Origin of the sequence: Brevundimonas naejangsanensis (genome assembly GCF_000635915.2) — a bacterium.
Taxonomy (GTDB): Bacteria; Pseudomonadota; Alphaproteobacteria; order Caulobacterales; family Caulobacteraceae; genus Brevundimonas; species Brevundimonas sanguinis.
Window position 1 is genome coordinate 1769375 of record NZ_CP015614.1, and the last position, 55320, is coordinate 1824694.

A 55320-nucleotide genomic window follows, 5' to 3' on the forward strand; every position below is an offset into this window, starting at 1 on the left:
TCGGGGCGGCCCGGATAAGCGAAGTCCACGGCTGACATCGACACCTCGCCGCGCGGCGGCTGAGGCAGGGCCACAGGGCTGGCGGGCGGTGCAATGGCGGGGGTCGCCCGCATCAACTCGTCGATCCGCTCCATGGCCCCGGCGGCCTTCTGCACGTCGCCCCAGCTCTCGCCCAAGGCGCCGACAGCGCCCGCCGCGAACACCGACAGCAGCACGAACTGCAGCAAGGCGCCCGGCGTCATGGTCCCGGCGATGACGTCCTGCGCGCCCAGCCACAGCACCAGGGTGACGCCGCCGAACATGACGACGATGATCATGGCGGTCATCACCGCCCGCGCCCGCATCCGCTTCAGGGAGACGCCGAACGCCTCCTCCACCGCTGCGCCGAAGCGGCCGATGGCGCTCTTTTCGCGGCCGAAGGCCTGCACCGTCTCGATGGCGTCGACGCTTTCCCCGGCGAAGCCCACGGCTCCGGCGAAGGTGTCCTGCGACTTCACCGTCAGCTTGCGCACGATCCGCCCGAAGACGAACAGCGGCGCGATCAGCACGGGCACGATCAACAGCACGAACGCCGTCAGTTTGGGGCTGACGAAGAACAGCAGGATCACCCCGCCGATCAGGGTCAGGAAGTTGCGCAGCGCATAGCTGATGGAGGTGGTCAGCAGGGTGTCGACCAGCTGGATGTCCGTGGTCAGGCGCGACAGCACCTCGCCTGTGCGCATATGGGCGAAGAAGACCGGGTCCAGCGTCAGGATGCGCTGGAACAACGCCGTGCGCAGATCGGCGATGATCCGCTCGCCGGTCTTGGTCACGTAGAAGTAGCGCAGCGCCGTCGCCAGCCCCAGGATCACGGCGTTAAGGCCCAGGATCAGGAACCACTTGTCGATGTCGGCGCCGCCGTTTTCAAACCCCTGATCGATGGCCCCGCGCGCCGTCGCCGTCAGGGCCAGGGAGGCGATGGTCGAGCCGATCAGCCAGAGCGCGGAAATGCCCGCATCCAGCTTGTGCCGTCCCAGAAAAGGCAGCAGTCGTCCCAGCGGACGGATATTGCGGCTCTTGGCGCGCTTGCCCCCCGCCTCGTCCATCTGTTCGGCCAGGACGGCCCCGGCGCCGGGACGGCCTGTCGGTTGGGCGTGACGTTGCGGTTCAGCGTGGGTCATGGCAGCGCTCTTGCCCCGGATCGCCCCCCGGTGTAAACGCCGCCCCTCGCTCCCGTCGCGCTCCGTGGCGGGATTCTCTAATTACGCGCAGTGACGGTCGGCATCGTCGTCGCGCAGAGACGGACAAGATCGATGAAAGCGGACACGCACCCCGACTACCACTTCATCACTGTTGTGATGACCGACGGCACCTCCTACCAGACCCGTTCGACCTACGGGAAAGAAGGCGCCACGCTGAACCTGGACATCGACCCGACGTCTCACCCGGCCTGGACCGGCGGCAACCAGCACCTGATGGACCGCGGCGGCCGCGTCTCGCGCTTCAACAACAAGTTCGGCGGCTTCATCAAGAAGTAAGCCACGCTTGCTGCGACAAGTTCGCCACAAAAGCGTCGGTCCTCGGGCCGGCGCTTTTTTGTTGCCTGGAACGCCGTTAACATGGGCGCGTTCGATCCCTCGGGGCGTGGGCGTTGGGTCCGGGCCGATATCGGACCACAAGAGTTGCAGACGATGAATCGACGGGAACTGGGCCTTGGCGTCGCTACGACAAGCCTGACGCTGGCGGCCGCAAGCGGCGCGCTGGCCCAGACGCGCACGACCGACCCGCAGGTTTTCATCGCCGGTTTCGACGCCCAGGCCGGGCGCCTGCCCGCCGCCCAGCAGGCCGACGTCCGCGCTGTCTACGAGCTGACCCAGGGCAAGCCGATCTGGACCGCCGACCGCCTGCGCGTGCTGCAGGAAGTCGCCGCCGGGGCCGAGCGCCACGGCCTGCCGGCCGGCGACTTCTTCGACTTTGTCGGCCTGGCCGCCGACCGCGAGACCGCCGAAATCCGCACCACCGCCGCCGCCCTGGCCTACGCCCGCGTCCTGGCCGAGGGTCGGGTCCGCCCCGAGACGGTCGAAGAGCTGTGGGAGATGCAGAAGAACAGCGTCGACCTGCCGCGCGGCCTGGTCGACGCCGTCGCCGCCAACAAGCTGAGCCAGTGGTTCGACGCCCTGCCGCCGACGGATCTGGGCTACACCAATCTGTCGGCCGGCTACGCCCGCTATCGCCGCATCGCCCGCCAGGGCGGCTGGCCCGCCTTCCGTATGGGCGGCACGATCGAGCCGGGGACCAGCGACCCGCGCATCCCCGCCCTGGTCGCCCGACTGGCGGCTGAGGGCGACCTGAGCGCCGCCAACGCCGAACGCCTGAAAGGCAATCTGGCCTACGGCCCTGAGTTGCAACAGGCGGTGCGCAGTTTCCAGACCCGCCACGGTCTGGGCGCCGACGGCCGCATCGGCGGCGCCACCCAACGCTCGCTGACCGCGACGGCCGAGGATCGCGCCCGCCAGATCGCCCTGAACCTGGAACGCCGCCGCTGGCTGAAGCGCGACCTGAATCCCGAGCGGATCGAGGTCAACACCGCCGCCGCCATCATGGTCTACTGGAAGGACGGCAAGCCCGTTCACTCCAACCGCGTCGTCGTCGGCACGGCGGCCAATCAGACCCCCAGCCTTGAAAAGCCCTTCGCCTCGGTCGTGGCCAACCCGCCGTGGACGGTGCCGATGGGCATCGCGCGCCGCGAAATCCTGCCCAAGGGCCCAGGCTACCTGGCCGCCAACGACATGTACGTGAACGCCGACGGCTGGGTGGTGCAGCGCGCCGGTCCGAAGTCGTCGCTGGGCAATGTGAAGTTCGAGCTGCAGGACAGCTACGCCATCTTCCTGCATGACACCCCCGCGCGGGGGGCGTTCAACCTGTCGGTGCGCCAGCGCAGCCACGGTTGCGTGCGGGTGCAGGACGCCATCGGCTTCGCACGCCTGTTGCTGTCGCCCGATCCCGAACGCCTGGCCCTGTTCGACGCCGCTCAGGCCAGCGGCGAGACCAAACGGGTGACCACCGGCCGCAACATCGGCGTGCGCCTGCTCTACTGGACCGCCTTCGTCGACGGCCAGGGCCGCGTCGCCTTCCGCGAGGATGTCTACAAGCGCGACGCCAAGCTGGCCGACGCCCTGGGCATCTCTGTGAACCTGCCGCAGGTGGTGGCCGACGCTCCGATCGACCCGGACGAAGTGACGCCGTAAGGCGCCGCCTTACCCGAAGGCGGCGCGCAGCATATCCATCTGGCTCTGCACCGGATTGGCGGAGGTCGTCGCGGGCTCGACATACATCTGTCGATCCAGGTGCAGCACGCGGTCATAGAGCTTCTCGGCCCGCACGGCGTATTCGATCAGGGCGATCGGCAGGTCGCCGCGGCGCGGTTCCGTCTCGATGCGGCGATCCGCCAGGCGATAGCGGGGATCGCCGGCCGCCTCGGCGCTCATATCCTGTTCGCGCACGGCGCGCTGGACCAGCAGCCACGAGGCGATCTGCATCAGCCGCGTGGTCAGCTTCATGCTCTCGCCCGCATAGGACAGAGCCGCCGCGCGCGACAGCAGGCGCGAATCCTGACGCCCGTCGCCGTCCAGATAGGCGGCGGTCTCCTCGACCAGTTCCATGCCTTCGCGGAAGGTGCGCTCAAACAGCTCGGAGCGCGCGAAATCCAGCACCTCGGCGCCCGACAGGCCTGCCCGGCTCAGATTGGCTTCAATGGCGGTCACAGGCGTCCATCCAAGAATTTCATCCATCCGCTGGCTGCAATCGTCATGCCACGGAAGTCGCCTCTTCGGGAGAGCGCCGTCGAAACCATCCCCAACCGCTGTCGCTCAGCGGAAGTTGAACAGCGCATCGGCGGCGCTGCGTTGCGACGACTTGCCGTCGATGGCGGCCCTGGAGCGCGCGATCTCGGCCTCAAGGGCGGCGATCCGCTCCTGCAGTTCGTCCACGGCGTAGAGGTCCAGGTCTTCGCGGGCCAGGGCGGCGATAGCCTCGCCGCGCTGTCGGCGGGGCTCCAGATCTTCGAAACTCAACCTCGCCTCCTTGGCCATTGCGGGCGCGAACCCCTATGTGAACGCCGCATTGAACAGGAATGCAAGCAAGGGAGCCTCCGCCATGCAGGCCATAGAGATCGAGAACGGACGCGGCCCGGCCGACGCCCTGCGCCTGACGACGCGCCCCCTGCCCGTTCCGGCCCCCGGCGAGATCCTCATCCGTGTGCGGGCGGCGGGGGTCAACCGCCCGGACATCGTCCAGCGAGAGGGCCGCTATCCGCCTCCGCCGGGCGCTTCGGACATTCTGGGGCTAGAGGTTGCGGGCGAGGTCGAGGCCGTCGGCGAAGGCGTGACCCGCTGGGCGATCGGCGACCGGGTCTGCGCCCTGCTGGGCGGCGGCGGATATGCGCAATACGCCGTGGTCGACGCCCGCCACGCCCTTCCGATTCCCGACGGCCTCGACTTCGTGCAGGCCGCCGCCCTGCCCGAGACCGCCTTCACCGTCTTCGCCAACATCTTCGAGGGCGGCGGGCTGGAGGCGGGCGAGACCCTGCTGCTCCACGGCGCGACCAGCGGCATCGGCGTCATGGCCATCCAGATGGCCAAGGCGGCCGGCGGCCGCGTCATCGCCACCTCGCGGGGCGCGGCCAAGGCCGAGGCCGCCCGCGCCCTGGGCGCCGACGTCAGTCTGGACGCGACGGCGCAGGATCTGGCGGCCGCCATTCAGGACGCGGGCGGCGCTGACGTGGTGCTGGACATGGTCGGGGCCGCCTATGCCGAGCTGAACCTGAACGCCCTGAAGCCCGGCGGGCGCTGGGTGGTGATCGCCGCCCTCACCGGCGCCAAGGCCGAGGTCGATCTGATGCGGATCATGCTGAAGCGGATCGTACTGACCGGCTCGACCCTGCGCAGCCGCCCCGCCGATGAAAAGGCCCGACTGGCCGCCGCCGTCGAGGCGACTGTCTGGCCGTGGGTCGCATCCGGCGCCGTCAAGGCGCAGGTCGAGGCGACCTTCCCCCTGGCCGAGGCCGCCGCCGCCCACGCTCACCTGGAAGCGGGCGCCCACGTCGGCAAGGTCGTGCTGCTGCCCTGATCAACGAAAAGGGCGGGAAGCCGAAGCCTCCCGCCCTAATCGTCAAACCGTCGCCACGGCTTACCAGCGGCCGCCGCTGCGGGCCGGACGCAGGGACGAGATCTTGTCGTTCAGGCCCGTATTGCGCAGGTCGCGGAGATCGCCGCGCACGACCTCGCAGCGCCCGCGATAATTGGCGTCTTCACAGACTTCCCAGCTTCCACGCGACAGGCGGATCGAGCTGATCGCGTCGTTCATGCCCAGGTTGCGCAGGTTCGGAACTTCGTCGCGGAAGCTCATCGACTGGCCGCGATAATTGGCGTCGCGATAGACGGTGATCGAGGATTGGTTCCAGCCGCCGCCCTGACCGGGGCGATTGTCATCCCAGCCGCCGCCGGGACGGTTCGGCCGATTGGGACGGCCGGGGCGGTTGTCTTCATAGTCGCCGCGATGGTTGTAGCAAACCAGCAGGCCGTTATCGTTGCCGATGTCGCTGCTGGAGCACCGCGCCAACTCGATCGAGGTCTCGCGCACATTGCCGTTGCGGTCGCGACAGTCCGCGTACAGCCGGCCCTGATTCACATAGGAGCCGGTGCAGCTCTGCGCATAGGAGCCGCGCGGCGCGCCACGGGCCTGAACCTGCGCTTCAGCCGTCCCGACGTTGACGACGGAGAAGCCGCCCGCCGCCATGACTAAACCTGCCGCTGCAACCACGAACTTCTTCATGACACGGTCTCCTTAGAGGTTCTCTTCCGGCGCATAACGCGCCCTGGGTCCGAATGTTCATCATCACAGATGAACCTTTGCTGTATGGCGACGACAGACGACGTTTTCATTTGCCGCGAAATCCCCTATATGTGGGCTATCGCGCCCGGCCGAAAAGGTCGGGCGCCGTCGATTCAAACGCCCGTTTTTCGGGCCGCAACCGCCGGGATCCATGCCCATGACCGACATCCTGATGCCTAAGGCCACCGCGGTCTGGCTGGTGGACAACACCTCGCTCTCGTTCGAGCAGATCGCCGACTTCTGCGGCCTGCACCCGCTTGAGGTGCGCGGCATCGCCGACGGCGACGTGGCGCGCGACATTCGCGGCGCCGATCCCATCGTCAACGGCCAGCTGACCCGCGAAGAGCTGGACAAGGCTCAGAACGACGAAAACTACCGCATGAAGGCCGTGGTCAGCCGCCACGCCGAACTGCTGAAGCCGGCCAAGTCGGGGCCGAAGTATACGCCGGTCTCGCGTCGTCAGGATCGCCCGGACGCCATCATGTGGTTCGTCCGCAACCACCCCGAAGTGACCGACGCCCAGATCGCCAAGCTGCTGGGCACGACCAAGGCCACGATCGAGAGCGTGCGCAACCGCACCCACTGGAACTCGGCCAACATCAAGCCGGTCGATCCGGTGACCCTGGGCCTGACCGGCCAGCTGCAACTGGACGAAGTGGTCCGCAAGGCCGCCGACAAGAAGGCCAAGGACGACGCCAAGAACGGCGTCCTGCAACCCATCGAGGCCGAGCCCGAACCGGAAGCCGCCGTCGAAGACGCCGAAGAAGAATACGGCATGGGCGCCGAGCCCACCGCCGAATCGGTGTTCGGCTCGCGCGACTGATCCCTTCGATCCGCCGAACGATACAAAACGGCCCCGGAAGAGCGATCTTCCGGGGCCGTCGTCATTTTCAGATGGGAAGCGGCGTCAGCAGGCGCGGGCTTCCAGGCTGTTGATCTCTTCCTTAAGTCGCAACTTTCGCTGCTTCATCTCCCTGAGGTGTATCGGGTCCGCGGAGGGGCGGCGCATCTCCTGCTGGATGGTCTCATCCAGCGACCGATGCCGATTACCCAGTTCGCGAATACGAGCCTCGATGGTCATGGCTTGCGCCTCCATGTGTAAGGGACCACTACACTGAGCGCCCGGTTTGGCGGGGTGTGGAATCACATTGCGGTGACCCTCGCCGCTCCGGACACGGACAGGTTGGAGGCGAATTTGGCCGATGTTGTGAACTCGGCCGTTGGGGCGGCGGCGCCCTCTCGGCTAGTCGTTGGAATCTCTGGCGCTTCCGGCGTCGTCTATGGCGCGCGCGTGCTGGACGCCCTGCGCGAACTGGGCGTCGAGAGCCATCTGGTCGTCACCCGCGCCGCCCTGCTCACTTTGTCGCAGGAGACCGATCTCACTCCAGACGAGCTGACCGGCAAGGCCGATGTGGTCCATCGGCTGAACGACGTGGGCGCGACCATCTCCTCCGGGTCCTTCCGAACCCTGGGCATGATCGTCGCGCCCTGCTCGGTGCGGACGATGAGCGAGATCGCCACGGGCGTGACCTCCACCCTTTTAACCCGCGCCGCCGATGTCGTGCTGAAAGAGCGCCGCCCTCTGGTGCTGATGGTGCGCGAGACGCCGCTGCACCTGGGCCACCTGCGCACCATGACGGCGCTGGCCGAGATGGGCGCCGTCATCGCCCCGCCCCTGCCCGCCTTCTACGCCCGGCCCGAAAGCCTGGAGCAGATGGTCGACCAGTCGGTCGGCCGGGCGCTGGACGTCTTCGGCCTGGACTGGGCGCCGGTGCGGCGCTGGGAAGGGCTGAAGGGCGGGGCCGGGGCATGAGCGACGACCTGTGGACCTGGGCCTGCGCCGCCTATGCCGCGCCGGGCGTGAGCGAGGCTTGCCTGTCGCTGCAGGACTATCACGAGCAGAACGTGCCCCTGCTGCTGTGGGCGGCGTGGACGGCCGTCACCGGCCGTCGCCCTGACGAGGAGACGATCGAGGCCGGCTGTGACACGGCGCGCGCCTGGCACACCACGACCATAGCGCCGCTGCGCGCGGTGCGTCGCACCTTGAAAGGGCCGGTGCCGGACCTTGAAACCGACGCTCGTCTGGCGGTGCGCGCACAGGTTAAGGCCGCCGAACTGGCCGCCGAGCGCCATCTGCTGGAAGGCCTGCAGAGCCTGTCCCCCGCCCCTTCCGGCCCTGCGCGCCCTGCCGTGGACGCCATGGCTGATGCGGCGCGCCTGTGGGACCGCGTGGTGCCGCGACCAGGGTTGAGAACCCTGGCCGACCTGCTTCCGAGCTGACCCCGGCTCAGCTATAACCACCTAGTCCGGGGCCCGATGATGAACGACGACGAACCTTACCTGTCCGAAGAAGACGAGGCGCTGCGCGCCGAGCTGGCCCGCCTGCTGCAGGAGCACGCCGACCTGGACGCTTCTATCGAGGCGCTGGGCCATATGCCTGCGCCCGATCAGCTGATGATCGCCCGGCTCAAGCGCAAGAAGCTGGCCCTGCGCGACGATATCGTGAAGCTGCAGGATCAGATCCTGCCCGACATCATCGCCTAGAGCGGCAGGACCGAAGTGTCCTTGACCTCTTCCATGACGGCGTAGGTCCGCGTTTCGCGCACGCCTGGCATGGTGATCAGGGTGTCGGCCAGGAAGACGCGATAGGCCGCCATGTCCTTCATCCGCACCTTGACCAGATAGTCGAAGCCGCCGGCGACCATGTGGCACTCCAGCACCTCGGGCGAGCGCCGGATGCGGTCTGCGAACTGATCGAAAATGTCCGAGGTCGTGCGGTCCAGCAGCACCTCGATGAAGATCAGCAGTTCCCGCTCGGCGAACTTCGGATCGATCAGCGCCGTATAGCCGACGATCACGCCCCGCTCTCGCAGGCGGCGAACCCGTTCAAAGCACGACGACGCCGACATGTTGCAGGCGGACGCCAGGTCCTGGTTGGTGATGCGGCCATCCTGCTGCAACACCCTCAGGATTCGGCGATCCGCGTCATCCAACTTGTAATCCGCTGTGTTCATGCGCGGCTCCCCCTTACGCATCTACCCTACTCCGACTTTGTCAAACCGCCTGCTGATCCGCAATGGATCAGCAGGCGGTGGAGACCAACGACCTGGGAGAAAATCGTCGGCCAGAACGATCGCCCGTCAGAAAAACGGCCGTCTACTCGGCGCGGCGAGCCCCGGCCGCCTGTTTGCTCTGGGCGATGAATGCCTCCATCTCGGCGGTCATGGCCGGAATGGTGGCGACGCCCAGCGCCAGCAGGTGATCGTGGAACGCCTTGATATCGAAGTTCGCGCCCAACTCGGCCTCGGCATGACGGCGCAGGCGCACGATTTCAATCTCGCCCAGCTTGTAGGCCAGGGCCTGCCCGGGCCAGGTGATGTAACGGTCGATCTCGGTGCCGACCTCATGGTCCGAAAGGGCCGTGTTGCCGCTCAGGAAGGTGATGGCCTGGTCGCGGGTCCAGCCCTTGGAATGCAGGCCGGTATCGATCACCAGGCGCGCCGCGCGCCACATCTCGTAGTTCAGGCGTCCGAAATCCTCATAGGCGTCTTCATAGATGCCCATCTCGACGGCCAGTTTTTCCGTGTAGAGCGCCCAGCCCTCCCCGAAGGCGGAGATCCCCGCCTGCGAACGCCATTCCGGCAGTTCGGCGTGCTCGCGACGCAGGACGCCGTGCCAGGCGTGGCCAGGGTTGCACTCGTGCACCGTCAGGGCCGGGATATTGTAGCGCGGCCGCGAGGGCAGGTCATAGGTGTTCAGCAAGCACGCGCCATTGCCGCCGCGGCCCGCCGTATAGAAGGGCGCGATGGCCGGCGGGACCGGGATCAGGCTGAAGGTGTCGCGCGGCTTCAGGTTGAAATACTGCCCCATCTTGCCGTCGACCTTCTTGATCACCCAGGCGCCGTGCCACAGCAGATGCTCGGGCTTGTCGTACTGGAACTGGCGATCGGTCTTCAGGAAGGTGAGGAACTCGGCGAAGCTGCCGGTCCAGCCGGTGCTGCGCATCACCGCTTCCATCTCGGCGCGGATTCGGGCGACCTCGGCGCGGCCGATCTGATGGATCTGGTCCGGCGTCAGGTTGACGCTGGTGTATTGGCGAATCTGCGTCTGATAGAAGTCGTCGCCGTTCGGCAGACGGTTAGCGCCCAGGGTGTCGCGCGCGCCCGGCACATATTCGTCACGGATAAAGCTGAGCAGGGTGCGGTGCGCGGGCACGACCTGCTGCTGGATCACCTGGACAGCCTCGGCGCGCAGGCGCTGCCTGTCTGCCTCCGAAATCGTCGACGGCATGTCGATGAAGGGCTTGTAGATCGGGTTGGCTTGCGGATCCGTCGGCTCTGTCACGGCCAGGATGGAGACGTCCCGTCCGACCAGCGAAGCCTTGGGCTGGGTGAAGCCGCGCGCCAGTCCGGCGCGCATATTGGCGATCTGCTGGTCGAAATAGCGCGGCGTGTCGCGCAGCTGGGACAGGTAGCGGTCATAGTCCTCCACCGAAGTGAAGGTCTGGTTCGCCATGCCCGAGATCGAGGACCAGAACGAGCTGTCCGAGTTGAAGGGCATCTCGTACAGGCGATGGCGGCCGTCATCGACGAAGTTGTCGATCTGATGCTTGTAGACGGCGTAGTTGGTGCGCTCGGACGGCGACAGCTGATCCGGCGAAATGGCGTTCAAGCGACGCTGGATTTCGGTCCAATAGGCCAGGCGGCGCTGCTGGGTGGCGGCGCTGACGTCCGGCAGATTGGTCGGTTTGGCAGCGCGAGACGGAATCTCATTCCGGCGCCAGGCGTATTCCTCGTCGGCGATGGCGCGGAATTGGGCGTCAAGGGCGCTGGCGGTCGTCGCCGTGGCCGTGGCGGGCGCCGAGGCCGATGCCGCCGACGCCGTCGTCGGCAGGGCGGCGAGCGCCAGAACGCCCGCCGCGGCGGCGATGGCGCTATATGCGGTCAGGGTCTTCATCAGTTTCTCCCCTTTGTCGTGGGGACGCCCCCTCGAGGCCCCCAGCGTGAAAAGCCGCCCGTCGCCGGGCGGCTTTCCCTAGTTGCGGATCAGAAGCGTGCGTTGACGCCGATGTAGGCGTAACGGCCCAGGTTGTTGTAGATGCTGGCGTTGAAACCGGTGTTCAGCGACGTGCCGGTCCAGGTGAACGGCGTCTGCGGCGGCTCCTCATTGGTGAAGTTGTTCACCCCTGCGAAGACCGAGAACTTGTCGAAGCGGTATTCCGCCCGCAGGTCGTGGGTCAGCCAGGACGGCGCCTTGTAAGGCTCATAGGCCCCTGCCGGATCCTGATTGCTGCGCACCATGCTGCTCAGATACTGGTTGGCGTAGGACAGCGAGACCCGGTCGTAATCCCAGGTGACGCGGAAGTTCATCCGGCGCTTGGGATTGGGCAGTTCGCCCGCCTGCTCGTCGCGCACGCTGGGGTCGCCCGGGACCGGATCATAGGTCAGGTCTTCCAGGAAGCCCGCCGCAGCACTGAAGGACAGCGAGCCGTAGTCCGGCAGTCCCAGCTTGGCCAGGTCCGTGCGGTAGGAGGCCGTCACGTCCCAGCCCGAGTTGGTGTACTCGGCCACGTTCAGCACCTGGTTCAGCACGCGGGTGATGTTGCCGTCCGCGCCGCGCGCCACGCTGGCGCAGAACGGGTTGTTCAGGTCCGGACTGTCGACGCAGTTGTTGATGATGTTGCGGAAGCCCAGCGAGGCGATCACGTCGCTGATCTTGATGTCGTAGTGGTCGATCGTCAGGGCGAAGCCCGGCAGGATCGACGGCGTCAGCACCACGCCCAGGGTCAGGGTCTCGCCCTCTTCAGGGTTCAGGGCGGAATTGCCCTGGCTGACCACCGGCCGCGTCGCGGTTGACTGCACGAAGTTCGGGCTCAGGCCCAGGGCCGCGCAGTTCGCCTTGCGGTTGGCCGGGGCGTTGCCCAGGTTCAGGCGGGTCGCGTCGCAGGGATCGTCGATCAGGCTGTAGCCTTCGCTGCCGCCGCCGAACAGTTCGTTGATGTTCGGCGAGCGCACTGCCTTGGCGTAGTTGCCGCGGAAGCGGATGTCGCGGTTGACCGTCCACTCCAGGCCCAGGCCGTAGCTGCTGTCGCCGCCCGTGGTGGTGTAGTCCTGGTAGCGATAGGCCGCCGTCAGATCCAGGTATTGGACGAAGGGGACATCCGCCAGCAGCGGCAGGTTGATCTCGCCGAAGACTTCCTTGGACTCATAGCGTCCCTCGGTGATCTGCTGGGCGTTCTGGAAGATCAGGCCCTTTTGCGAGGTGATGTCCGGCACCGAGCGCGCATATTCCTTGCGCCACTCCACGCCCGCCGCGAAGGCGACCGGCAGGCTCGTTCCGCTGAACAGCGAGGGGTAGGAGAACAGCTCCCCGTTGACGCTGGCCACCGCGTTCCACTGGCGGGTCAGGTCGTTCCGAACGGTGTAGATGTAGGAGTAGTCGATCGCTTCCTGCGAAGCGACGCCGGCGCCGAACAGGTTCAGCGGCTGACAGCCGCGGGCGCGGGCGTCAGCGCTGCGGCAGACGATCTGGCCATTCAGATTGATGGCGTCGATCGACTCGTAGAACTCCTTCTGCAGCCGGTCGAAGTTGGTGAACTCCGACTTGGTCTGGCCGTAGTTGGCGTAAACTTCGAACCGCCAGCCATTGCTGAAGGCGCCGTCGAACCCGGTCACGAAGCGGGTGGTGTCGTACACGCTCTCATAGGTGCGGATGCCGAAGTCGCGGTCGTTGCGGGTGATGTCGAAGCGCGCCACCCCGGCGGCGGCCAGCATGGCCTTCAGGTCAGCGGGCAGGAAGGCGTTGTCGGCCTGGATGCGGTAGGCGTTGCCCGTCGCCGTGCCGGGCACGTCGCCGGCGAAGGTGCCGTTCTCGCGCTGGCTGGTCGCTTCGGTGTGGAAATACTTGCCCTCGGCGAACAGGTTCAGTTCGGTGATGTAGTCGTTCGACGGCTGGAACTGGTGACGCAGCTGCAATTCGCCGCCGTAACGCTCGACCGGGGTGCGCAGGGCGTCTTCGCGGAACTTGAAGCCGTCGCCGCCGATCGAGACCTTCTGCGGACGCCCGGCGCCGTCGACCACGATCTGTCCGCGGTCGAAGGGAACCAGCTTGCCGTCCGGCGTGAAGGTCAGGCTGTAGGCCGCATTGCCGCCGATGGGCGTGACGATCACCGGGGTGAAGCTGTCGTTGGTGATGTTCGTATAGACGTCCCGCGCCATGATGAAGGACGGCAGGCCGTCGTTCGGGCTCTTCTTGTTCGGGTTCGGGATGTAGGCCAGGCCGCTCATCGCGTAGTCGCGCTCGTGCCGGTACAGGCCCTCGGTCTTGTCATAGGTGCCGGCGGCCATGATGTTGGTGCGGCCGTCGTTGAAGTTCCGACCGACGGCGACCGAGCCGTAGTAGGTGTTCGGACCTTCAGCCGAACCGTACTGGGCCTGGGCGGCGACGCCGTCGAAGTCCTGCTTGGTGATGAAGTTGACCACGCCGGCCACGGCGTCCGCGCCGTACACCGCCGAAGACCCGCCCGTCACCGTGTCGACACGGGCGATGGTGGTCTTGGAGATGGTGTTGACGTCCACGGCGCTGGTGCCGCTGGACCCCGCCACATGGCGGCGACCGTTGACCAGGACCAGGGTCCGGCTGGCTCCGAGGTTGCGCAGGTTCAGCGTCGCCAGGCCCTGGCCGGCCACCGTATTGGTGGTGCTGGACGCCGAACTGCCCAGGCCGACCTGCGGCTGGCGCGCCATGGCGTCGATCAGGTTGGTGACGCCGATGTTCTCGATTTCCTGTGCGTCGACCACGTTGACCGGGGTCGAGGCTTCGACGTTCGGGCGGCGGATACGCGAGCCGGTCACCACGATGTCGGCGACGGCGCTGGCTTCCGGGTCGCTCGCCGGAGTTTCAGATTGCGCCCAAGCGGGCTGGGCGGCGGCGGCCGTGACGGCCAGACCGGCGATCATGGTGCCGGTCTTCAGGTACGCAGACAGTCTCATTGAATCACCCCTCGTTTTTTTGATGTGAAGCACGGGCGCGCCCTCCCCATTAGGCAGCGCCCGGCTCGTCCGTTGTTGGTTCAGCGCCCTCCTTGCGCCTCGCCTCGTTCGGCTTTTTGCCGCTCGACCATGGCCCGCACGTCGGCCAGCAGGGCCGGCGCGTCGTAGGCGACGCCGCGCGCCACCGTCCAACGCACCCCGCCGACCGTCTCGATGCGGTTCTCAGGGCTCAGGCGCTCATGCCCGGTGCCGTAAAGCGTCTTGAAGTTGGCCAGCGGGTTCTCGGTCGTGATGACCAGATCCGCGCTCATGCCCGGCCGCACGATGCCGAAGGTCGGCGCCTTGCCGGTCGGCTCGGCCAGGGTCATGGCGCCGTCCATCGTCGCGGCGCGCACGATCTCCAGCGGATGGAAGCCCGCCTCCTGAAGCAGCTCCAGTTCTTCGACGTAGCCAAAGCCGTACAGCTTCCAGATGAAGCCCGAGTCCGACCCGACCGTCACCCGGCCGCCGACCTTCTTGTAGTCGTTCAGCAGCCGCATGAACCGCTCATAGAAGCGGCGCCACGCCACCTCGTTCGAGGTCGTCCAGTCGAAGAAGTAGCTGCCGTGGTTGTCGCGCGTCGACTGGAAGTAGTCGGCCAGCGTCGGCAGGGTGTAGGTCTGGTGCCACGGCGCATTGCGGGCCTTCATCAGGTCGCGCGACGCCGCATAGATGGTCATCGTCGGATCGAAGACGACGCCCGCCTCCTTCTGGGCCTCCAGATAGGCGTACCACTGCGGCGAGCCGGGCTCGACCTCGTCCCAGATCTCGGCCGCCTCGCCGAACCGCTTCTGCTCGTCGTAGAAATTATAGTCGGTCGGATAATTCTGGATCGTCCGTCCGCCCAGCAGGGATTCGAAGTGGCCGTAGAAGTGGGTGATGGTCCCCAGGCCCGCCGCCGCCAGCTGTTCGGCGTTCAGCTGCGCCACGCCCGGCTGGGCGATGTGGGCCACGGTGCCCATGCCGACCTTCTTGGCCTCGTCGAGCGCGGCCAGGACCACCTCGGGCGTCTCGTCGCCGCGCAGGAAGAACTTGATCCCGTCCACGCCGTTGGCCGCGCCCCAACGCACCCATTCACGCGCCATCTCCGGATTGCGGATGCGGCCGCGCGACCAGCCCGAGCCGATGGTCTGATAGTTGTAGATGCGCGGTGCGACGATCTCGCCCCGGGCCGAGCGGGCCTTTTCCGACACGGCGATGTCATGCGGCGCCAGGCTGACGCCGCGCACCGTCGTCACGCCGTGGGCCAGCCACAGCTTGTAGACATACTCCAGGTCCGGCGCCTTCTGAGGGCTGCCGCCGTGGGCGTGGGCGTCGACGAAGCCCGGCATGACATACATGCCGCGCGCGTCGATCTCGTGCGCGGCGTTCAGCGGCGGACGGCCCTCGCGTTCCGGCAGGCCCGGCCAGCCGGCCTGAATGATGTCGGTGATCTTGTCGTTCTCGATGACGATGTCGACCGGCCCCATCGGCGGCGCGCCCGTGCCGTCGATCAGCATGGCGCCGCGGACCACCATCAGCGGATAAGGGCCGTATCCCTCGCCCGCCCGGCGCGCCGGCGCCGGGTTCAGGCTGGCGCGCGCCGGAGCCGCCTGGGTTTGAGCCTGAGCTTGGGCCGAAGCCACGCTCGGCGCCGTCGCCAGCATCAGGGCGGCCGCACAGGCCGCGCCGGCGCCGCTGAAGATAGACCTAGTCTCTAAACGAGTCCGCAAGCTCCAATCCCTCCCAAGATCGACGGTCTTTCAGACCCGTGCCAGCGCAAGTCGGGCCCCTCAGCCCGACGCCAATTCGCTACCACCCCAAAGCAGACAAGAGTTTCGGATATTCTCCACCCTGCGGAATAAAATTCACGAAGAAGCGGCCAGACGTATACGTTCTTCGAAACCCAATATTTCTGACCTATAAAGCGAAAGAGGCGTTGTTTATCCGGCAATTCTGATTTTATGATCCCCTGAAGGCGATAAAACGCGGCAGATTGGGGTCGTTTTTTTTAGCCACGTTCGGCCGACGATCGCGCTGCGCGCCAAGAATGCTGCGCCACATCGACGGTATCCCGAATATTTTCTGTTCTACCGAATAACATTCGCAACGTCTGGGGAAGACGCATGAGTTTCTTGACACGTCGCAAGGCCCTGCCTGCGCTGGGGGGCGCAGCACGCAAGGTCGATGGGCTGAAGCCCACTCTGTCCTGGCCGCACCTGGTCGCCCTGGGCGTCGGCGCCATTGTCGGCACCGGTATCTACACTCTCATCGGCGTGGGAGCGGAACGGGCAGGTCCGGCGGTCATGCTCGCCTTCGTCATCGCAGGGATCGTCTGCGTCTGCGCCGCCCTGGCCTATGCCGAACTGGCGACGATGATCCCCGAGTCGGGCTCAGCCTACACCTATTCCTACACCACGCTGGGCGAGGGCGCGGCCTGGATGGTCGGTTGGAGCCTGATCCTGGAATACACCGTGGTCTGTTCGGCGGTGGCCGTCGGCTGGGCGGGGTATTTTTCGGGGATGATGGAGGGCATCGGCATGGGCCTGCCCGCCGTGCTGACCTCGGCGCCGTCGCAGGGCGGCATCGTCAACCTGCCGGCCGTCGTCATCGTCGCCGCCGTGGCGGGTCTGCTGGTCGCCGGCACCAAGGAAAGCGCCTCGATCAACGCCGCCCTGGTGGTGGTCAAGATCGCCGCCCTGATCGCCTTCGTGGCCATCGCCCTGCCCCACTTCAACGCCGACAACCTCAAACCCTTCATGCCGTACGGCTTCTCGCACGGGGTCGGGGCTCAGACCGGCGTGATGGCGGCGGCGGCCATCATCTTCTTCGCCTTCTACGGCTTCGACGCCGTAGCCACGGCGGCCGAGGAAACCCGCAACCCCGCCCGCGACCTGACCATCGGCATCATCGGTTCGATGGTGGCCTGCGTCGCCATCTATATGGCCGTGGCCATCGCCGCCCTGGGCGCCATGCCCTTCACCGAGTTCATGAAGTCGCCCGAGCCGCTGTCGCACATCATCCGCACCGTCGGCTCGGACCTGTGGGCCACCCTGATCGCGGGCGCGGCGGTCGTCGCCCTGCCGACCGTCATCCTGGCCTTCATGTTCGGCCAGAGCCGCATCTTCTTCGTCATGGCGCGCGACGGCCTGCTGCCGCGCAGCCTGGCCCATGTGTCCAAGCGGTCCGGCGGCCCGGTCCGTGTGACGGCGGGAACGGCCGTCCTGATGGCGATCATCGCGGGCTTCATCCCCCTGGGCGACCTGGCCGCCCTGGCCAACGCCGGGACGCTGGCGGCTTTCGCCTCGGTCGGCCTGTGCCTGATCGTGCTGCGTCGCCGCGAGCCGAGCCGCCCGCGCGTCTTCCGCGCCCCGGTCTGGTGGCTGGTGGGGCCGATCGCCATCGCCGGCTGCATCTATCTGTTCTTCAGCCTGCCGGCCTCGACCCAGATCAACTTCGTCATCTGGAATGTGATCGGGGTGGCGGTCTATCTGCTCTACAGTCGGCGCAACAGCCTGCTGAACGGCTAAGAAACAAGGGCGCCGAGGCAGACCTCGGCGCCCTTTTCAATTCGTCAGCGCGTCGCTTCCGGCCGTGTTTTCTTGCGCAGCCACATGGCCGCGTCCGCCTCGGCCAGCCAGATGTCGGCATCCGCCTGTCCGGCGAATGCGCGCACGCCGAAGGAGCCGCCCAGGGGCAGACGCTCGCCTTGCCAGACGAAGCCTTCGCTGTTCAGCGCCTCGCTCAGCCGCCGCGCCTTCTCGCGCCCTTCCTCGGCGCCTGCGTTCATCAGCACCACGGTGAACTCATCCCCGCCCATGCGGCCCACGGCGTCGGACTCGCGGACATTCGCCATCAGCAGCTCGGCCACAGCGATCAGGGCCGCGTCGCCCGCAGCATGGCCCAGGCGGTCGTTGATTCCCTTGAACCCGTCCAGATCGAGATACAGCAGCGCCGCCTCGACCCCGTGGCGGCGGCAATAGGCCAGATTGCGCGCCAGCACCGTCATGAAGCCGCGCCGGTTCAGCGCCGGCGTCAGCACGTCGTGATCGGCCAAGGCCTCGGCCCGTTCAGCCCGCTCGGTCAGGGCCGCTATCTCGGCGTGCAGACGCGTGATCTCGGCCTGCAAGTCCGCCTTCGCGTCCGCAGCGGTCGTCTGTTCGGCCAGGTGGTTCAAGGCAGGCTCCGACGCCGCATTTCCGGCCGACTCACGGCCCCACGACGCAGCTGAGTCTAGCGTCCTCGGTTGCGGGCGCAACGCGGGTGCTGTAACGGGCCGCTTTCCGCATGGGGAGCCTTTGCGCATGACCGCCTCCACGCCGCCGGCCACGACGCCTCCTGTCGCCATCATCATGGGCAGCCGCTCCGACTGGCCCACGATGAAGCTGGCCGCCGACCGCCTGGACCAGTTGGGCGTCGCCTGGGAGGCCAAGGTCGTCAGCGCCCACCGCACGCCCCAGCGCCTCTATGACTTCGCCACCACGGCCAAGGACAAGGGCTTCAAGGTCGTGATCGCGGGCGCTGGGGGCGCGGCCCACCTGCCGGGCATGGCCGCCTCGATGACCGACCTGCCGGTGCTGGGCGTGCCGGTCCAGTCCAAGGCGCTGAAGGGCCTCGATTCCCTGCTCGCCATTGTCCAGATGCCCGGCGGCGTGCCCGTCGCGACCCTGGCTATCGGCGAGGCGGGCGCCGCCAACGCCGGCATTCTGGCGGCGCAGATCCTGGCCCTGTCCGATTCCGCTATCGCCGAGCGTCTATCCGCCTTCCGCGCCGCCCAGACCGAATCCGTCGCCGAAAGCGTCGAAGACTGATGCCCGATCTTCCCCTGCCTCCCGGTTCGACCCTCGGCATTCTCGGCGGGGGTCAGTTGGGCCGGATGTTGGCGCAGGCCGCCGAACGTCTGGGCTTCGACGTGGTGATCCTCGATCCCCAGCCGGACTGCCCGGCCGCCCGCGTCTCGCGCGCCCAGATCACCGCCCCCTATGACGACCCCGACGCCCTGCAGGCCCTGGGCCGTCTGTGCGACGTCGTCACCTTCGAGTTCGAGAACGTCCCCGCCGCCTCGGTCGAGACCCTGGCCGAGGCCGGCGCCCTGGTCGCGCCGGGACCGACGGCTCTGGCTGTGGCTCAGGACCGGGTGGATGAGAAGACCTATCTGAATGCCGTCGGCGCCCCGACCGTTGATTTCGCCGCCGTGACGACGCTGGACGACCTGACCGCCGCCATCGACCGCCTAGGCCTGCCCGCCCTGCTGAAAACCCGCCGCGAAGGTTATGACGGCAAGGGCCAGGTCTGGATCCGCGACGCCTCCGACGCCCAGGCCGCCTTCGACGCCATCGGCCGCCGCCCCGCCGTGCTGGAGGCCGCCGCCGTCTTTAATCGCGAGCTGTCTGTGATCGCCGCGCGCGGCCGCGACGGCGCCGTCGCCGTCTATCCCTTGGGCGAGAACGTCCACCAGAACGGGGTGCTGAAGACCACCACCGCCCCCGCCGCCGTCGATCCGGCCACGCAAGGACGCGCCGAAGCCATCGCCGCTGCGGTGCTGGACGGCCTGGACTATATCGGCGTCATGGGCATCGAACTGTTCGACATGGGCAGCGGAGAGTTGCTGGTGAACGAGGTCGCCCCGCGCGTTCACAACACCGGCCACTGGACCCAGGACGGCTGCGTCTGCGACCAGTTCGAGCAGCACGTCCGCGCCGTCGTCGGCTGGCCGCTGGGCCCGAGCAACGCCCATGCCCGCATCGAGATGACCAACCTGCTGGGCGACGAGGTCGATCAATGGCGCACGCTGGCCGCCGAGCCGAACGCCCGGCTGCACCTCTACGGCAAGCACGACGCCCGGCCGGGACGGAAGATGGCGCACGTCAACCGCATCCTCTGAACCCTTCCACAGCCTTCCCTCTCCCGATGGGAGAGGGTGTTACGCCTTGGCGCCGTAGCGCAGCCGCCCCAGCGCCTCGGTGATCGAGCGCACGGGCGCGTCGAAATCCTTGCCCGCCTTCCACTTCTCGAAGGCCATGACGTTTTCGATGCGGCGAGCGACAAAGGCTTCCGCCGCCTCGCGCCCGTCGAACCAGCGCATGGTCAGGGCGGGAATCAGGATTCCGCCCAGAATCGCCCGCTTGGAGTAGTGATTCTGGTCCGTCGCCGTGTCCCCGGCCCAACGCCAGAGATGATCCGCCGTCCCCCACGCCAGCTTGAAGCCCAGATCCACATTGGTCGGCAGGCTGAGGAAGCCCGCGCAACGCTTGGCCGCTTCGATGTCCTGCGCCCCCGCCTCCATCCGCGCCGAGACGGCGGCGGCGATTCGTTCGCGAATCTTCATCGTCGATGCGGGCGTGGCTTCCAGCGCCTTCAAGGCGCGCGCGTCGTGGCGGCGCGACAACAGGACCGCCAGATCGCGCGCCCCGTTAGGCAGCAGCAGCTCCTGGTCGCCTAGCGACAGGCCGCACGCCTCGCACGCGGCGCGCGTCAGGCGCGCGTTCCAGCCCAGCGCGGGCGCGCGTTCTATGGCCGCGTCCAGAACGGCCTGTTCGGTGCGGTCGGCCCAATCGCCTTTCGGTGCGGTCTCGGCTGTCTCGGTCATGGGCGGCACGATACGCCCATACGGCGGGCGTTTCGACCCATCACGATTAGGCGCGACGATCTGGACACGCCCCCCCCGATCATGTATCAGCGCGCCTTCACTCGAGAGGGCTTCCTCTTGAGCGTGGTTTTGTTTTGTCTGCCCGTCTCCCTTGGAAAGGACGCGGCGGGCGGCCAAAGGAGAGAGACCCCTGGTTCAGATTTTTGTCCGCGACAACAATGTCGATCAGGCGCTGAAAGCCCTGAAGAAGAAGATGCAGCGCGAAGGCAGCTTCCGTGAAATGAAGCGTCACGTGCACTTCGAAAAGCCGTCGGAAAAGCGCGCTCGCCAAAAGGCCGAAGCCGTCCGTCGCGCCCGCAAGCTGGCTCGCAAGCGCGCCCAGCGCGAAGGCCTGCTGCCGGCCCCGAAGGGTCGCGGTCGCTAAGGCCGACTGACGCCTGAAAGATCAAAGGCCGCCCCGGTTCGCCGGGGCGGCCTTTTTCTTTGTCTGGGTCCAGGCCGCCCCCAGCGCTCTCTCCCCTCTCCCCTCTCCGTCATCTTCGGACTTGATCCGAGGATTCAGTTATCCGTTGCCTCGCTCTTTCCGATTCAGCGCCGCGTTCGGGGCCTCGCCCGATCCTCGGATCAAGTCCGAGGATGACAGAGCTAAGGGGCGACGACACAGGCAAAGAAAAAGCGGGAAGACGCCGCCGCCTTCCCGCTTCCAATCAGGGCGCCCCCTGCCCTTCCCCCATCAAGGGGGGAAGGGAGAGGCATTGCCTCGCCTCACCGCCCCGTCACGGCGCCCATGAAGCTCTTCCAACTCAGCTTCACGTCGGACAAGGCGCCGGCGCGGAAGGCGCGGCCCGCCGCCCAGACCATCAAGGCGGCGAATAGGAACATGCCGACCAGGCCGCCGATCATTTCGATCAGAGGCGGCCCGCTGGGCGCGCGGGCGGCCATGACGAAGGGGGTGAAGGGCGGGATCAGGCTGATCACCTTCACCACCATGGCGTCCGGCGTGCGGATGGCCATTTGCATGACTAGGATCGGCACGATCAGCACCATCATGATCGGCCCCATCAGGGTCTGGGCGTCGCGCGGCGTGTCACAGAAGGCGCCGATGGCGGCGAACAGCACCGCATACATCAGATAGCCCCCGACCAGCAGCAGCAGGAACCAGACGAACAGGCCGTCGGTCAGCAGCACCGAGCCGATGTCGCGCGCCACGTCAGGCATGCTCGCCATCAGGCCGATGGCGCCGATGCCGCCCCAGGCGCCCAGCACGGCCAGGGTCAGCAGGGCCACGCCCAGCACCTTGCCCGTCAGGATCTCGGTCGCCGAGGCCGAGGACAGCAGGACCTCCAGGATCTTGTTCGACTTCTCCTCCATCACGCTGTTCAGCAGGATCGAGGCGCCGGTCATGACGAGAGACCACAGGATGAAGCCCACCGCCAGGCCGACGAGGACCGGCAGCTTGTCGCGGAACGACACCTCTCCGCCCGACGCGGCGCGCGGCGAGAAGACAGACACTTCAGGCCGGAATCGCTCGGTCTGCGCCACCACCGAGGGATCGATGCCGCTGGACACGAAGACGCGGCTGCGGTTGGCGGACTTCAGGGCGTCGCGCACGGCGTCTTCCACAACATCGTCGGTGGCGCGGCCGGTCCAGACGCGCGCGCCGGGTTGGCCGTCCTTTTCGGTCAGGAAGACGACGGCGTTCAAACGCTCGCCCTCAGGCGCGTCCTTATCGACATAGCGGCGGGCCAGGGCGTCGCGCGCCTCGCCGGGCGCAGCGGCCAGCAGGTCAGCCGGCGCCTCGACCAGCTCAAACGAACGCTTTGGCGTCTTGAAGCCAGCGGCGGCGCGCGGCGCCTCCTTCTTCAACGCCTCCAGCCCGGCGTCGAAGCCGCCCTTCTCAGCGGCCTCGCGCACGCGGTCCCCGCCCGCCGTTCCCGCCTCGGGCACGGCCGCAAGGCGCAGGGCGGCGATATCGGCGCGCCCGCGTTCCGTCTCCAGGGCCTGGCGCACGGCGGCGGCCAGACCCGACCCGGCCGGGGTTTCGTCTATGATGACGGCTTCGCGCTGAGGCTCTGCATGTTTCATCAACACCGGAATGGCGCCGCCCAGCACGGCGAACAGCGGAAAGGCCAGCAGGGACAGCCAGAAGCCGACCGTCTTGGCGTAGGCCAGAAACTCGCGGCGCGCGATCAGAAGAATGCGGCTCATCGCGCGGCCTCCATCTTGTCGGTCTTGGCGACGGACTGATCCTCGTCCGGGTGGTCGCCGGTCAGGGCGATGAAGGCGTCGTGCAGGGTCGGCTCCTTCATCTGGAAGCGCCGCACGTCCAGCCCGCCCAGGAAGGCGGCGCGCAGGGCGGATTGCGCCTCCGCCCCCGGCGCCAGGCCGACGCGCAGGGTGCTGACGGCGCCCTCCTCCGCCAGGATCTCGATGCCGCTGACGCCCGGCAGGGCGGCGACCGCGTTGCGGTCCAGCGCCCCTTCCAGCTCCAGAAAGCGCGGCGATGTTGCGCGCGCCTGATCCACCGTGCCCTCGAAGGCCTTACGCCCCCGGGCCAGCAGCACGACCTTGTCGCACAGGCGCTCGGCGTGCTGCATCACGTGGGTCGAGAACAGCACCGTCGCCCCATCGGCGGCCAAGGCGCGGATCATGGCTTCCAGCCCCTGCTGGTTCATCGGGTCCAGCCCGGAGAACGGTTCGTCCAGGATCACGAACTCGGGCTGATGCACCACCGATGCGATCAACTGGACCTTCTGGGCCATCCCCTTGGACAGCTCCTTCATCTTCTTCTTGCTGGCCTCGCCCAGGCCCATCTGCTCCAGCATCTCGCGGCCGCGACGGCGCCCCTCGGGCAGGGGCAGGCCCTTCAGGCCGCCGAAGAAGGCGATGGCGTCCACCGGCGTCATCTTCTTATAGAGGCCGCGCTCCTCGGGCAGGAAGCCGATCCGGTGGCGCACCTTGCGGCCGTCGTCGGCGCCCAGAATGTCGATGCGTCCGCTGGTGGCCGGCTGCAGTCCCAGGATCATCCGCAGGGTCGAGGTCTTGCCCGCCCCGTTGGGCCCCAGGAAGCCGCAGATCGAGCCTTTCTCGACCTGGAAGCTCAGGTCGGAGACCGCCTGGAAGCCTCCGTATCTCTTGCTGATTCCGTCCAGCGTCAGCGCCGCGACCATTCGGTTCCCCTGCGATAATTCAAGGGTCGAAGGTAAGGGCGCGAGCCGCTTCGAGTAAAGCAACTTTTACATTACGGTTTAGTCATGATGCCGCGCCGCCTGATGCGGTCAGACCGGCGCCTTCACCCGGATATCGAAGCTCTGTCCGACGATCTTGGCGGGGTCGACCTGACCGCCGTTGCGGCGGACCTCGAAATGCAGGTGCGGGCCGGTCGAATAGCCAGTCGAACCGACCAGGCCGATGCGCTCGCCCGCCTCCACCGTCTTGCCCGAATGGACGTCGATGCGGCTGAGGTGGCCGTACAGGCTGGTCATGCCGTTGGGATGCTGCACCTCGATGAAGTTGCCGTAGCCGCCCGCCTGATAGCCGGCGCGCAGCACCTTGCCTTCGGTCGTGGCGAAGACTCCTGTGCCGGTCGGGGCGGCGATGTCCACGCCCTTGTGCGCCCGGGCCTTGGCTTCGATCGCCAGCTTGCGCAGGCCGAACGACGAGTTGATGCGATATCCCTTCACCGGGGCTTCGAAGACGATCTTGCGCGTCACCGGACCGGCGGGCTCCGCCACCGCCTTTACGGGCGGGGCGATGGGGGCCGACACTTCGACGACCTTCTCAGGCGCGGCGGCGATCATGCCGACGGGCGCAGCGGCCATCGCCAGGACCGACAGGGCGACCAGGGCGCCGGTTTGACCAAAACGGATGACATGCGGCCGAACGGCCGGGGGGACTAGACGCATACTCAAACGACTCATTCTGAGCGCTTCGTCAGCGCGGGGGAGCCGTCAGGAAGGCGCGAACACGCACGCAAAGCGAACAACCAAGGCTCGCCGACGGCCGGATTTGACCGCCTTTTGCAATTTCACCGGGACATGAATGGGGCGCCCCGAGGGCGACACGGCGTCGCACCTCGGGAACCTTCGTTTTGCAACTCTACAGCGGCAGGCTGAACTTCACCGCCGCCATATGGCTGTCGGCATGGTCGCCGAAACGGCCCTTGTAGCCGATCGAGACCTTCAGTCGCTCCATGACCGTGCCCTCGATCCCGGCGGCGGCCAACACCTGCCCGCCGAACGGCAGGTCCACGTCGCGGGCCAACACCTTGGCCGGATTGCCGAGGATGCCGGTGCGCACCGCGTCGCTGTCGTCGCTGAGGCTGTCGCGATAGCCGCCCTCGGCGTAGAAGCGGACGCGCTCGGTCCCGCCCTCGGCGCGCAGGGCGATCTCGGCCGTCGTCGCCTGCACCGAACGGTCGGCATAGGCGTATTGCGCCGCCGGTCCCTGCTCGCTGAAGCCGTCCACATCGGCGTTGATCCAGGCCACCGCCGCGCGCGGCGACAGGGCGAACCCGCCCATGTCGAACCACATCCCGCCCTGCAGCCGCGCCCCGGTCGAGACGCCGCGCGTCGAGCCGCTGTGGACGATCGGCGCCAGGCTGGTCAGCCGGTTGATGTCGTTGAAGTCGTCCTGGGCCACGCCCGCCGCGGCGTTGACGAACAGGTCGCCCGCGCGCCAGCCGCCGTAGACGTCCAGTCCGAAGCTGTCGATGTCCGCGCGCAGGGCGCCCGCGTCGACATCGGCGTTGCGATAGGAACCGGACAGGCCGAAACGCCATGTCTCGCTGCCCGACTCCAGGGCGATGCGCACGCCGTAGCCGTCGGACGTCGCCTTGCCGATGGCGCCGCGCGCGTCCGTCTCGGTCTTGTCGGCAAGGGCGCCGACCGAGATCGAGGTCCCGCCCATCCACGCCTCGCGCCCCGACAGAGCCGCCGTCGAACCGTCCAGCGCGTCCTCTCGGTGACGCCACGCCGTCTCGCCCAGCACGGCCGTCTGGCTGCCCAAGTCGCCGTAGTAGAGGTAGTCGTTCGCCAGCCGCGCGATCAGCTCATGCCCCTTGGCCGTCGGATGCACTCCGTCGAAATAGAAGTAGGAGTCAGGGTTAGAGCACACGGTCACGCCGTTGAAGCAGGCCTGCGTCACGTTCGACACGCCAAAGGCGCTGGGGTTGCCGGAAATCACATCGCCGACCTTGAACAGGTCCATCAGGATGATGTTGGTCCCCGGCCTCGCCGCCGCCGTTGCGTTCAGCCCGGTCAGCAGGGCGCCGTTGAAGGTCGTGACGGCGAAATCCGCCAGCGGCGCGGCCGGCGTGGCCCGGAACTGCGGCGTCAGACTGAGCTTGGGCAGGTTGGTGACCAGCACCGTCCCCGCTCCCGCCTGGGCGATGCTATTGACGATGAAGTTCATGTCTGACGCAGCGCCTAGGGCCACGGGCGTAATGGCGCCGGTCGGATTGGTCGAGGCCCCGGCCGCGGGCAGCCCCTGGAAGATGTTGTTCGCCCCGCCCAGGACGCTGACCAGATCATTCGCGCCGAACGTCCCGCCGCGCTGCAGATACTGGGCCAGTTGCAGCCGCATCCCCAGGGGTTGAGCCTGGCTGTCCGTGCGCGCGCCGCCGAAGGCGTAGTTGATGCTGCCCGTCACAGGGCCCATGAAGTTGGCGGCGTTGAAGCCCAGCCGTTCGGTAAAGACCGGACCGTTGGAGAATCGCCCCGCGCCATAGGGCGGCGAGGCCGGCGTCGATCCGCCGGTCGCCAGATAGAGGTTGCCGTTGTCCGAAAGGCTGTCGCCGAACACCACCAGACGGCTGTAGCTCTGGGCCGAGGCGGCCCCGGCGACAGACACGGCGGCCAGGCTCAGGGCGGCCAGCGCCGCTCCGCGAAGAAGACGAGTCATCGCAATCCCTCCCATCGACCGTCAGTATGCGGCCGTTAAACCGCACTCTGCGCCGCTTTTCTCAGGACGCAAGATGCCCCTGGGGAAGGTGATCGATGATCAGTGCAATCGGCGGAAGCGGATCGTGCCCGGAAGCTGCTTCAGCGCCGTCAACGCCTCGCGGTCATAGTCGCGGTCCACGTCGGTGATGACATAGCCGGTGCGCTCGTCCGTCTTCAGGTGCTGGCCCAGAATGTTCAGGCCCGCATCCGACAGCGCGCGGTTCAGTTCGGCCAGCACGCCCGGCTGGTTCCTGTGGATGTGGAGCAGACGGTGCGCGCGGCTCACCTCGGCCAGTTGCACGTTCGGCAGGTTGACGCAGAAGGTCGTGTCGCCCCGGTTCAGATAGCCCAGCAGACGCTCTGCCGCGAACTCGGCGATGGCTTCCTGCGCCTCTTCGGTCGAGCCGCCGATGTGCGGAGTCAGGATGGTCTTGTCCAGACCGATCAGCGGGCTGTCGAACGGGTCGGCGTTGGTGCGCGGCTCCTCGGGGAAGACGTCGACCGCCGCTCCGCCCAGACGGCCGGACTTCAGCGCCGCCGCCATAGCGTCGACATCTACCACATGGCCGCGCGACAGGTTCAGGAACAGGGCGCCCGGCTTCATCCTGGCGAACTGATCGGCCCCGATGATGGCGGTGTTTTCCTTGCGGCCGTCGACGTGCAGCGTCACCACGTCCGCCTCGGCCAGCAAAGCGTCCAGCGAGCGCATCCGACGGGCGTTGCCCAGCGCCAGCCGCTCGGACAGGTCGTAGAACAGCACTCGCATGCCCAGGTTCTCGGCCAGCACCGACAACTGGCTGCCGATGGCGCCGTAGCCGACGATGCCCAGCGTCTTGCCGCGCACTTCGCGCGAACCGGTCGCGGACTTGTTCCACTTGCCCTTGTGCATCTCGCGCGACTTGTCCGTCACGTCGCGCATCAGGACGATCATCATGCCGATGGCCAGTTCGACCACCGAGCGGGTGTTGGAATAGGGCGCGTTGAACACCGCCACGCCCTTGTCCGCCGCTGCGTCCAGGTCGACCTGGTTAGTGCCGATGCAGAATGCCGCCACGGCCATCAGGCGGTCCGCCGCGTCCAGCACCTTGCGGCTGACGTTGGTCTTGGACCGGATGCCCAGGACGTGCACGCCCTTGATCGCCTCGATCAGGTCGTCCTCGTCCAGCGCGCCCTTCACCGTCTCGACGGTATAGCCCGCCTCCTCCAGCCGCTCGACGGCGGCGGGGTGGACGTTCTCCAGCAGCAACATGCGGATGCGGTTGCGCGGGTAAGACCAGCGCCCGGCCACGCCCTCGGCGTAGAGCACCTCGTCCAGCGAGGAGGCGACGGCGTCGGCGGCCTCGACCACCTTGGCGCGGCTGACGATCTCGGTGAAGGCGTAGAAGCGGTCGGCCGCGCCCTGAATCTTGACCTCGGCGTCGGTCCAGCCGTCGCCGACCATGACAACCGGACCTTCCAGCTGGAGCGCGCGGATGACCTCGGGCTTGCCGTTCTCGCGCGACAGGGGGTTGGCCGTATCCACGCCCGTCACCCGGTCTTCGTCGTCATAGATCAGGTCGTTGGCCAGCACATGGTCGGCGGCCACGCCCAGCCGCTCGGCCAGGGGCGCGATCACCTCGCGGAAACCGCCGGACAGGATGTAGATGCGCTCGGCGTTGCGCTGGAAGAAGTCGACGTTACGGCGGATGGAGACCGTCGCCTCGTCCAGAATCCGATCGGTCAGGGCCTCGACGTGTTCACGACGCAGAGCCAGCAGATCCAGTCGCTGCTTCAGCGCCTCGCCAAAGCCGATGCGGCCGTTCATGGCGTCGTCGGTCAAGGCGGCGATCCGGGCCTTGCGCTCGGCGGCGTCCGGGGCGTCCTTGAGCGCCAGGTCGGCCAGAGCCTCCAGCGTCTCGATGCGAACCAGGGTGGAATCGAAGTCGAAGATGAAGACAGGCGAGATCATGCGCGGGCTCTAGCCCCTCTTCGCATCCGCAGCAATAAAAAGGGGCACCGCAGCGCCCCTTTCCGCATGATTTTTCCACCTAACGGTGAAAGCCGGCTTAGCCGCTCTCGCGTCACCCCTTGCGACGGCTTTCCAGCGCGGCCGCGCCGATCACGGCGGCGATAGTGGCGACGGCCAGAAGGGCGCCGCCCTCCTTGGCGTAGTCGCGGGCGAAGTCGCCGGCGTCTTCGGCGTAGCGGCGCGCCTGCTTGGTGTAGCGGCGCATCGGGCGGCGCGACTTCTTCTTGGCCAGGCGATACCATTGGTCGGCCCGTTCGCGAGCCTCAGCGCCAAAGCGGCCGGCCCGTTCATGGGCGTGGCCGCCCATGTCGGCGGCGCGATGGTTCAAATCATCAGCCCCGTGGCGCACGCCGCGCGCGATGTCGTCGAAGCGATGACGCAGGGCCTCGGCGTCGAACCAGCCGCGCGGGTCGATGCGGGTCTTGATCCGCTCATAGCGCGTCGGGCCGTTGCGCTGATTCAGCAAGATCGTCGCCAGACCCACGCCCGCCAGCACAGCCACTACGCCCGCCACGATCCCAGGGTGTTTGCGGACCTCGTCCACGACGTTGAACTCATGATCCATCATGTCAGACCTCATGTAGGCGGATGGGAAGGGAAGGGCTTTTTCAGCTAAGGGAGCGAGCTTCAGCACAAAGAGTTCCATGGTCCCGGTCAAGCCTGACGAACCGCGCCGGCGCGTGGCGTGAGCGACACGCCCTCCCCTTACCAAGCGGCCTTGGCCTCCCTATGTTGCGCCGCTTCCGACAGTTTGCAGGATTTTCGCCGTGACCGATCACGCGCCCGACGCCCCCATCGCCGCCCCCACGGACGACTTCGCCGCCGCCTTCCAGATCGAAGGCTGGCCGGTGCGCGGCCGCCTGGTCCGCCTGGGCGAGGCGATCGACAAGGTGCTGTCGGCCCACGCCTATCCGGAACCGGTCGCCGCCCTGCTGGGCGAGGCCTGCGTGCTGGCGGCCATCGTCGGCTCGGCGCTGAAGTTCGACGGCCGCCTGATCGTTCAGGCCCAGGGCGACGGCCCGGTGCGCTATGTCGTGGCCGACTACGGCACCGACGGGCATCTGCGCGGCTTCTGCCGCTTCGATCCTGAAGAAGTGGCCAAGGCCGCCGAAGGCTTCGCACGTCCGGGCGCCAAGACCCTGTTGGGCGGCGGCGTCTTCATCATGACGGTGGATCGCGGCGCCGACTTTGAACGCACCCAAGGCGTAACCCCCATCGAGGGCGAAAGCCTGTCGCTGTGCGCCGAACACTATTTCTCCCAGTCCGAGCAGGTGCCGACCAAGGTGCGCCTGGCCGTCGGCGAGGTCGAGACGGACCAGGGCCGATCCTGGCGCGCCGGCGGGGCGATGATCCAGGTCATCGCCGGCGACGAGTCGCGCGGCTCGACCGAGGAGGTGTGGGAGCGCACCCGCGCCCTGTTCGCCACCCTGGGCGACGACGAGCTGATCGACCCGACCATCAGCGCCGAGACCCTGCTGTATCGCTTGTTCCACGAGGACGGCGTGCGGCTGGAAGGCGCCAAGGCGCTGGCCGCGGTCTGCCGCTGCTCGAAGGACCGTATCGCCACCGTGCTGCAATCCTTCCCGACGGAAGAACGCGCCGAGATGGTCGAGGACGACGGCAAGATCCGCGTGACGTGCGAATATTGCTCGGCCGTTTATGACATCGACCCGGAAGAGATCACCGGCTGACGGAAGCGCCACGCCTCTCCCTCTCCGTCCCGGGGAGGAAGAGGGCTCGGGTCAGTTATTCAGATCCAGCGAATAGCCCGCCGAGCGTACGGTGCGGATCGGGTTGACCGTGCCTTCGACGTTCAGCGCCTTGCGCAGGCGGCCGACGTGGACGTCCACCGTGCGGGCCTCGACATAGACGTCCGAGCCCCAGACCGCATCCAGAAGCTGCTCACGGCTGAACACCCGGCCCGGATGTTTCAGGAAGTGATCCAAAAGGCGGAACTCCGTCGGCCCCAGGTGCACCTCGCGACCCGCACGGCTGACGCGGTGGGCGACGCGGTCCATGATGATGTCGGCGTGGTTAACCCGGTCGTCGGCCAGGCCCGGGCGGATGCGACGCAGCACGGCGCGGATGCGCGCGGTCAGCTCCGTCATCGAGAAGGGCTTGGTCATATAGTCGTCGGCGCCGGTGTCCAGGCCGCGCACGCGGTCCGTCTCCTCGCCGCGCGCGGTCAGCATGATGATCGGCAGGTTGCGCGTCTCGGCCCGGCCGCGGATGCGGCGGCAGACCTCGATGCCCGACAGCTTGGGCAGCATCCAATCCAGCAGGATCAGGTCGGGGGTGCGCTCCTCGACCTGCAGCATCCCCTCCTCGCCGTCCGAGGCGACGGCCACGTCATAGCCTTCCTTCTCCAGATTATACTGAAGCAGGGTGGCCAGGGCGTCCTCGTCTTCCATCACCAGGATATAGGGTTGCACGTCAGCCTCTCCGGTTCGTCGAAGTCGTCAGCGATGTAGGGGGATCAGTCGTCCGCCGCGTCGGGAGACGCAGACAGATGCGGGGTCGGCGTCGGTTCTTCGCCGGGGCCGGGCACGGCCTTGGGCCGTTCGCCCAGCATTTCCTCGCCGGTGATCTCATAGTGGACCGTCTCGGCGATATTGGTCGCGTGGTCGCCGATCCGCTCCAGGTTCTTGGCCATGAACAGCAGGTGGGTGCAGGCCGTGATCGTGCGCGGGTCGCCCATCATGTAGGTGAGCAGTTCGCGGAACAGGGCGTTGTAGTGCTCGTCCACCTCGTCGTCGGTCTGCCAGACCGACAGGGCGCGCTCGATCTCCGAGGCCGTATAGGCGTCCAGCACGTCGCGCAGGCGGTTCGACACCAGCCGCCCCATCCGCTCGATGGAGCGGGTCAGCGGCTGCATCGGCTCGGCCTCGGCCAGGATCAGCGCCCGCTTGGCGATGTTCTTGGCCAGATCGCCGGTCCGCTCCAGGTCCGAGGCCAGCTTCATCGCCCCCAGCGTGCGGCGCAGGTCGCTGGCGACCGGCTGACGCAGGGCGATCAGGCGGATCGCCTTCTTCTCGATGTCGCGATGCAGGGCGTCCAGGCGGCTGTCGCGCTCGACCACCGCCCTGGCCAACGCCACGTCGCGGCGGGCGACGGATTCGATGGCGTCCGCCACCTGGGCCTCGGCCAGGCCGCCCATGCGGACCACCTCGGCCGTTAGCTGGTTCAGTTCGTCGCCGTAAGCCTTGACCGTATGCTGGTTCATCGTGGCGTCCTCAGCCGAAGCGGCCGGTGATGTAGTCGAGCGTGCGCCGCTCGCGCGGGTTGGTGAAGATCTCTTCGGTGTCGCCGGTCTCGACCAGCTTGCCCATGTGGAAGAAGGCCGTGCGCTGCGACACGCGGGCCGCCTGGGCCATGGAGTGGGTGACGATGACGATGCAGTAGCGTTCGCGCAGTTCGTCGATCAGTTCCTCGATCTTGGCCGTGGCGATCGGGTCCAGCGCCGAGCAGGGCTCGTCCATCAGGATGACTTCGGGCTCGACCGCGATGGCGCGGGCGATGACCAGGCGCTGCTGCTGACCGCCCGACAGGCCGGTGCCCGGCGAGTGCAGGCGGTCGGCGACCTCGTCCCACAGGCCCGCGCGCTTCAGCGCCTTCTGCACGATCTCGTCCATCTCGGCCTTGGACGAGGCCAGACCATGAATCTTGGGCCCGTAGGCGACGTTTTCATAGATGGTCTTGGGGAAGGGGTTCGGCTTCTGGAACACCATGCCGACCTGGGCGCGCAGCAGCACCGGATCGATCTTGCGGTCATTGATATCGCCGCCGTCCATCTCGATGCGGCCGGTCACGCGGGCGCCAGGGATGGTGTCGTTCATGCGGTTCATCGTCCGCAGGAAGGTCGACTTGCCGCAACCCGACGGCCCGATAAGCGCCGTCACCGTCTTGTCCGGGATGTCCAGCGAGACGTCGAACAGAGCCTGCTTGTCGCCGTAGAAGACGCTGACGTCGCGCGCGGCGATCTTGATGGGCCCCAGCGGCGCCGAGGCGTGGGCGCCGACCGTCGGCGCGGTCGTCAGGGTGGCGGGCTCGGAGGCGCCGCCGTTCGAGGCGCCTTCGGGAGCGCGGAGGATGGGGGACTTCATAGGATTTACCACCGGCGTTCGAAGCGACGGCGCAGCAGGACTGCGGCGGCGTTCATGACGATCATGAAGGCGAGAAGGACAAGGATGGCGGCCGCCGTCCGTTCATGGAAGGCGCGCTCGGAGGCGTTCTCCCAGATGTAGATCAGCGACGGCAGGGCGCCGACGGGCTCGTCGATGGCGTGCGGCACGCCCGGCACGAAACTGATCATGCCGATCAGCAGCAGGGGCGCCGTCTCGCCCAGGGCGTGGGCCATGGAGATGATCGCGCCGGTCATCACGCCGGGCATGGCTAGCGGCAGGACGTGGCCGAACACCGTCTGGGTGCGGCTGGCGCCCATGGCCAGGGCCGCTTCGCGGATCGACGGCGGCACCGCCTTCAGCGACGAACGGGTGGCGATGATGATGGTCGGCAGAGCCATCAGCGCCAGCACCAGACCCCCGACCAGCGGACTGGCCCTGGGCAGGTGCAGGAAGTTGATGAACAGCGCCAGACCCAGCAGGCCGTAGACGATGGACGGCACGGCGGCCAGATTGTTGATGTTGACCTCGATGATCGCCGTGATGCGGTTGCGCGGCGAATATTCCTCCAGCCAGACGGCGGCGCCGACGCCGACCGGAATGGCGATCAGGGCCGTCACCATCAGCATCAGGGCCGAACCGACCACGGCGCCCAGCAGGCCCGCCAGTTCCGGCTGGGTCGAGTCGCCCTTGGTGAACAGGGCGGAGTTGAAGTGGGCGCGGATGGCGCCCGAGGCCTTCATCTTGTCCAGCCAGTCCATCTGCGCATCGGAGACGCGGCGCTGGTCCTCGGGCTGATCGCGGGTGATCTTGCCCTTCAGATACATCTCGGCGTCGTCAGACAGCGGGGCGGCGACGGGCACGGTCTGGCCCAGCAGGCTGGGCTGGCGCGCGATCATCTTGGCGGCCTGGAACTTCAGTTCCGAAGACAGCAGGGCCTTCATAGCCGAGGCTCTGGTCCCCTGATCGTCGTCCTGAACGCCCAGGCGGCGGATCTGCTGCTCGGCGACGATCTGCTCGAAATTGGCGCCCTGCGGATAGGAACGGTCGATCCGCGCCGGATCCATATAGACCGGCAGGGTCACGGTGTGGGCGTAGAAGGCGGTGTAGCCCTGGGTGACGATGCTGCCGAGCAGGATCACCAGGAAGGCAAGCGCCACGCCGATGGCCGCACGGCCGTACCAGCGGAAGCGCGTCTCGCGCGCATAGCGGGCGCGCAGCCGGGCCTTCAGGCGCTGGGTGCGCGGGCTGACGCCGGTCATGGGGGAAGCCGCGTCAGTCATACTGTTCCCGGTAGGCTTGCACGATACGCATGGCGACGATGTTCAGCAGCAGGGTGACGACGAACAGCGTCAGGCCCAGGCCGAAGGCGGCCAGCGTCTTGGGACTGTTGAACTCCTGGTCGCCGGTCAGCAGGGTGACGATCTGGACGGTGACCGTGGTGACCGTCTCCAGCGGGTTCAGGGTCAGATTGGCGGCCAGGCCCGCCGCCATGGTCACGATCATGGTCTCGCCGATGGCGCGCGACACGGCCAGCAGCAGGGCGCCGGCGATGCCCGGCAGGGCGGCGGGCAGAAGCACCTTCTTGACCGTCTCGGACTTGGTGGCGCCCATGGCGTAGGACCCGTCGCGCAGGGACTGCGGCACGGCGTTCAGGATGTCGTCGGACAGGGAGCTGACGAAGGGGATCAGCATGATCCCCATGACCGCCCCCGCCACCAGAGCCATCTGGTTCTGCACCAGCGACAGGTAGACGCCGAGGCCGTTCAACGGCCCGCCGATCAGCAGGTCGCCAATGCCGTTGAAGAAAACGCGCAGAGCCGGTCCCACGGTCAGGGCGGCGAAGAAGCCGTAGACCACGGTCGGCACGCCCGCGAGAACCTCAAGCGCAGGCTTGACCAGGGCGCGGGTCTTACGCCCCGAATACTCCGACAGGTAGACGGCCGAGAACAGGCCGATCGGCGCCGCCACCGCCATCGCGATCAGCATGATCAGGAAGGTGCCTGCGAACAGGGGCACGGCCCCGAAGGCGCCCGACGATCCGACCTGATCGGCGCGAATGGCGATCTGCGGGCTCCACTTGGTCCCGAACAGGAACTCGGTGATCGGCACCATGCTGAAGAAACGCAGCGAATCGATCACCAGCGAGAAGATGATGCCCAGCGTCGTCAGCACCGCCACCGCCGAACAGGCGAACAGGACGCCGGTGATCCAGCCCTCGACCTTGTTGCGCGCGCGCAGGTCCGGGCGGATGCGGGTGAAGACGAACAGGCCGCCCAGCACCGCGGCGATCAGGGCGGCGACGCCCCCGCCCCAGCTCAGGGTCGCGGCGATGCGGTGGGCGCGACGGCCCTCGGCCGGCAGCTCCTCGGCGTAGGGCGCGGGCCAGATCTGGCGCGCCTCCTGCCCCGCCCCGACCAGGCGGGCGTCGGCGAAGAAGGCCTCGCGGCGGAAGGGCTCAAGCTGAGCGACGCTGTCCGGCGCGCCCGCCCGCATCATCTGCTGCTCGATCGAGGTCGAGAAGACCGAGGCGGCGATCAGCATGGCCAGCGCCGGCGCCCCGACCCAGATCAGGGCGTAAAGCCCATGTTGGCCAGGCCGCGAATGCGACTTCGCGCCTCGGCTCCGACGCACGGCCAGCGCCCGCCCGGCCACATAGGCCATGACGACGAAGGCGATCAGCAGCAGCAGGAAAATCCAGATCATCCGGTCCGATCAGCGCAGGAATCGACAAACGCGCCGGGCGCGGTGCGTTTCGGCCGGGAAACTGCCTGCGATACGTCAGCGGATTAAGACGGCTGGATGACAGTTATGTTACGGCGCAGGTCCGTCATGTCGCAGTCCTGTGACGGTGAATCCGCAAACGCCCGGATTTCCTTCGCTTCCGTCAGCTTTCAGAGGTCGGAGCCAGCGGGAAACAGGCCGCAAAGATAGCCCCCTGTCCCGGCGCGCTGTCCACAGACAGGCCGCCTCGGTGGCGAATGATGATGTGCCGGACAATGGCCAGGCCCAGGCCCGTGCCCTGACGATCGCCGCTTTTCTGTCCCTCGACACGATAGAAGCGCTCGGTCAGGCGCGGCAGATGCTCGCGCGCCATCCCTGGCCCGTGATCGCGTACGGTGACCACGGCGTAGCGCTGCCCGGCCTCGCGGTCCGGCGTGGCCAGCGACAGGCGGTTGCCCTCGGCCATCCGGCTCGACATGGCCTCGTCCAGCGTGCGGTCGATCTCGATGCCGACCTCTATGGTTCCGCCCGCGCTGGAGTACTTAAGGGCGTTGTCGATCAGGTTCTGCACCACCTGGGCGATCTCGTCCCGGTCGCCGGTCACGGCGGAGCCGCCGTGCGGCAGTTCCGCCTTGATCGTCACTTGGCGCTCGCGCGAGATGACGCTGACCGCATCGACCACGTCAGCCGTCGCCCGCGCCAGATTGACCCGGCCCAGCGGCGCGATGTGTTCGTTCAGTTCGATCCGGCTCAGCGACAGCAGGTCGGCCACCAGACGCCGCATCCGGTCGGCCTGCACCGCCATGATGTCGAGGAATTTGTCGCGCGCCTTGGGGTCGTCCTTGGCGTGGCCCTTCAGCGTCTCGATGAAGCCTGACAGCGAGGCCAGAGGGGTCCGCAATTCGTGGCTGGCGTTGGCCAGGAAGTCTACGCGCATCTTCTCCATGCGCCGCACGTCGGTCTCGTCGCGCAGGGCCAGCAGGGCCAGGGCGCCGCCGCCCCAGTCGTTCGCCTCGCGCGCGGGAAGCGGCCGGATCAGGGCGCGCCAGTGCCGTTCCTGAGCGCCGCCGCCGACATATTCCACCGCCCCCGCCACACCCTCGAACAGGGCGTCATCCACCGCTTCCAGAACGCGCGGCTCGCGGATCACCGAGACCAGCAGCCCCGCGCCGGTCCCGCCCAGCCGAAACAGTTCGCGCGCCGCAGCATTGGCCAGGGCGATGCGGCGCCCGGCGATATCGTCCGCCTCGCCGCCGCTGATGATGAACAGAGGATCGTCCAGCGCTTCGAACACATCGCCCAGCAAAGCCGCGTCCGGCCCCAGGTCCACGGCGCCGCCGTCCAGCTCGGAAATATCCACCGGCGCCGGGGGCGTCCGGTTGACCAGCCAGGTCGCCAGAATCACCGCCGCCGCGCCCGCCGCCAGCCAACCGGCCAATTCCGGCTTCATCACCGCCAGCACCGCCATGACCAGGACCGCCACGCCGCCGCTGGCGCCCGCCGTCCAGAGCCGGGACGTCGCCGTAGGGGCTACGGGTGATAGCGGATGCTCATAAGGCATGGTGATCGACGTTATCTCATTCTTCAGCAGACCGACGTTAGGATGCTGGACTTGGGGGCGCCGAGTCGCACGACGTCAAACGACACTAACGGCGTTTCTTCACGGATTTACGGCGGATTTTTCAACAGTTTTCGGAGCAAGCGGAACACAGGCCATGAGGACCGTCATCAGTTGCCTCGTCAATGATCACGACTGGCGCCTGCTCCCGGTCGCCATACTGGTCTGCCTGTTCAGTCTGGCGACCGCCTTCGTGCTGGCCGACCGGGCGCGTCGCGTGGCGCGGCGCTCGCGCCTGCCCTACATGGCGGCGGCGGCGCTGGTGGGCGGCCTGGGAGTGTGGAGCACCCATTTCATCGCCATGCAGGCTTATGACGCCGGCGTGCCGGTGCGCTACGACCCGGCCGAAACGCTGTTGTCGCTGGCCGTCATCATCCTGGCTCTGGGCGCCAGCATCAGCCTGGGTTTCGCAGCCCTGGGTTCGCGCCACCGTTCAATCTTCACCTTGGGACGCCGCGCGCCGGGCGGCCTCCTTCCAGCGGTGACCGCAGGTTTCGGCGTCGCCGCCATGCATTTCGTGGGCATGGACGCCGTGCGCCTGTCCGGCGCCGTCATTGTCTGGAACCTGCCTCTGGCGATAGCGGCCGTCGCCGGCGGGGTCGCCATTTTCGCCTCCATCGCCTTCCTGCCCTCATGGCGCGACTGGCGGGCGCTGGCGGGCGGAACCGGCATTGCGGCGCTGGGCGTCTGCTGGCTGCATTTCGTCGGCATGAGCGCAGCCGCCGTCACCCCGGCGCCCGGCGTGCTGCTGCCCGAAGCCGCCGCCTCGGCCCGGCTCATCGGCCTGTGGACGATGATCGGCGTCGGCCTGACGGTGCTGATCGCCGCCTTCCTGACCGGCATGATGTGGTGGTCGCGCCGCAGCGTGCTGGGGCAGGTGCTGGAGGCGATTCACGCCATGCCCGACGGTCTGGGCGTCTATGACGCCGACGACCGGCTGCAAATCTGGAACCAGCGGTATCTGGATATCAGCCCGCATCTAACCAGCGCGTTGAAAGTCGGCGTCTCGTTTGAAGAACTTCTCGACATCGGCCTGAAGGCGGGCGTCTATCCCGAGGCTGTCGGCCGCGAACGCGCCTGGGCCGCCGAACGACTGGCCCAACGCCGCAATCCACAGGGCCCGCGCGAGCTTCAGGTCGGCGATCGATGGCTGCGCGTCCAGGACCGTCGCACCACCGGCGGCGGCCTGGTCACCGTCTGTTCGGACATCACCGACATGATCCGCAGCGCCGAAGCCCTGGCGGAGGCGCGCGACGCCGCCGAAACCGCCAACCGCGCCAAGAGCCGCTTCCTGGCCAATATGAGCCACGAGATCCGCACGCCCCTTAACGGCGTCATCGGCGTGGCCCAGGCGCTGGCGCGAACGGAACTGAGCGCCGCCCAGCATGAGATGCTGGACCTGGTCCAGTCGTCCAGCCGCACCCTGCAGACCCTGCTCAGCGACATTCTGGACCTGGCCCGGATCGAGTCCGGACGGCTGGACCTGAAGGAGGAAGCCTTTGATCTGGCCCGCGTCGTCGAAGAAGCCGCCCTGCTCTACGCCGCCGCCGCGCGCGACAAGGGCCTGCAGTTCATCGTCGAGGTGGCGCCCGAAGCCCGCGCCTGGGTCATGGGAGACCCCGTTCGACTGAAACAGGTGCTGACCAATCTGGTCTCCAATGCGGTCAAATTCACAACCTCCGGCTTCGTCAGCCTGACCGTCGACGCCGCCCCGGCGCAGGGGCCTCAGACCCTGCGCTTCGTCGTGCAGGACACCGGCATCGGCTTTGACGCTCCAACTCGCGATCGCCTGTTCAACCGCTTTGAACAGGCCGACGGGGACATCACCCGCCATTATGGCGGGTCCGGCCTGGGGCTGGCGATTTCCCGCGATCTGGCGGCCATGATGGGCGGCGACCTGGACTGCGAGAGCGAACCGGGCGCGGGCGCCGCCTTCATCCTGACCCTGCCGTGGCGCGAGGTCGCCGCGCCCGATACCGCCGCGCCCGCCTCCCTGCCGCAGGCCTGCGAGCCGCAGGCTTGCGACCCGGCCCCGCGCCGCCTGCGCATCCTCGCCGCCGATGATCACCCCACAAACCGCAGGGTGGTCGAACTGATCCTCGACCCGTCCCTCGTCGACCTGGTCTCCGTCGAGAACGGCGCCGAAGCGGTCGAGACCTATAGGGCCCAGACCTTCGATCTGGTGCTGATGGACATGCAGATGCCCGTCATGGACGGCGTGACCGCCGTGCGTGAAATCCGCCTGCATGAGGCGGTCCTTGGCCTTACGCCCACGCCCATCGTCATGCTGACGGCCAACGCCTTGCCGGAACATCTGGAGCAGGCTCTGGTCGCCGGCGCCGACCGGCATATGGCCAAGCCGTTCAGCGTCGAGACGCTGCTTTCCACTGTCGCCGAGCTGACCGCGCAAACGCCTCAGGCCGCGGAAGCCGCGGCCTGAGATCGCCTACAGTCAATGGCGACAGCCCCTATTCGTAGCCGTGCGCCGCTTCATTGATGACCTGGCTGGGCATAGACGAGAAATCCACGCTCAGCGGCCGGGCGGCCTTGGACTGGAACGTCCTGATGACGTGCTCCAGACGGCGGCGCGCCTCTCGCTCGCCCTCGCCTGATCCGTCGAGCCCCAGCGGGGCCAGACAGAAGTCGATGATGGCCTGTGGTCTGGTCAACGGTTCCATAGGGTTTCCTTTCCTGTGAAGTCTGGAACTCAGGCGGCGTGAAACTGGGCGGTTTCGGTGGAGTCCTTCAGGGCCGTGGTCGAGGACTGGCCGGAAGAGATGACCGTGGCGACGTCGTCGAAATAGCCGGTGCCGACCTCGCGCTGGTGGCGCGTGGCGGTGTAGCCGGTCGCCTCATTGGCGAACTCGCGCTGTTGCAGCTCCGAATAGGCCGCCATGCCGCGATCGCGATAGCCGCTGGCCAGCTCGAACATCCCGTTGTTCAGGCTGTGGAAGCCCGCCAGGGTGACGAACTGGAACTTGTATCCCATGGCCCCCAGTTCGCGCTGGAACTTGGCGATGGTGTCCTTGTCCAGCTTGGCTTCCCAATTAAACGAGGGCGAGCAGTTGTAGGCCATCAGCTTGCCCGGATGCTCCTTCTGGATCGCCTCGGCGAACGTCTTGGCGTCGTCCAGATCGGGGTGCGAAGTCTCCCACCACAGCAGGTCGGCGTATTTGGCGTAGGACAGGCCGCGCGCGATGCAGTGGTCCAGACCCGTGCCTGGCTTCAGGCGATAGAAGCCCTCGGGCGTGCGGTTCTCGCGGTCGATGAAGGGATGGTCCCGCTCGTCGATGTCCGACGTGATCAGTTGGGCCGACTCGGCGTCGGTGCGAGCCACCGTCAGGGTCGGCGTGCCGCAGACGTCGGCCGCCAGACGCGCCGCGATCAGGTTGCGCTCGTGCGCCTGGGTCGGGATCAGCACCTTGCCGCCCAGGTGACCGCACTTCTTCTCGCTGGCCAGTTGGTCCTCGAAATGGACGCCCGCGGCGCCCGCCTCGATGAAGGCCTTCATGATCTCAAAGCTGTTCAGCGGCCCGCCGAAACCGGCCTCGGCGTCGGCGACGATGGGGGCGAACCATTCACGCCTGGCGCCGCCCTCAGCGTGCTCGATCTGGTCGGCGCGCTGCAGGGTGCGGTTGATGCGGCGGCACAGTTCCGGCGCGGCGTTGGCCGGATACAGCGACTGGTCCGGGTACATGGCCCCGGCCGTATTGGCGTCGGCCGCGACCTGCCAGCCCGACAGATAGATGGCCTTCAGGCCCGCGCGGACCATCTGCATCGCCTGGTTGCCGGTCACAGCGCCCAGGGCGTTGATGTAGGGCTCGCTGTGCAGCAGCTCCCACAAACGGTTGGCGCCGCGTTCGGCCAGCGTATGGGTGACCGGCACCGAGCCGCGCAGACGCAGAACGTCCTCCGGCGAGTAAGGGCGCTCAATGCCGTCGAAACGGCCCGCGGGCGAAGGAACCAGATCGGCGAAGGTCGTCATGTTCGTCTCGGTCTCGATAAGGCGCGGCCGCAGCCGCTGTCTCAAAGAGCTAAACACGCCGTCGTCACGAATGACACACCACCAGTCGCGAGATTCAAGTCAACCAGTCACATCATGACCCTTGCAACGAAGTCATGATGTGACATGATCGCGCCATGAGCGCCGCCGCTGATCGCAAGCTGTTCCTGGGCGGCCGCCTCAAGCGGCTGCGGCGCGACCTTGGCCTGTCGCAGACAGCGATGGCGGCGGACCTGGGCGTCTCGCCCTCCTATCTGAACCATATCGAGCGCAACCAGCGCCCCGTCTCGGCCCAGTTGCTGCTGCGTCTGGCCGAAACCTACGACGTCGACCTGCGCAACCTCGGCCAGTCCGGCGGCCCGGCGTCGGAGGCGGAACTGTCCGAAGTCTTCGCCGATCCCCTGTTTCAGGGGCTAGCCGTGCCGCGTCACGAGATCATGCAACTGGCCGAGGATCAGCCCGCCGCCGCCGACGCCATCCTGCGCCTCTATCGCGCCTTCTCCGACCGCCGCGTGCGCGACCGGGCCGAGACCGAGGCCGGCGGCGGCGCGGCTCCGACCGACAGCCCGTCCGAATGGGTGCGCGAATACGTCCAGGCCCGCCACAACCACTTTCCCGAGCTCGACGCCCTGGGCGAGGCCCTGCACGAGGCCCTGCGCGCCGAGGCCCCCGGCCCCGACGAAGGCTTTGAAGGTCTGGCCCGCGCGCGCCTGTTCGCGCGCCACGGCCTGACGGTCCGCACCCTGCCCGCCGAGGTCATGGTCGAGTGGACCCGCCGCTTCGACCCGCACCGGGGGCGGCTGCTGCTGTCCGACGCGCTGGGCCCGTCGTCGCGCGCCTTCGCCGTCGCCAATCAACTGGCCTTGATGGAGCACGGCGCCGAACTTCAGGCCCTGACCGAGGCGGCGAACGCTCCCGACGCCCCGACGCGCAACCTGCTCAAGGCCTCGCTGACCAACACCCTGGCCGCCGCCGTGCTGATGCCCTACGGCGCCTTCCAGCGCGCGGCCGAGGAAACCGGCTATGACCTGTCCCGGCTGCAGGCCCGCTTCGGCGTCGGTTTCGAGCAGGCGGCGCACCGGCTGACCACCCTGTCGCGGCCGACGGCGCGCGGCGTGCCCTTCTTCCTGATGCGGGTGGATCAGGCGGGGAACGTGTCCAAGCGATACGCCTCGGGCGCCTTTCCCTTCTCGCGCTTCGGCGGCGCCTGCCCGCGCTGGCGGCTGCACTCGGCCTTCCGAACGCCGGGCCGCATCGTCACCCAGATCATCGAGACGCCGGACGGCGGTCGCTGGTTCACCCTGGCCCGCACCGTGGATCGTCAGGGCCAGGACGCCTTCACCGAGGGCCACGACCTGGCCATCGGCCTGGGCTGCGAACTGAAACACGCCCACCGCCTGATCTATGCGCGCGGTCTGGACCTTCAGAAGCCGGAGGTCACGCCCATCGGACCGGCCTGCCGCCTGTGCGAACGCCACCCCTGCGCCGAACGCGCCGCGCCGCCGGTGGGGCGGGCGCTGACGGTCGACGACTGGTCGAAGTCGGTGAGCCCGTATCCGTTCGCATAATTTTCCTTCTCCCCTTGTGGGAGAAGGTGGTCCGCGAGGACCGGATGAGGGGTGTCGATGGGGCGGCTGGCCGTTTCTACGAGACGAGCATCAACGGCCGATGCAGGCGCAAACACCCCTCATCCGTCGGCCTGCGGCCGCCACCTTCTCCCACAAGGGGAGAAGGATTAGTGCGCCAGCATCAACGCCACGGGCGCTTCGGTCAGCAGGGTCTGCGTCACCCCGCCGAAGATCCATTGCCGCATCCGCGCATGGCCCCAGGCCCCGGCCACGATCAGCCCGGCGCCCATTTCCTCGGCGCAGTCGATCAGGCGTCGTCCGCCCGAGCGGTCGTCGTGGGCGCGGGCGTCGGGCTCGGCGGCGACGCCATGTCCCGCCAGCCACCGGACGACGTCCTGCGTCCTGATCCGCGCGCCGTCGATATCCTCAGGGTCGCACAGTTCGACCACCCGCACGCTGTCGGCGCGCTTCAGCAGCGGCAGGGCCGCCTGCGCCGCCAGTCGGCTCTCGCGCGTGTCGGTCCAGGCCAGCAGCGCCGGAGCATCCACTATCGATCGGATCGGACTGGGCGGCAGCACCACGACCGGCCGGCCGGCTCGCATGGCCAGATCCGCCGGATGCGGCGCACGCCACGCGCTGACCCCGCCCGCATCGCGCCCGACCAGGGCCGCATCCGCCGCCCGCAGGTGGCGCAGCATCAGACCCGTGGGATCGCCCACATCGCCCCGCCATTCGCCTTCGATCCCCGCCGCCTCGACGGCGGCGCGGAAACGCTGCTCGGCCGATTTCAGCGTGGTTTCGTTGCGCGCCTGCTGGGCCGCCATCACCTCGCCCAGCAGTATGCCCGCGCCATAGGCGTCCGCCACGGGCGTCTCCGGTGCGCAAGCGGACACCCCGATCAGTCGGGCCCCGTGCGCGCCGGCGAGGGCGCAGGCCTCGATCAGGCGAGCGGGGTTGTCGGCTTCGTCATCGACGTACACGATCAGACTGGTCCAGGGCATGGCGGCCTCCTGTTTCAGGACACGCCCCATCAACGCACAAACCGCCGTTCCGCGCCTTGAGCCTGATCAATTCGTCCCCTCAGGTCGTCAGAACGATCCGCCCGCCTTCAACCCGATGCGGCACGCCCGCGCGGCCGAACAGATCGGCGATCTCGGCTGCGGGATCGGCCGCCCCCTGATCCAGCATCCGCCCGATGTCGGCCGCCAGCGTCGGATCGCCCGACACCCGCGTCAGGGCGTTCAGCCATTCGGCGCGGGACAACACGCCATCCCCGCGGTTGGCGTCCAGCAGGGGCCGCAGGAAGCCGAACCAGTCGCCGCCGTCGCGCCGCTTCTGCGCCCCCTCGGCCATCATGGCGAAGACGGCGCCGCAGGCGTAATAGGCGCGGTGCTCGCCCCGCTCCGCCGCTCCGGCCACGCCGCGCCCTTGGCTCAGGGTCACGCAGTCGTCGACCTCTTCCTGCAACGCCTTGCGGTCGTCATAGGCCGGGTCCAGCGCCTTCAGCGCCCGCACCGCCATCAGGTCGGCCCCGCCCTCAGTGATCCACGCGTCGCGGGCGAATTCATAGCGCACCGCCTGCCCCAGCCAGAAGTGGGCGCTCTCATGGGCGATGAACCAACGGGACACCGTCTCCATCTCCGCCGTCGGACGGGTCACGCCCGTCCCCTCGAACGACATGACGATCAGGCCGGGCAGGACGCTGCCGCCCATGCTGGTCATCCGCTCGGTCGGGCCGTTCCACGACACCATGACGACCGGCTTGTCGCCGCCCGCGCCCGGGCGCCCCAGCCGCTGCATGTAGAACTGGCCCACGCGCGGGGCGAAGTCGCGGATCTTCTCGCCGATCCACGGCGGCAGGTTCGGGTCCATGACCGTGGTCAGCCCTTCGCCCGGGGTCACCCGCGCCTGACCCAGCAGAACATAGGACCGCTCGCCCGTCGTCGTCAGTTCGGCGTGACGCTCGCCGTTGAACAGCACCGGCCCGTCCAGGTCGCGCCAGGTCACGCGCGAGGGTCCGCCATCCAGATTGACCCCGTTCAGATCGGCCGGAACCGCCGCCGCCGCCTCGGGCGAGCCCAGGGCGAAGACGTCCATCTGCCGTGTCGGCAAGGCCACCGCCCCGTCCGAAAAGACGAGAGTCTTGTACTCCGCCTCCAGCTCGACCGCCTGAGGCGTGACGCTGAAACGGACATGGCGCGGCACGGGGCCGCCGTTTGCGCTGCGGATGATGTCGTAGTGGCCGCGCCGCTCCATCACCACGCCGGGCGTCTCGACCGTCCACTGGCGCGGCCGCCACGGCTCGCGAACCTCGTCGATCAGGGCCGAGTCCATGAAGGCCCAGACCACGGCGTCGCGGTTGAAGTGGTAGTCGACCGTCAGCCGCCCGTCGGCCCGCGTCACCGTCACCTGCGGCGCCGCCTCGACGTTCCATGGGCCGGGCGCGGGCGCGGCGGCGCAGGCGGTCAGCAGGAGGGCGGCTGCGACAGCCCCCGTGGCCAGGATTTTCAGACGCACGCACGGCTCCCGTTCTGCATGTTCACTCTCCCGACCCTCTCGCCATCACTCTTCGTCATCCTCGGCTTGACCCGAGGGTGACGGGTGAAAGCTAGAGGCCAAGCCTTACGCCCGTCACCTTACGCTTTGCTCAGCTTTACGCCCGTTCGAGGGCGCGGCCCGCCGCCGCCAGCGCTTCGCCCATCACCGCCTTCAGCCGATCCGGCCCCACGATCGTCGCCTGCTCGCCCCAGGTGAACAGGTGCCAGGCCAGTTCGCGCATCCCCGAGGCGCGGAACCGCACCACGACCGATCCGTCGGCCTGATCCTCGATCGTCTGGGTCGGGTGCCAGCGCCAGCCGCGCGCCTCGGCGGCGCCCTCGGGCGAGATGCGCAGGGCCACCTCTTCGATCTCGTCCTGATAGATGCCGAAGGACTGGCTGGCGAAGGCGCCCAGGTCGAAGTCCGCGGGCGGCCGCGCCGTGCCCTCGCCCGCCTCGACCGCGCTCATTCGGTCCAGGCGGAAGGTCTGGATGCGCCCGCTTTCGCGATCCGCCGCCACCAGATAGTTGGCGCGCCCGAACATCAGGCCGCAGGGCGTCATGGTGCGGGTGCGCGCCTCAGCGCCGGGCCGGGCGTAGATGAAGTTCAGCGGCCGCTCGGCCAGCACCGCGCCGCGAATCTCGGCCAGCACCGTCTCGTCGGCGCTGGGGCGCGGCCCGGCCTGGACGGCGATGGTCTCGGCCCGGACCAGAGCCTCCAGATCCGGCGCCATGCGGTTCAATGTGGTCGAGCGCATCGCCGCCTTCACCTTGCGCTCCAAGCTTTCCAGCGCCGCCGCCCGCGCGGGTTCGCCCGCGGCGCGCAGGGCGGCCGCCGCCTTGGTCAGCTCCAGCATCTCGGTCGCCGTCGGCGCCTGTTCAAAAGCCGAAAGCCCGCCGCGGATGCGCCAGCGCTTGGTCGGCGGGTCGGACACCTCCTCGACTTGGGGGAACAGCATCAGCACGGCGTCGCGCATCCGCTCGGCCGTGCGGCGCCCGACGTTCAGCTGGGCCGCCATTTCATTCAGCGTCAGCCCCTCCGCGCTGGCCGCCATGCCCCGCGCCAGGTCGATGACCATCGCCGCCTTGTCGTGCCGCAAGAAACTTCTCCACAGCGATACGTCCGAAACTGGCGCAATGCTGTCGCATCCTCTCATCATCAGCAAGAGGCATTCGCTTCAGGAGATCACGACATGGCCTTCGCCCGCACCCCGACCGTTCAAAAGCCCGCCAAGAAGACCTTCGCCGACCGCTACATGATCGTGCCGTGCGAAACGGAGAGCGACCTGGCCGTCATCTGGGACCGTCAGGAGGAACAGGTCGTCGACGTGATCAGCGCCTCGACCAGCCGCTACACCAACGAAGACGCCTTGTGGGACGAGTTCCACACTCCGCCCTTCAACGCCCGCTCAGACTGGCGCATGGCGGCCTGAGCGCCAGCTCCGATCAGGACGCCGGCGATGGCGTGAAGCTGGCGTTGCGCGCCGCGACCCGAGCGCGGATTTCGGCCCGCATCCGCTCCAGTTCGGCCGCATCGATCAGGCGGCCGCGCAGCACCACGGCCTCGGCGCCCCGGGTGGCGCTGACGTCCTTCAGGGGATCGGCGTCCAGCACCAGCAGGTCGGCCGACTTGCCCGCCGCCACCGCGCCGTAGCGCTCGCCCTGGTTCAGGAAGCGCGGCCCGTCCACGACCGAGCCCATCAAGGCCTCGCGCGGCGTCAGGCCCAGCTTGACGTACAGCTCCAGCTCGTCGTGCAGCGAGAAGCCCGGATAGTTGAACGAGTTGAGGAAGCCCGCGTCCGTTCCGGTCAGGATGGTCACGCCCGCGTCGCGCAGCATGGGCAGGGTGCGCGCGGTCACGTCCTTGACGAAGTGGCGATCCTCGACCTGCTGCGGCGTGGCCTGGGCGGCGCGCTGGATGCGCCAGTCATAGGTCGCCCGGATGCCCGGCCCGACATAGGCCAGACCCTCGTCTTGCGAGTGGTCGTCCAGATCCAGATTGGCCAGGGTGGTCGAGCCGTAGAGGGTCGGCGACACCGCCGTGCCCAGCTCCCTCAGCCGCGCATAGACGCGCCGCGCCGTCTCCACGTCGAAGGTGTCGGCGTAGCGCCGCATGGTCTGGGCGTAGGTGTATTTGCCCGCCAGATAGTCGGCCGCGATGGCCGCCTCATCGCACGAGCCCGCCTTCATGGCGTAGTCGAGATGCTCGATCGACGACAGGCCCGCCTCGGCGGCCTCCAGCACGGTGATGCTGGCGGGAATGTGGGCCGAGGTCTTCATGCCCCGCTTCTTCGCCTCGCGCACGGCGTAGAGGAAAAGCTCGGGCGTCAGGGTGTTGTCGGTGATCTTGACGAAGTCGACGCGCAGGGCCTGGAGCCGGTCGAGCGCCGCGTCCACATCCGCCTCGCTGCCCGTCTCGATCACGCCCTTCCAGACGGGGGCGACGCCCTCGATCTTGGGCCCAGAAGTGAAGATCCGCGGGGCGTCGGCCGTCGGCGGCGCGTCGCGCCAGTCCAGCACCTGCTGCGCCAGATCGCCCGCCGCGTCGCGCACCGCCACCACGCCGTTGATGACGAACAGCGGCATCAGTTCGGCGTTCTCTTCGATCAGAGGCTCGCCGCCGCCGAAGTGGACGTGCATGTCCCACAGGCCCGGCATGACGTAGCGGTCGCCCAGATCCAGCGTCCGCACGGCCTGATAACGGCCCGCCTCGCCCTCAGGGCCCACAGCCACGATATCGCCGCCGCGCACGGCCACCAGCTGATCCGGCGTCGTCGTCCCCTTCTCGACGTCAACCACCGTGGCCGAAGTCAGCAGCAGGTCGACCGGCTGTACCGGCGTTTGGGCGGCGGCCAGCGGCGCCAGGGCGCAGGCGGACAGCAGGGCGGAGGCGGCGATCAGAAAGGTGCGCATGAATCCGCTATAGGCCCTTCGCTCGCTCGGGCAAGCCAATCAGGGATAGCGGCGTTTCATCTCTTCGAAAGACCATTCGCACAGCGCCCGCAGCGCCTCCATGTCCACCTGATCCAGCCGCTTGATATACAGGCAAGAGACGCTGGTCGTGTGCGGCCCCAGCCGGTCCAGAAGCGCCGCCTGCGTCTGAAATCCCGGCATGATGTAGAGTGTCAGCGCCGCCTTGCGCGGAGAAAAGCCGATGCGCGGCCAATCCGCCGGCTTGTTCGTGCCGTTGACGTAGGTGTAGCGGCCGAAACCGACGATGGACGGCCCCCACATCACCGGCGCATCCCCGGTGACCGCCTGCATCAGGGCGCAGACCGTGCGGGCCTCCTCGCGTCGCCGCGCGGGCTCGACCGACGCCAGGAAATCCTCGACCGAGGCGTCGGTGGGCTTGGTCTTAGGTTCGCTCATTCCTGCCTCCGCTTCAGGACAGGCCGACACCCTGCACCGGTCCGATCCGCCCCGCCAGACACCATCCGCCGATCGCCCGCGTCCGAATCCAACCGCCTTCAGGAACCGTGAGCCAGCGGCCCGATCCGGCCGTCAGAGTTTCCAACCGCACGCCCGCCTCCGTCGCCAGCTCGACCTCCAGGGCCGCCCCCATATAGACGGTCCAAAGCTCCTCGGCTTCCACCGCGCGCCAGTCGTGCGAAGCCTCGGGCGTCAGCAGGCGATAGGCGCTGACCACGCCGCAAGGCTCCGCGCCGCCCGCAGCCGCCATCGCACGCTCCCAGACGCCGTCGTCCAAGGCTTGCAGGCCCAGATTGCCGATGACTTCCTCGACCGTGAAATCCACGCCTCTTCGCCCGCCCCCAATGTTCGCCAGCAGCGCTAGATGGCGCCGTTCGACCCCCTGGCCAATGCCTGTGCGCGCCAGACACATTTCGGCCGCAGAACGTCGTTTTCATGATCCACCACTCGGGGGAATTTGAAATGTTGACGGCTCTGATGTCCCTGGCGATCGCCCAGGCCGATCCCGGCGCAGCTGCTGACACATGCGTCCATGACCGCGCCGCGCTTCTGGCGCTGTCGCCTGCGGACTTTGATCAGGATCTGGACGGCGGCTGGCGCCCTCTTGGCGAAAAGCCGGAGTGCGCCGAAATCGCCGCCGACCTGCTGGCCGATTATCGGAAGACGCGCTGGGGCGAACTGACCCCAGGCGAACTCCACACCAACTATTGGCACGAGGGACAGCTGCGCGCGGGGCTGGGCCAGACGCAGGCGGCGACACGGCTGATGATGGCCGGGGTGAACCCGGACATGGCCCGCAGCGGCTTTGCCGACTATGCGCTGGGGACCATCGCCTTCCTGCATCAGGACCGCGCCGGCCTGCTCGCCGCCAGAGAGCGGCTGGCCGCCCTGCCCAAACCGCCCGATTTTGACGACGCCGCCCGGCGCTTCAAAGCCCAGTACGGGTTGGAGTTGAAGTGGCCTGCCAATCTCGGGGTGCTGGACGGCTTCATCGCCTGTTTTGGCCGCCCCTATAATGAGGCCTATGGCGCCTGCCCCGCCGACGACGACCCGCCGCCTGCATCATCGTCTGAACAGCCGCGATAGGCGGAGCAGGCGGCGCCGATCGCGATGATGCGGACGCGAGCTCAGAGCGCCTTGACGATCCCCTCGACCATCTTCTTGGCGTCGGCGAACAGCATCATGGTGTTGTCGCGGAAGAAGAGCTCGTTCTCCACGCCTGCATAGCCGCTGCCCATCGAGCGCTTGATGAACAGGACCGTGCCCGCCTTCTCCACGTCCAGAACCGGCATGCCGTAGATGGGCGACTGGGGGTCGGTCTTGGCCGCCGGATTGGTCACGTCGTTGGCGCCGATGACGAAGGCGACGTCGGCAGAGGCGAATTCGCTGTTGATGTCCTCCAGCTCGAACACCTCGTCATAGGGGACGTTGGCCTCGGCCAGCAGGACGTTCATATGTCCCGGCATCCGGCCCGCGACGGGATGGATGGCGTATTTCACCTCGACGCCTTCTTCCTTCAGGGTGTCGGCCATCTCGCGAAGGGCGTGCTGGGCCTGGGCCACCGCCATGCCGTAGCCGGGCACGATGATGACCTTGGAGGCGTTCTTCAGGATGAAGGCGGCGTCCTCGGCCGAGCCCTGCTTGACCGGCCGCGTCTCGACCGCCCCGCCGCCCGCCGCCGCGCCCGCCTCGGCGCCGAAGCCGCCCAGGATGACGCTGATGAAGCTGCGGTTCATGCCCTTGCACATGATGTAGCTGAGGATCGCGCCCGACGACCCGACCAGGGCGCCGGTGATGATCAGGGCGATGTTCTCCAGCGTGAAGCCCAGGGCGGCCGCCGCCCAGCCGGAGTAGGAGTTCAGCATGGACACCACCACCGGCATGTCGGCCCCGCCGATGGGGATGATCAGGGTCGCGCCCAGGATCAGGGCGATGGCGAACACGCCCCAGAAGGCCCAGACCGCCGTGCCGCCCGTCCCGATCAGAATGCCGATCAGGAAGACCAGGGCCAGAGCCAGGGCGATATTGATCAGGTGCCGCGCGGGCAGAAGGATCGGCGCCCCGCTCATCCGCCCATCCAGCTTGGCGAAGGCGATGACCGAGCCGGTGAAGGTGACGGCCCCGATGGCCACGCCCAGGCTCAGCTCGACGATCGACAGAGTCTTGATCCCGCCGCTGGCGGTGACGATGCCGAAGGCGTCGGGCGCATAAACGGCACCGACCGCCACCAGACAGGCCGCCAGGCCGACGAGGGAGTGGAAGGCGGCGACCAGCTGCGGCATGGCCGTCATCGGCACGCGGTTGGCGATCACCGCCCCCGCCCCGCCGCCGACCACGACCCCGCCCGCGATCAGGGCCAAGGTGAGCGGGTCCAGCGCGCCCGATGTCCCCAGCGTCAGCAGGGTGACGCCGACGGCCAGGGCCATGCCGACCATGCCCAGCGTATTGCCCCGTCGGCTGGTCTCGGGGCTGGATAGACCCCTGAGAGAGAGGATGAACAGAACCCCCGCCGCCAGATAGGCCAGCGCCGCGATGGATGCGTTCATCCCCCTCCCCCTCTTTCAATCCTGAATCAGAAAACGTTGACGATGGCGGGCGCGCCGCCGTTTGTGCCCGCAGCCTTGGCTTCGCCGTCCTTGACCACCGCCAGGCCGACGGGGCCTTCGCCGCCGGTCTTGGTCACCTTGCAGCGACCGTTGTCGCCGGGCAGGCGACCGGCCATCCGGCCCGAGCCGGTGTGATTGATGCGGTTCATGTGAATCCCCCGGATCGTGACCGGGGTGAAGCCGCACTCCAGCGCCCAGCTGGCGCGCTGAGGCGCGACGACCGACCAGTGCAGGCCCGCATAGGGGTTCTTGCCCACTTCGCGGTCCGACTGAGCCGAGGCGGCGCCGGCGGCGGCGACAGCGGCGGACAGGACCAAGGCGGAAATCAGGGAAGCTTTCATCACGCGATACTCTTCGTTGGGTTAGCGTTTGACGGATTGAGTGCGCGACAGACGCCACAGCGCCGCCGCGATGAAAAGAGGGCCCAGCAGCATCATCGCCCAGTCGAAGACCGTCATCTCGCGATCCTGAATGATGATGCGCGTCAGCACGGCGGCGAACACCATGACCACGCCGCAGTCCTGGAACCGCAGCCGCCCGATGGGATCCTTGATCCGCACCCAGCTCACGATCCACAGCGCCACGCCCAGACCCGTGACGGCCCAAGAGGCGTAGAAGGCCAACAGATAGGGGGACAAACTCACGAGGCGGCCTCAGTATTATCCGGCCGCTTCAGTCGTGCACGGACAATGCGCACGCCGTTCCAGACGACCAATCCCGCAAAAATGAGCGAGCCGACCACCACCGCCCAATCATCCTGCGTGGCGGCCCGCCAGAGAAACAGGCTGGCGACGCCGGGATAGAAGGTCAGCGCCAAGGCCAGTTCGATCCGGCGACGCGCATCGACCGACAACCTGCCCCCAAACATGGCTGCGCCCAGAATGAGCAACACGCCCCCGGCGAGGAGCAGGGTCAGCATGCCGGCGCTCAGGCTCGTCATCAGCGACGTTCCTTCTTCTTGTACATGGCCAGCATCCGGCGCGTGACCATGAAGCCGCCGAAGATGTTGACGCTGGCCAGCGTCACGGCGGCCACGCCCGCGCCCTTGGCGATCCAGGCGTTCGGCCCGCCCGCCTGGGCGCTCATCGCCGCCGCTGCGATCAGGCCGCCGACGATGATGACGCTGGAAATGGCGTTGGTGACGGCCATCAGGGGCGTATGCAAGGCCGGCGTCACGCTCCAGACGACGTAGTAGCCGACGAAGATCGACAGGACGAAGATCGCCAGGCGAAAGACGGTGGGATCGACGTGTTCCATAGCTAGACACTCTGCTCCATGCGCGCGTCGATGCTGATGAGAACCCTCAACAATCCGCCGCCCAACACGCTTCCGAAGAAGATGGACGCCAAGCTGGCAATCGCTCTGCCCAGCGCCTGAGGCCCGTCAACTTCCGGGAGCCCAATCACGCCGGCGGCAATACAAAAAAGAGGGCCGCCGAAAATCACAATCACGGAGAGCACTGAGAGCACGCTTCGTAGGCGAGCAGAAATCATCCCCTCACTCCTTCATGCACCACGGCGCCGCCGTGGGTGACGACGGCGGCCTTAAGGATTTCCTCCTCCAGATCGACCGTCAGGGCGCCGTCCTTGATCATCAACCCCAGGAAGGCCACCAGGTTGCGGGCGTAAAGGGCGCTGGCGTCCGCCGCGATGCGGCCGGGCAGATTGGTCCAGCCCACGATCTTCACGCCGTTGGCCGTAGTAACCACCTCGTTCGGCCTGGAGCCCTCGACGTTACCGCCCGCCTCGACCGCCAGGTCGATGATGACCGAGCCCGGCTTCATCGACGCGACGTGCGCCGCCGTCACCAGCTTGGGCGCCGGGCGGCCGGGGATCAGGGCCGTGGTGATCACCACGTCCTGCTTGACGATATGGGCGGCGGTCAGATCGGCCTGCTTGGCCTGATATTCGGCGGACATGGCCTTGGCGTAGCCGCCCACCGTCTCGGCCGCCTTGAACTCTTCATCCTCCACGGCGACGAATTTGGCGCCCAGGCTCTCGACCTGCTCCTTGGCGGCGGGGCGCACGTCGGTGGCCGTGACGACCGCGCCCAGACGCCGCGCGGTGGCGATGGCCTGAAGTCCCGCGACCCCCGCCCCCATGACGAAGGTCTTGGCGGCGGCCACCGTCCCGGCGGCCGTCATCATCATGGGGAAGCCCTTGCCATAGGCGTAGGCCGCCTCGATCACCGCCCGGTATCCAGCCAGGTTGGCTTGGGACGACAGCACGTCCATGACCTGGGCGCGGGTGATGCGAGGCACGAACTCCATCGCGAAGGCGGTGGCCTGAGCGCCCCTCAACGCCTCAACCGTCGCCTTGTCGCGCCAGGCGTCCAGCAGGCTGATGACCACCGCGCCGGGTTTCAGGGCGCTGATCTCGGACGCGGTGGGCCCGCGCACCTTCAGCAGCACGTCAGCCCCGGCCAATACCGCCGACAGGTCGGGCTTCACGCTGGCGCCCGCGTCGGCGTAATCGGTGTCGGGAATGGAGGAGCCCAAGCCCGTCCCGGCCTCCACGCTGACTGCGGCCCCCAGGGCGATAAGCTTCTTCACCGTCTCCGGCGTTGCAGCGCAGCGCGTTTCGCCTTCACGGCGTTCGCGGGTGACGGCGATGGCGACGGCCAAGCGAATCCCTCCCACTCCCCAGGGTCGAACCGACGTTAGGCCGAAGCCGAAGCGGGCGTCAAAGGCGCGTCTGCGAGGGAGAGCGATTTTCTTGCCGCCTAGGCCACCCGTTCGGCCCACGTCGGAAGTTTCGACCACCCAAGCCGCCTAGCACGCAAGCAAAAAGCCCGCCGGACGCGCCGACGGGCCTTTCAATCACTTCCGTCCGGGAAACCGGGCTTAGTGGGTCTTCTTGCTCTTCAGCATGAAGAAGCCGACGACCGACACCACCACCGAGACGATAAAGGCCGGGAAGAAGCCAGCGCCCACGCCGAACCACACCGTCAGGAACAGGATCACCACCGCCGTGGCCAGCGAGACCCACTTGGTCAGGCCCAGGAACAGAGCCCAGGTCCAGGCCTGTTCCGAGATGTTCATTTCCCCGTGGACGTGGGGGGCGGTCGCTTCAGCGTGCTGGTCGGCCATGGGGTCTTCCAAAAAAGAGTCGGGATTTCGACGGCTCTTATAGCGAGGCCTGCGCGCGGCTCAAGTCCGTGGGGCCTCAAGCGCTTCAGTCGAGGCTTTCCAGCACCGCACTTGTAAAGGCGGCCACGTCGAACGGCTTGCCCGCCGGGTCTTCGCCGCGCCGCACGATGACCACCTGACGGCTGGGCACGATCACCACATACTGACCCCGGTTGCCGAAGGCGGCGAAGGCGTCGGCGGGCACGCCCTCGGAGCGGTTCATCAGCCAGAAGGTCGCGCCATAGCCGAAGTCGCCCGTCGGCGGCTGCGGGCCGGTCGGAGCGGTCACATAGTCACGCCAGCCCTCGGGCAGGGTGCGCTCGCCCTCCCACACGCCGTCCTGCAGATACAGTTGACCGAAACGCGCCAGATCGCGCGCCGTGGTCCAGACCTGGCTCGACAGGATGTAGTTGCCGCGCCAGTCGGTCTCGGCCCAGGTGTGGGTCATGCCCAGCGCGTCGAACAGTTCGGCCGGCGGATGGGCGGCGAAGCTGGGAGCCGCCGCCATGGTCGCCAGAAGCGTGTCGTTGTTGGCGTAGCGATAAACCGTCCCCACCGGCGCCAGCAGCGGCCAGCCGGGCGCCTGCTCATCGACCGCCACGCCCCCGAAATAGAGGCCGTCAGTGCGGTTTCCCGCCGTGTCGCTGGTCAGGCCCGACGACATCCGCATCAGGGCGTCGACGGTGATGGCCGCGCGCGGGTCGCCCGGCGTGCGCCAGTTGGCGATGGCGGCAGGCGCCTTCACATCCAGATCGCCGCGCTGCACCGCCGCGCCGATCACGGTCCCGGCCAGGCTCTTGGCCACCGACCAGGTGCGCTGCGGCGTGTTCGGGCCGAAGTCAGTCGCATAGCGTTCCGCCACCCGTTTGCCGCCCTGCATCACCACCACGCCGGTGGTGTTGGTCCCCTCGCCGAATCCCTGATCAAAGGCGCGGCCGACGGCGGCCTCCAGCGCGCGGGCGTTCCCCTTGGGCCGGGCGGTCGGCAGGTCCGGGGGCGAGGCCCGGCGCGCCAGCGGGGCGCGTTCAGGCGCGCTGCCCTGCGCATAACCCATCGGCTCGATGACGCAGCCGCGCCCCTCGGTCCAGGTCGCGACGCGCGCCGGAGCGGCCTGATCCCATGCGACCGAGACGGCGTTCCCGGCCATCTCGACCTTCATGGCGCCCAC

General features: G+C 67.8%; 56 protein-coding genes and 1 pseudogene (2 of these 57 only partly in view). 16 read left to right on the plus strand and 41 right to left on the minus strand.

Annotated elements, in window-relative coordinates; translation table 11 throughout:
* A protein-coding gene (locus DA69_RS08360; RefSeq protein WP_025978194.1) for an ABC transporter transmembrane domain-containing protein crosses the window boundary here: on the minus strand, positions 1-1160 show its 5' portion. 685 nt of this gene lie to the left of the window's left edge; only the first 1160 of its 1845 coding nucleotides appear in the window; the start codon lies at positions 1158-1160; its stop codon lies beyond the left edge, outside the window.
* A gap of 132 nt (positions 1161-1292) precedes the next feature.
* On the opposite strand from DA69_RS08360, the gene rpmE reads away from it, so the two are divergent.
* Positions 1293-1517: a 50S ribosomal protein L31 gene (gene rpmE / locus DA69_RS08365; RefSeq protein WP_025978193.1), complete on the plus strand. Its 225-nt coding sequence runs from the start codon at positions 1293-1295 to the stop codon at positions 1515-1517.
* 153 nt (positions 1518-1670) lie between these two features.
* Positions 1671-3227, plus strand: a complete 1557-nt coding sequence (locus DA69_RS08370; protein ID WP_025978192.1) for a L,D-transpeptidase family protein — start codon at positions 1671-1673, stop codon at positions 3225-3227.
* 9 nt (positions 3228-3236) lie between these two features.
* Here DA69_RS08370 and DA69_RS08375 read toward each other — a convergent pair whose 3' ends face one another.
* Both DA69_RS08375 and DA69_RS08380 read right to left on the minus strand, forming a co-directional pair.
* Positions 3237-3770 (minus strand): DUF1465 family protein, encoded by a 534-nt coding sequence (locus tag DA69_RS08375; protein ID WP_051582127.1) that lies wholly within the window; start codon positions 3768-3770, stop codon positions 3237-3239.
* A 78-nt stretch (positions 3771-3848) separates the two neighbouring features.
* A complete protein-coding gene (locus DA69_RS08380) occupies positions 3849-4052 on the minus strand; it encodes a DUF1192 domain-containing protein (RefSeq protein ID WP_227157566.1) in 204 nt (67 codons plus the stop codon).
* Between the two features lie 82 nt (positions 4053-4134).
* Here DA69_RS08380 and DA69_RS08385 point away from each other — a divergent pair, with 82 nt between their 5' ends.
* Complete coding sequence (locus DA69_RS08385; RefSeq protein WP_025978189.1) at positions 4135-5106, plus strand: NAD(P)H-quinone oxidoreductase; 972 nt, start codon at positions 4135-4137, stop codon at positions 5104-5106.
* Between the two features lie 60 nt (positions 5107-5166).
* Here the strand turns inward: DA69_RS08385 and DA69_RS08390 are convergent, their stop codons facing one another.
* The gene (locus tag DA69_RS08390; protein ID WP_029972663.1) at positions 5167-5811 is read right to left on the minus strand and encodes a beta/gamma crystallin-related protein; all 645 of its coding nucleotides are present in this window, start codon (positions 5809-5811) and stop codon (positions 5167-5169) included.
* A 217-nt stretch (positions 5812-6028) separates the two neighbouring features.
* On the opposite strand from DA69_RS08390, the gene DA69_RS08395 reads away from it, so the two are divergent.
* Complete coding sequence (locus DA69_RS08395; RefSeq protein ID WP_025978187.1) at positions 6029-6694, plus strand: DUF1013 domain-containing protein; 666 nt, start codon at positions 6029-6031, stop codon at positions 6692-6694.
* Positions 6695-6778: 84 nt separating this feature from the next.
* Here DA69_RS08395 and DA69_RS08400 read toward each other — a convergent pair whose 3' ends face one another.
* Entirely contained in the window at positions 6779-6952 is a 174-nt protein-coding gene (locus tag DA69_RS08400; protein WP_003168889.1) for a YdcH family protein, read from the minus strand.
* A 126-nt stretch (positions 6953-7078) separates the two neighbouring features.
* Between DA69_RS08400 and DA69_RS08405 the strand changes: the two genes are divergently transcribed.
* From DA69_RS08405 to DA69_RS08415, 3 genes are read left to right on the plus strand one after another with little or no spacing between them, the layout of a single operon-like run.
* Positions 7079-7684: a UbiX family flavin prenyltransferase gene (locus DA69_RS08405; RefSeq protein ID WP_025978186.1), complete on the plus strand. Its 606-nt coding sequence runs from the start codon at positions 7079-7081 to the stop codon at positions 7682-7684.
* Positions 7681-8151 carry a TIGR02444 family protein gene (locus DA69_RS08410; RefSeq protein ID WP_025978185.1) on the plus strand — a complete coding sequence of 157 codons (471 nt, stop codon included), beginning with the start codon at positions 7681-7683 and terminating at the stop codon, positions 8149-8151. The genes DA69_RS08405 and DA69_RS08410 overlap by 4 nt, the downstream gene beginning before the upstream one ends.
* A gap of 39 nt (positions 8152-8190) precedes the next feature.
* Complete coding sequence (locus DA69_RS08415) at positions 8191-8415, plus strand: YdcH family protein (protein ID WP_025978184.1); 225 nt, start codon at positions 8191-8193, stop codon at positions 8413-8415.
* On the opposite strand, the gene DA69_RS08420 is transcribed toward DA69_RS08415, so the two are convergent.
* From DA69_RS08420 to DA69_RS08435, 4 genes are all read right to left on the minus strand, one after another.
* Positions 8412-8885 carry an Lrp/AsnC ligand binding domain-containing protein gene (locus DA69_RS08420; RefSeq protein ID WP_024353296.1) on the minus strand — a complete coding sequence of 158 codons (474 nt, stop codon included), beginning with the start codon at positions 8883-8885 and terminating at the stop codon, positions 8412-8414. The two genes, DA69_RS08415 and DA69_RS08420, sit on opposite strands and share 4 nt — an antisense overlap.
* Positions 8886-9027: 142 nt before the next feature.
* A complete protein-coding gene (locus tag DA69_RS08425; RefSeq protein ID WP_025978183.1) occupies positions 9028-10827 on the minus strand; it encodes a DUF885 domain-containing protein in 1800 nt (599 codons plus the stop codon).
* Between the two features lie 89 nt (positions 10828-10916).
* A complete protein-coding gene (locus tag DA69_RS08430) occupies positions 10917-13862 on the minus strand; it encodes a TonB-dependent receptor domain-containing protein (protein ID WP_025978182.1) in 2946 nt (981 codons plus the stop codon).
* An 80-nt stretch (positions 13863-13942) separates the two neighbouring features.
* Positions 13943-15547, minus strand: coding sequence for an amidohydrolase family protein (locus tag DA69_RS08435; protein ID WP_025978181.1), 1605 nt, complete (start codon positions 15545-15547; stop codon positions 13943-13945).
* Between the two features lie 459 nt (positions 15548-16006).
* Between DA69_RS08435 and DA69_RS08440 the strand changes: the two genes are divergently transcribed.
* A complete protein-coding gene (locus DA69_RS08440) occupies positions 16007-17410 on the plus strand; it encodes an amino acid permease (protein WP_025978180.1) in 1404 nt (467 codons plus the stop codon).
* Between the two features lie 44 nt (positions 17411-17454).
* On the opposite strand, the gene DA69_RS08445 is transcribed toward DA69_RS08440, so the two are convergent.
* Positions 17455-18057 (minus strand): GGDEF domain-containing protein, encoded by a 603-nt coding sequence (locus DA69_RS08445; protein ID WP_025978179.1) that lies wholly within the window; start codon positions 18055-18057, stop codon positions 17455-17457.
* A 127-nt stretch (positions 18058-18184) separates the two neighbouring features.
* On the opposite strand from DA69_RS08445, the gene purE reads away from it, so the two are divergent.
* Together purE and DA69_RS08455 are read left to right on the plus strand one after the other, a co-directional pair.
* Positions 18185-18691 carry a 5-(carboxyamino)imidazole ribonucleotide mutase gene (gene purE, locus DA69_RS08450; protein ID WP_025978178.1) on the plus strand — a complete coding sequence of 169 codons (507 nt, stop codon included), beginning with the start codon at positions 18185-18187 and terminating at the stop codon, positions 18689-18691.
* On the plus strand, positions 18691-19764 hold the full coding sequence (locus DA69_RS08455) for a 5-(carboxyamino)imidazole ribonucleotide synthase (RefSeq protein WP_025978177.1): 1074 nt from the start codon (positions 18691-18693) through the stop codon (positions 19762-19764). Before purE ends, DA69_RS08455 begins: the two co-directional genes overlap by 1 nt.
* Before the next feature lie 39 nt (positions 19765-19803).
* Here DA69_RS08455 and DA69_RS08460 read toward each other — a convergent pair whose 3' ends face one another.
* Entirely contained in the window at positions 19804-20469 is a 666-nt protein-coding gene (locus DA69_RS08460; RefSeq protein WP_025978176.1) for a COQ9 family protein, read from the minus strand.
* Positions 20470-20659: 190 nt separating this feature from the next.
* On the opposite strand from DA69_RS08460, the gene rpsU reads away from it, so the two are divergent.
* Entirely contained in the window at positions 20660-20893 is a 234-nt protein-coding gene (gene rpsU / locus DA69_RS08465; RefSeq protein ID WP_087139870.1) for a 30S ribosomal protein S21, read from the plus strand.
* A 341-nt stretch (positions 20894-21234) separates the two neighbouring features.
* Here the strand turns inward: rpsU and DA69_RS08470 are convergent, their stop codons facing one another.
* From DA69_RS08470 to DA69_RS08495, 7 genes and pseudogenes are all read right to left on the minus strand, one after another.
* Positions 21235-22677, minus strand: a complete 1443-nt coding sequence (locus DA69_RS08470) for an ABC transporter permease (RefSeq protein WP_025978175.1) — start codon at positions 22675-22677, stop codon at positions 21235-21237.
* A complete protein-coding gene (locus tag DA69_RS08475; protein WP_025978174.1) occupies positions 22674-23639 on the minus strand; it encodes an ABC transporter ATP-binding protein in 966 nt (321 codons plus the stop codon). The genes DA69_RS08470 and DA69_RS08475 overlap by 4 nt, the downstream gene beginning before the upstream one ends.
* A 108-nt stretch (positions 23640-23747) precedes the next feature.
* Positions 23748-24374: a M23 family metallopeptidase gene (locus DA69_RS08480; protein ID WP_025978173.1), complete on the minus strand. Its 627-nt coding sequence runs from the start codon at positions 24372-24374 to the stop codon at positions 23748-23750.
* A gap of 193 nt (positions 24375-24567) precedes the next feature.
* Positions 24568-26370: an autotransporter domain-containing esterase gene (locus DA69_RS08485; RefSeq protein ID WP_025978172.1), complete on the minus strand. Its 1803-nt coding sequence runs from the start codon at positions 26368-26370 to the stop codon at positions 24568-24570.
* A 99-nt stretch (positions 26371-26469) separates the two neighbouring features.
* Positions 26470-27699, minus strand: a complete 1230-nt coding sequence (gene serA / locus DA69_RS08490) for a phosphoglycerate dehydrogenase (RefSeq protein WP_235599248.1) — start codon at positions 27697-27699, stop codon at positions 26470-26472.
* A gap of 135 nt (positions 27700-27834) precedes the next feature.
* Positions 27835-28359 (minus strand): annotated as a pseudogene (locus DA69_RS15075) (HAD family hydrolase); the annotation flags it as partial.
* A 112-nt stretch (positions 28360-28471) separates the two neighbouring features.
* Positions 28472-28987 carry a hypothetical protein gene (locus DA69_RS08495; protein WP_029972661.1) on the minus strand — a complete coding sequence of 172 codons (516 nt, stop codon included), beginning with the start codon at positions 28985-28987 and terminating at the stop codon, positions 28472-28474.
* Positions 28988-29186: 199 nt separating this feature from the next.
* Between DA69_RS08495 and DA69_RS08500 the strand changes: the two genes are divergently transcribed.
* Complete coding sequence (locus DA69_RS08500; protein ID WP_025978169.1) at positions 29187-30110, plus strand: Hsp33 family molecular chaperone; 924 nt, start codon at positions 29187-29189, stop codon at positions 30108-30110.
* A 51-nt stretch (positions 30111-30161) separates the two neighbouring features.
* Here the strand turns inward: DA69_RS08500 and phoB are convergent, their stop codons facing one another.
* The 6 genes from phoB to DA69_RS08530 form a co-directional block, all read right to left on the minus strand.
* Complete coding sequence (gene phoB, locus DA69_RS08505; RefSeq protein WP_025978168.1) at positions 30162-30851, minus strand: phosphate regulon transcriptional regulator PhoB; 690 nt, start codon at positions 30849-30851, stop codon at positions 30162-30164.
* A gap of 44 nt (positions 30852-30895) precedes the next feature.
* Positions 30896-31642, minus strand: coding sequence for a phosphate signaling complex protein PhoU (gene phoU / locus DA69_RS08510; protein ID WP_025978167.1), 747 nt, complete (start codon positions 31640-31642; stop codon positions 30896-30898).
* Positions 31643-31652: 10 nt separating this feature from the next.
* Positions 31653-32522, minus strand: a complete 870-nt coding sequence (gene pstB / locus DA69_RS08515) for a phosphate ABC transporter ATP-binding protein PstB (protein ID WP_025978166.1) — start codon at positions 32520-32522, stop codon at positions 31653-31655.
* A 5-nt stretch (positions 32523-32527) separates the two neighbouring features.
* Complete coding sequence (gene pstA, locus DA69_RS08520) at positions 32528-33823, minus strand: phosphate ABC transporter permease PstA (protein ID WP_025978165.1); 1296 nt, start codon at positions 33821-33823, stop codon at positions 32528-32530.
* Entirely contained in the window at positions 33816-35246 is a 1431-nt protein-coding gene (gene pstC, locus DA69_RS08525) for a phosphate ABC transporter permease subunit PstC (protein WP_025978164.1), read from the minus strand. The genes pstA and pstC overlap by 8 nt, the downstream gene beginning before the upstream one ends.
* A 181-nt stretch (positions 35247-35427) precedes the next feature.
* Positions 35428-36747, minus strand: a complete 1320-nt coding sequence (locus tag DA69_RS08530; RefSeq protein ID WP_082891472.1) for a sensor histidine kinase — start codon at positions 36745-36747, stop codon at positions 35428-35430.
* A 232-nt stretch (positions 36748-36979) separates the two neighbouring features.
* Here DA69_RS08530 and DA69_RS08535 point away from each other — a divergent pair, with 232 nt between their 5' ends.
* Positions 36980-39322, plus strand: coding sequence for an ATP-binding protein (locus DA69_RS08535; RefSeq protein WP_064108283.1), 2343 nt, complete (start codon positions 36980-36982; stop codon positions 39320-39322).
* A gap of 28 nt (positions 39323-39350) precedes the next feature.
* On the opposite strand, the gene DA69_RS08540 is transcribed toward DA69_RS08535, so the two are convergent.
* Both DA69_RS08540 and aceA read right to left on the minus strand, forming a co-directional pair.
* Positions 39351-39560 carry a hypothetical protein gene (locus tag DA69_RS08540; RefSeq protein WP_025978307.1) on the minus strand — a complete coding sequence of 70 codons (210 nt, stop codon included), beginning with the start codon at positions 39558-39560 and terminating at the stop codon, positions 39351-39353.
* Between the two features lie 29 nt (positions 39561-39589).
* On the minus strand, positions 39590-40867 hold the full coding sequence (aceA, locus tag DA69_RS08545) for an isocitrate lyase (RefSeq protein ID WP_025978308.1): 1278 nt from the start codon (positions 40865-40867) through the stop codon (positions 39590-39592).
* 155 nt (positions 40868-41022) lie between these two features.
* Between aceA and DA69_RS08550 the strand changes: the two genes are divergently transcribed.
* Complete coding sequence (locus DA69_RS08550) at positions 41023-42453, plus strand: helix-turn-helix domain-containing protein (RefSeq protein WP_025978309.1); 1431 nt, start codon at positions 41023-41025, stop codon at positions 42451-42453.
* Between the two features lie 167 nt (positions 42454-42620).
* Here DA69_RS08550 and DA69_RS08555 read toward each other — a convergent pair whose 3' ends face one another.
* The 3 genes from DA69_RS08555 to DA69_RS08565 all read right to left on the minus strand — a co-directional run bounded on the left by DA69_RS08555 (position 42621) and on the right by DA69_RS08565 (position 46090).
* Complete coding sequence (locus DA69_RS08555) at positions 42621-43454, minus strand: universal stress protein (RefSeq protein ID WP_167349649.1); 834 nt, start codon at positions 43452-43454, stop codon at positions 42621-42623.
* A gap of 79 nt (positions 43455-43533) precedes the next feature.
* Positions 43534-44970, minus strand: coding sequence for a hypothetical protein (locus DA69_RS08560; protein WP_025978311.1), 1437 nt, complete (start codon positions 44968-44970; stop codon positions 43534-43536).
* 136 nt (positions 44971-45106) lie between these two features.
* On the minus strand, positions 45107-46090 hold the full coding sequence (locus DA69_RS08565; protein ID WP_025978312.1) for a helix-turn-helix transcriptional regulator: 984 nt from the start codon (positions 46088-46090) through the stop codon (positions 45107-45109).
* Positions 46091-46183: 93 nt separating this feature from the next.
* Here DA69_RS08565 and DA69_RS08570 point away from each other — a divergent pair, with 93 nt between their 5' ends.
* Positions 46184-46423: a hypothetical protein gene (locus tag DA69_RS08570; RefSeq protein ID WP_025978313.1), complete on the plus strand. Its 240-nt coding sequence runs from the start codon at positions 46184-46186 to the stop codon at positions 46421-46423.
* Positions 46424-46436: 13 nt separating this feature from the next.
* On the opposite strand, the gene DA69_RS08575 is transcribed toward DA69_RS08570, so the two are convergent.
* From DA69_RS08575 to DA69_RS08585, 3 genes are read right to left on the minus strand one after another with little or no spacing between them, the layout of a single operon-like run.
* Positions 46437-47903 carry an amidohydrolase family protein gene (locus DA69_RS08575; protein WP_025978314.1) on the minus strand — a complete coding sequence of 489 codons (1467 nt, stop codon included), beginning with the start codon at positions 47901-47903 and terminating at the stop codon, positions 46437-46439.
* Between the two features lie 39 nt (positions 47904-47942).
* Entirely contained in the window at positions 47943-48359 is a 417-nt protein-coding gene (locus DA69_RS08580; RefSeq protein WP_025978315.1) for a DUF1801 domain-containing protein, read from the minus strand.
* Positions 48360-48372: 13 nt separating this feature from the next.
* Positions 48373-48744: a cupin domain-containing protein gene (locus DA69_RS08585; RefSeq protein WP_025978316.1), complete on the minus strand. Its 372-nt coding sequence runs from the start codon at positions 48742-48744 to the stop codon at positions 48373-48375.
* A gap of 137 nt (positions 48745-48881) precedes the next feature.
* Between DA69_RS08585 and DA69_RS08590 the strand changes: the two genes are divergently transcribed.
* On the plus strand, positions 48882-49505 hold the full coding sequence (locus tag DA69_RS08590) for a hypothetical protein (RefSeq protein ID WP_025978317.1): 624 nt from the start codon (positions 48882-48884) through the stop codon (positions 49503-49505).
* 41 nt (positions 49506-49546) lie between these two features.
* Here the strand turns inward: DA69_RS08590 and DA69_RS08595 are convergent, their stop codons facing one another.
* From DA69_RS08595 to DA69_RS08635, 9 genes are all read right to left on the minus strand, one after another.
* Positions 49547-50965 carry an NAD(P)(+) transhydrogenase (Re/Si-specific) subunit beta gene (locus DA69_RS08595; RefSeq protein WP_025978318.1) on the minus strand — a complete coding sequence of 473 codons (1419 nt, stop codon included), beginning with the start codon at positions 50963-50965 and terminating at the stop codon, positions 49547-49549.
* A gap of 26 nt (positions 50966-50991) precedes the next feature.
* Positions 50992-51366, minus strand: coding sequence for a hypothetical protein (locus DA69_RS08600; protein ID WP_025978319.1), 375 nt, complete (start codon positions 51364-51366; stop codon positions 50992-50994).
* A 21-nt stretch (positions 51367-51387) separates the two neighbouring features.
* A complete protein-coding gene (locus DA69_RS08605; RefSeq protein ID WP_024353335.1) occupies positions 51388-51669 on the minus strand; it encodes a hypothetical protein in 282 nt (93 codons plus the stop codon).
* Positions 51666-51944 carry a hypothetical protein gene (locus DA69_RS08610; RefSeq protein WP_145915912.1) on the minus strand — a complete coding sequence of 93 codons (279 nt, stop codon included), beginning with the start codon at positions 51942-51944 and terminating at the stop codon, positions 51666-51668. Before DA69_RS08610 ends, DA69_RS08605 begins: the two co-directional genes overlap by 4 nt.
* A gap of 20 nt (positions 51945-51964) precedes the next feature.
* Positions 51965-52282, minus strand: a complete 318-nt coding sequence (locus DA69_RS08615) for an NAD(P) transhydrogenase subunit alpha (protein ID WP_025978321.1) — start codon at positions 52280-52282, stop codon at positions 51965-51967.
* A gap of 2 nt (positions 52283-52284) precedes the next feature.
* Entirely contained in the window at positions 52285-52518 is a 234-nt protein-coding gene (locus DA69_RS08620) for a hypothetical protein (RefSeq protein WP_025978322.1), read from the minus strand.
* Positions 52515-53648, minus strand: coding sequence for a Re/Si-specific NAD(P)(+) transhydrogenase subunit alpha (locus DA69_RS08625; protein WP_025978323.1), 1134 nt, complete (start codon positions 53646-53648; stop codon positions 52515-52517). Before DA69_RS08625 ends, DA69_RS08620 begins: the two co-directional genes overlap by 4 nt.
* A gap of 219 nt (positions 53649-53867) precedes the next feature.
* Positions 53868-54113, minus strand: a complete 246-nt coding sequence (locus DA69_RS08630; RefSeq protein ID WP_025978324.1) for an aa3-type cytochrome c oxidase subunit IV — start codon at positions 54111-54113, stop codon at positions 53868-53870.
* Between the two features lie 85 nt (positions 54114-54198).
* Positions 54199-55320 carry the 3' portion of a serine hydrolase domain-containing protein gene (locus tag DA69_RS08635; RefSeq protein WP_025978325.1) on the minus strand. Its footprint extends 228 nt past the window's final position, so the window shows 1122 of its 1350 coding nt (coding positions 229-1350); its start codon lies off the right edge, out of view — the gene reads right to left on this strand; its stop codon occupies positions 54199-54201.

Excerpts from the sequence above, each read along its gene's own strand:
- rpmE (WP_025978193.1), top strand. The coding sequence starts at position 1,293 with ATGAAAGCGGACACGCACCCCGACTACCACTTCATCACTGTTGTGATG.
- DA69_RS08370 (WP_025978192.1), top strand. The coding sequence starts at position 1,671 with ATGAATCGACGGGAACTGGGCCTTGGCGTCGCTACGACAAGCCTGACG.
- DA69_RS08375 (WP_051582127.1), bottom strand. The coding sequence starts at position 3,770 with ATGGATGAAATTCTTGGATGGACGCCTGTGACCGCCATTGAAGCCAAT.
- DA69_RS08385 (WP_025978189.1), top strand. The coding sequence starts at position 4,135 with ATGCAGGCCATAGAGATCGAGAACGGACGCGGCCCGGCCGACGCCCTG.
- DA69_RS08390 (WP_029972663.1), bottom strand. The coding sequence starts at position 5,811 with ATGAAGAAGTTCGTGGTTGCAGCGGCAGGTTTAGTCATGGCGGCGGGC.
- DA69_RS08395 (WP_025978187.1), top strand. The coding sequence starts at position 6,029 with ATGACCGACATCCTGATGCCTAAGGCCACCGCGGTCTGGCTGGTGGAC.
- DA69_RS08400 (WP_003168889.1), bottom strand. The coding sequence starts at position 6,952 with ATGACCATCGAGGCTCGTATTCGCGAACTGGGTAATCGGCATCGGTCG.
- DA69_RS08410 (WP_025978185.1), top strand. The coding sequence starts at position 7,681 with ATGAGCGACGACCTGTGGACCTGGGCCTGCGCCGCCTATGCCGCGCCG.
- DA69_RS08415 (WP_025978184.1), top strand. The coding sequence starts at position 8,191 with ATGAACGACGACGAACCTTACCTGTCCGAAGAAGACGAGGCGCTGCGC.
- DA69_RS08420 (WP_024353296.1), bottom strand. The coding sequence starts at position 8,885 with ATGAACACAGCGGATTACAAGTTGGATGACGCGGATCGCCGAATCCTG.
- DA69_RS08425 (WP_025978183.1), bottom strand. The coding sequence starts at position 10,827 with ATGAAGACCCTGACCGCATATAGCGCCATCGCCGCCGCGGCGGGCGTT.
- DA69_RS08430 (WP_025978182.1), bottom strand. The coding sequence starts at position 13,862 with ATGAGACTGTCTGCGTACCTGAAGACCGGCACCATGATCGCCGGTCTG.
- DA69_RS08435 (WP_025978181.1), bottom strand. The coding sequence starts at position 15,547 with ATGCTGGCGACGGCGCCGAGCGTGGCTTCGGCCCAAGCTCAGGCTCAA.
- DA69_RS08440 (WP_025978180.1), top strand. The coding sequence starts at position 16,007 with ATGAGTTTCTTGACACGTCGCAAGGCCCTGCCTGCGCTGGGGGGCGCA.
- purE (WP_025978178.1), top strand. The coding sequence starts at position 18,185 with ATGACCGCCTCCACGCCGCCGGCCACGACGCCTCCTGTCGCCATCATC.
- DA69_RS08455 (WP_025978177.1), top strand. The coding sequence starts at position 18,691 with ATGCCCGATCTTCCCCTGCCTCCCGGTTCGACCCTCGGCATTCTCGGC.
- DA69_RS08460 (WP_025978176.1), bottom strand. The coding sequence starts at position 20,469 with ATGACCGAGACAGCCGAGACCGCACCGAAAGGCGATTGGGCCGACCGC.
- DA69_RS08470 (WP_025978175.1), bottom strand. The coding sequence starts at position 22,677 with ATGAGCCGCATTCTTCTGATCGCGCGCCGCGAGTTTCTGGCCTACGCC.
- DA69_RS08475 (WP_025978174.1), bottom strand. The coding sequence starts at position 23,639 with ATGGTCGCGGCGCTGACGCTGGACGGAATCAGCAAGAGATACGGAGGC.
- DA69_RS08480 (WP_025978173.1), bottom strand. The coding sequence starts at position 24,374 with ATGCGTCTAGTCCCCCCGGCCGTTCGGCCGCATGTCATCCGTTTTGGT.
- DA69_RS08485 (WP_025978172.1), bottom strand. The coding sequence starts at position 26,370 with ATGACTCGTCTTCTTCGCGGAGCGGCGCTGGCCGCCCTGAGCCTGGCC.
- DA69_RS08495 (WP_029972661.1), bottom strand. The coding sequence starts at position 28,987 with ATGATGGATCATGAGTTCAACGTCGTGGACGAGGTCCGCAAACACCCT.
- phoU (WP_025978167.1), bottom strand. The coding sequence starts at position 31,642 with ATGAACCAGCATACGGTCAAGGCTTACGGCGACGAACTGAACCAGCTA.
- pstB (WP_025978166.1), bottom strand. The coding sequence starts at position 32,522 with ATGAAGTCCCCCATCCTCCGCGCTCCCGAAGGCGCCTCGAACGGCGGC.
- pstA (WP_025978165.1), bottom strand. The coding sequence starts at position 33,823 with ATGACTGACGCGGCTTCCCCCATGACCGGCGTCAGCCCGCGCACCCAG.
- pstC (WP_025978164.1), bottom strand. The coding sequence starts at position 35,246 with ATGATCTGGATTTTCCTGCTGCTGCTGATCGCCTTCGTCGTCATGGCC.
- DA69_RS08535 (WP_064108283.1), top strand. The coding sequence starts at position 36,980 with ATGAGGACCGTCATCAGTTGCCTCGTCAATGATCACGACTGGCGCCTG.
- DA69_RS08540 (WP_025978307.1), bottom strand. The coding sequence starts at position 39,560 with ATGGAACCGTTGACCAGACCACAGGCCATCATCGACTTCTGTCTGGCC.
- aceA (WP_025978308.1), bottom strand. The coding sequence starts at position 40,867 with ATGACGACCTTCGCCGATCTGGTTCCTTCGCCCGCGGGCCGTTTCGAC.
- DA69_RS08550 (WP_025978309.1), top strand. The coding sequence starts at position 41,023 with ATGAGCGCCGCCGCTGATCGCAAGCTGTTCCTGGGCGGCCGCCTCAAG.
- DA69_RS08555 (WP_167349649.1), bottom strand. The coding sequence starts at position 43,454 with ATGCCCTGGACCAGTCTGATCGTGTACGTCGATGACGAAGCCGACAAC.
- DA69_RS08570 (WP_025978313.1), top strand. The coding sequence starts at position 46,184 with ATGGCCTTCGCCCGCACCCCGACCGTTCAAAAGCCCGCCAAGAAGACC.
- DA69_RS08575 (WP_025978314.1), bottom strand. The coding sequence starts at position 47,903 with ATGCGCACCTTTCTGATCGCCGCCTCCGCCCTGCTGTCCGCCTGCGCC.
- DA69_RS08580 (WP_025978315.1), bottom strand. The coding sequence starts at position 48,359 with ATGAGCGAACCTAAGACCAAGCCCACCGACGCCTCGGTCGAGGATTTC.
- DA69_RS08590 (WP_025978317.1), top strand. The coding sequence starts at position 48,882 with ATGTTGACGGCTCTGATGTCCCTGGCGATCGCCCAGGCCGATCCCGGC.
- DA69_RS08595 (WP_025978318.1), bottom strand. The coding sequence starts at position 50,965 with ATGAACGCATCCATCGCGGCGCTGGCCTATCTGGCGGCGGGGGTTCTG.
- DA69_RS08600 (WP_025978319.1), bottom strand. The coding sequence starts at position 51,366 with ATGAAAGCTTCCCTGATTTCCGCCTTGGTCCTGTCCGCCGCTGTCGCC.
- DA69_RS08610 (WP_145915912.1), bottom strand. The coding sequence starts at position 51,944 with ATGCTGACCCTGCTCCTCGCCGGGGGCGTGTTGCTCATTCTGGGCGCA.
- DA69_RS08615 (WP_025978321.1), bottom strand. The coding sequence starts at position 52,282 with ATGGAACACGTCGATCCCACCGTCTTTCGCCTGGCGATCTTCGTCCTG.
- DA69_RS08620 (WP_025978322.1), bottom strand. The coding sequence starts at position 52,518 with ATGATTTCTGCTCGCCTACGAAGCGTGCTCTCAGTGCTCTCCGTGATT.
- DA69_RS08630 (WP_025978324.1), bottom strand. The coding sequence starts at position 54,113 with ATGGCCGACCAGCACGCTGAAGCGACCGCCCCCCACGTCCACGGGGAA.